General features: G+C 51.4%; 63 protein-coding genes and 2 pseudogenes (1 of these 65 running past the window's edge). 37 read left to right on the top strand and 28 right to left on the bottom strand.

Annotation, left to right across the window (positions count from 1 at the left end; all coding sequences use genetic code 11):
* Nucleotides 1–38: 38 nt before the first annotated feature.
* A complete protein-coding gene (locus P0G09_RS07665; protein WP_097839468.1) occupies nucleotides 39–344 on the bottom strand; it encodes a helix-turn-helix transcriptional regulator in 306 nt (101 codons plus the stop codon).
* Nucleotides 345–587: 243 nt separating this feature from the next.
* The gene (locus P0G09_RS07660; protein ID WP_097839467.1) at nucleotides 588–908 is read right to left on the bottom strand and encodes a helix-turn-helix transcriptional regulator; all 321 of its coding nucleotides are present in this window, start codon (nucleotides 906–908) and stop codon (nucleotides 588–590) included.
* Nucleotides 909–1,129: 221 nt separating this feature from the next.
* On the opposite strand from P0G09_RS07660, the gene P0G09_RS07655 reads away from it, so the two are divergent.
* The gene (locus P0G09_RS07655; RefSeq protein ID WP_275252357.1) at nucleotides 1,130–1,465 is read left to right on the top strand and encodes a hypothetical protein; all 336 of its coding nucleotides are present in this window, start codon (nucleotides 1,130–1,132) and stop codon (nucleotides 1,463–1,465) included.
* A gap of 251 nt (nucleotides 1,466–1,716) precedes the next feature.
* On the opposite strand, the gene P0G09_RS07650 is transcribed toward P0G09_RS07655, so the two are convergent.
* From P0G09_RS07650 to P0G09_RS07630, 5 genes are all read right to left on the bottom strand, one after another.
* Nucleotides 1,717–2,214, bottom strand: a complete 498-nt coding sequence (locus P0G09_RS07650; protein WP_275252356.1) for a hypothetical protein — start codon at nucleotides 2,212–2,214, stop codon at nucleotides 1,717–1,719.
* Nucleotides 2,195–3,700, bottom strand: coding sequence for a DNA methylase (locus tag P0G09_RS07645; RefSeq protein ID WP_275252355.1), 1,506 nt, complete (start codon nucleotides 3,698–3,700; stop codon nucleotides 2,195–2,197). Before P0G09_RS07645 ends, P0G09_RS07650 begins: the two co-directional genes overlap by 20 nt.
* Before the next feature lie 19 nt (nucleotides 3,701–3,719).
* Nucleotides 3,720–4,007, bottom strand: coding sequence for a hypothetical protein (locus P0G09_RS07640; protein ID WP_275252354.1), 288 nt, complete (start codon nucleotides 4,005–4,007; stop codon nucleotides 3,720–3,722).
* A 164-nt stretch (nucleotides 4,008–4,171) separates the two neighbouring features.
* Nucleotides 4,172–4,342 (bottom strand): type I restriction enzyme endonuclease domain-containing protein, encoded by a 171-nt coding sequence (locus P0G09_RS07635; RefSeq protein WP_242965721.1) that lies wholly within the window; start codon nucleotides 4,340–4,342, stop codon nucleotides 4,172–4,174.
* Nucleotides 4,343–4,485: 143 nt separating this feature from the next.
* Entirely contained in the window at nucleotides 4,486–4,692 is a 207-nt protein-coding gene (locus tag P0G09_RS07630) for a DUF6219 family protein (RefSeq protein WP_097839462.1), read from the bottom strand.
* Between the two features lie 276 nt (nucleotides 4,693–4,968).
* Between P0G09_RS07630 and P0G09_RS07625 the strand changes: the two genes are divergently transcribed.
* The 19 genes from P0G09_RS07625 to P0G09_RS07535 all read left to right on the top strand — a co-directional run bounded on the left by P0G09_RS07625 (nucleotide 4,969) and on the right by P0G09_RS07535 (nucleotide 23,642).
* Nucleotides 4,969–5,748 (top strand): DUF134 domain-containing protein, encoded by a 780-nt coding sequence (locus P0G09_RS07625; RefSeq protein WP_275252352.1) that lies wholly within the window; start codon nucleotides 4,969–4,971, stop codon nucleotides 5,746–5,748.
* Nucleotides 5,660–6,406, top strand: coding sequence for a Crp/Fnr family transcriptional regulator (locus tag P0G09_RS07620; RefSeq protein WP_275252350.1), 747 nt, complete (start codon nucleotides 5,660–5,662; stop codon nucleotides 6,404–6,406). The genes P0G09_RS07625 and P0G09_RS07620 overlap by 89 nt, the downstream gene beginning before the upstream one ends.
* Before the next feature lie 79 nt (nucleotides 6,407–6,485).
* A complete protein-coding gene (rbr, locus tag P0G09_RS07615) occupies nucleotides 6,486–7,028 on the top strand; it encodes a rubrerythrin (RefSeq protein WP_112146309.1) in 543 nt (180 codons plus the stop codon).
* Nucleotides 7,029–7,049: 21 nt separating this feature from the next.
* On the top strand, nucleotides 7,050–7,424 hold the full coding sequence (locus tag P0G09_RS07610) for a desulfoferrodoxin family protein (protein ID WP_128117814.1): 375 nt from the start codon (nucleotides 7,050–7,052) through the stop codon (nucleotides 7,422–7,424).
* Between the two features lie 338 nt (nucleotides 7,425–7,762).
* Nucleotides 7,763–7,966, top strand: coding sequence for a 4Fe-4S binding protein (locus P0G09_RS07605; protein WP_005946404.1), 204 nt, complete (start codon nucleotides 7,763–7,765; stop codon nucleotides 7,964–7,966).
* Nucleotides 7,963–8,538, top strand: coding sequence for a 4Fe-4S binding protein (locus P0G09_RS07600; protein ID WP_097771464.1), 576 nt, complete (start codon nucleotides 7,963–7,965; stop codon nucleotides 8,536–8,538). The genes P0G09_RS07605 and P0G09_RS07600 overlap by 4 nt, the downstream gene beginning before the upstream one ends.
* A gap of 28 nt (nucleotides 8,539–8,566) precedes the next feature.
* Complete coding sequence (gene trxA, locus P0G09_RS07595; protein ID WP_275252348.1) at nucleotides 8,567–8,887, top strand: thioredoxin; 321 nt, start codon at nucleotides 8,567–8,569, stop codon at nucleotides 8,885–8,887.
* Complete coding sequence (locus P0G09_RS07590; protein WP_275252347.1) at nucleotides 8,884–10,578, top strand: FAD-dependent oxidoreductase; 1,695 nt, start codon at nucleotides 8,884–8,886, stop codon at nucleotides 10,576–10,578. Before trxA (P0G09_RS07595) ends, P0G09_RS07590 begins: the two co-directional genes overlap by 4 nt.
* Entirely contained in the window at nucleotides 10,575–11,246 is a 672-nt protein-coding gene (locus tag P0G09_RS07585) for a GTP pyrophosphokinase family protein (RefSeq protein ID WP_097782393.1), read from the top strand. Before P0G09_RS07590 ends, P0G09_RS07585 begins: the two co-directional genes overlap by 4 nt.
* A 342-nt stretch (nucleotides 11,247–11,588) precedes the next feature.
* Nucleotides 11,589–12,020 carry an Rrf2 family transcriptional regulator gene (locus tag P0G09_RS07580; protein WP_156059769.1) on the top strand — a complete coding sequence of 144 codons (432 nt, stop codon included), beginning with the start codon at nucleotides 11,589–11,591 and terminating at the stop codon, nucleotides 12,018–12,020.
* 22 nt (nucleotides 12,021–12,042) lie between these two features.
* A complete protein-coding gene (locus tag P0G09_RS07575) occupies nucleotides 12,043–13,956 on the top strand; it encodes an acyl-CoA dehydrogenase family protein (protein ID WP_005946387.1) in 1,914 nt (637 codons plus the stop codon).
* A gap of 23 nt (nucleotides 13,957–13,979) precedes the next feature.
* Nucleotides 13,980–15,191, top strand: coding sequence for an FprA family A-type flavoprotein (locus P0G09_RS07570; protein WP_005946385.1), 1,212 nt, complete (start codon nucleotides 13,980–13,982; stop codon nucleotides 15,189–15,191).
* Nucleotides 15,192–15,356: 165 nt separating this feature from the next.
* The gene (locus P0G09_RS07565; RefSeq protein ID WP_275252346.1) at nucleotides 15,357–17,873 is read left to right on the top strand and encodes a ribonucleoside-diphosphate reductase subunit alpha; all 2,517 of its coding nucleotides are present in this window, start codon (nucleotides 15,357–15,359) and stop codon (nucleotides 17,871–17,873) included.
* 10 nt (nucleotides 17,874–17,883) lie between these two features.
* Nucleotides 17,884–18,927, top strand: coding sequence for a ribonucleotide-diphosphate reductase subunit beta (locus P0G09_RS07560; RefSeq protein WP_117530191.1), 1,044 nt, complete (start codon nucleotides 17,884–17,886; stop codon nucleotides 18,925–18,927).
* Nucleotides 18,928–18,961: 34 nt separating this feature from the next.
* Nucleotides 18,962–19,825, top strand: coding sequence for a nitroreductase family protein (locus P0G09_RS07555; protein WP_117528185.1), 864 nt, complete (start codon nucleotides 18,962–18,964; stop codon nucleotides 19,823–19,825).
* A gap of 128 nt (nucleotides 19,826–19,953) precedes the next feature.
* Entirely contained in the window at nucleotides 19,954–21,135 is a 1,182-nt protein-coding gene (locus P0G09_RS07550) for an MBL fold metallo-hydrolase (protein ID WP_275252345.1), read from the top strand.
* A 161-nt stretch (nucleotides 21,136–21,296) separates the two neighbouring features.
* Entirely contained in the window at nucleotides 21,297–21,620 is a 324-nt protein-coding gene (gene trxA, locus P0G09_RS07545) for a thioredoxin (RefSeq protein WP_156069474.1), read from the top strand.
* 14 nt (nucleotides 21,621–21,634) lie between these two features.
* Nucleotides 21,635–22,564 (top strand): thioredoxin-disulfide reductase, encoded by a 930-nt coding sequence (gene trxB / locus P0G09_RS07540; protein ID WP_275252344.1) that lies wholly within the window; start codon nucleotides 21,635–21,637, stop codon nucleotides 22,562–22,564.
* Between the two features lie 565 nt (nucleotides 22,565–23,129).
* A complete protein-coding gene (locus tag P0G09_RS07535; protein WP_044959909.1) occupies nucleotides 23,130–23,642 on the top strand; it encodes a ferritin in 513 nt (170 codons plus the stop codon).
* A gap of 177 nt (nucleotides 23,643–23,819) precedes the next feature.
* On the opposite strand, the gene P0G09_RS07530 is transcribed toward P0G09_RS07535, so the two are convergent.
* From P0G09_RS07530 to P0G09_RS07445, 18 genes and pseudogenes are all read right to left on the bottom strand, one after another.
* Complete coding sequence (locus tag P0G09_RS07530) at nucleotides 23,820–25,157, bottom strand: FMN-binding protein (RefSeq protein WP_275252343.1); 1,338 nt, start codon at nucleotides 25,155–25,157, stop codon at nucleotides 23,820–23,822.
* Nucleotides 25,158–25,393: 236 nt separating this feature from the next.
* A pseudogene (locus P0G09_RS07525) lies at nucleotides 25,394–25,597 on the bottom strand (PfkB family carbohydrate kinase); the annotation flags it as partial.
* 212 nt (nucleotides 25,598–25,809) lie between these two features.
* Complete coding sequence (locus tag P0G09_RS07520; protein ID WP_117950579.1) at nucleotides 25,810–26,328, bottom strand: hypothetical protein; 519 nt, start codon at nucleotides 26,326–26,328, stop codon at nucleotides 25,810–25,812.
* Nucleotides 26,329–26,454: 126 nt separating this feature from the next.
* Complete coding sequence (locus tag P0G09_RS07515) at nucleotides 26,455–26,793, bottom strand: helix-turn-helix transcriptional regulator (RefSeq protein ID WP_055186009.1); 339 nt, start codon at nucleotides 26,791–26,793, stop codon at nucleotides 26,455–26,457.
* A gap of 158 nt (nucleotides 26,794–26,951) precedes the next feature.
* Entirely contained in the window at nucleotides 26,952–28,337 is a 1,386-nt protein-coding gene (locus P0G09_RS07510; protein WP_275252375.1) for a relaxase/mobilization nuclease domain-containing protein, read from the bottom strand.
* Between the two features lie 45 nt (nucleotides 28,338–28,382).
* Nucleotides 28,383–28,640, bottom strand: coding sequence for a hypothetical protein (locus P0G09_RS07505; protein ID WP_275252342.1), 258 nt, complete (start codon nucleotides 28,638–28,640; stop codon nucleotides 28,383–28,385).
* A complete protein-coding gene (locus P0G09_RS07500) occupies nucleotides 28,633–28,923 on the bottom strand; it encodes a hypothetical protein (protein WP_275252341.1) in 291 nt (96 codons plus the stop codon). Before P0G09_RS07500 ends, P0G09_RS07505 begins: the two co-directional genes overlap by 8 nt.
* Before the next feature lie 107 nt (nucleotides 28,924–29,030).
* A complete protein-coding gene (locus tag P0G09_RS07495; protein WP_275252340.1) occupies nucleotides 29,031–29,363 on the bottom strand; it encodes a mobilization protein in 333 nt (110 codons plus the stop codon).
* Complete coding sequence (locus P0G09_RS07490) at nucleotides 29,360–30,973, bottom strand: helicase C-terminal domain-containing protein (RefSeq protein ID WP_275252339.1); 1,614 nt, start codon at nucleotides 30,971–30,973, stop codon at nucleotides 29,360–29,362. The genes P0G09_RS07495 and P0G09_RS07490 overlap by 4 nt, the downstream gene beginning before the upstream one ends.
* A gap of 79 nt (nucleotides 30,974–31,052) precedes the next feature.
* On the bottom strand, nucleotides 31,053–31,325 hold the full coding sequence (locus tag P0G09_RS07485; RefSeq protein ID WP_275252338.1) for a hypothetical protein: 273 nt from the start codon (nucleotides 31,323–31,325) through the stop codon (nucleotides 31,053–31,055).
* Nucleotides 31,326–31,347: 22 nt separating this feature from the next.
* A complete protein-coding gene (locus P0G09_RS07480; RefSeq protein ID WP_275252337.1) occupies nucleotides 31,348–33,213 on the bottom strand; it encodes an AAA family ATPase in 1,866 nt (621 codons plus the stop codon).
* A 12-nt stretch (nucleotides 33,214–33,225) separates the two neighbouring features.
* Nucleotides 33,226–34,797, bottom strand: a complete 1,572-nt coding sequence (mobQ, locus tag P0G09_RS07475; RefSeq protein ID WP_342760524.1) for a MobQ family relaxase — start codon at nucleotides 34,795–34,797, stop codon at nucleotides 33,226–33,228.
* A gap of 269 nt (nucleotides 34,798–35,066) precedes the next feature.
* Complete coding sequence (locus tag P0G09_RS07470; RefSeq protein ID WP_275252336.1) at nucleotides 35,067–35,384, bottom strand: DUF3847 domain-containing protein; 318 nt, start codon at nucleotides 35,382–35,384, stop codon at nucleotides 35,067–35,069.
* A gap of 163 nt (nucleotides 35,385–35,547) precedes the next feature.
* On the bottom strand, nucleotides 35,548–35,853 hold the full coding sequence (locus tag P0G09_RS07465) for a hypothetical protein (RefSeq protein WP_015537341.1): 306 nt from the start codon (nucleotides 35,851–35,853) through the stop codon (nucleotides 35,548–35,550).
* 17 nt (nucleotides 35,854–35,870) lie between these two features.
* Nucleotides 35,871–36,122 carry a hypothetical protein gene (locus P0G09_RS07460; RefSeq protein WP_275252335.1) on the bottom strand — a complete coding sequence of 84 codons (252 nt, stop codon included), beginning with the start codon at nucleotides 36,120–36,122 and terminating at the stop codon, nucleotides 35,871–35,873.
* Between the two features lie 52 nt (nucleotides 36,123–36,174).
* Nucleotides 36,175–36,639 (bottom strand): hypothetical protein, encoded by a 465-nt coding sequence (locus tag P0G09_RS07455; protein WP_275252334.1) that lies wholly within the window; start codon nucleotides 36,637–36,639, stop codon nucleotides 36,175–36,177.
* Between the two features lie 141 nt (nucleotides 36,640–36,780).
* Nucleotides 36,781–38,103, bottom strand: a complete 1,323-nt coding sequence (locus P0G09_RS07450; protein ID WP_015537340.1) for a GHKL domain-containing protein — start codon at nucleotides 38,101–38,103, stop codon at nucleotides 36,781–36,783.
* The gene (locus P0G09_RS07445; protein ID WP_275252333.1) at nucleotides 38,091–38,807 is read right to left on the bottom strand and encodes a LytTR family DNA-binding domain-containing protein; all 717 of its coding nucleotides are present in this window, start codon (nucleotides 38,805–38,807) and stop codon (nucleotides 38,091–38,093) included. The genes P0G09_RS07450 and P0G09_RS07445 overlap by 13 nt, the downstream gene beginning before the upstream one ends.
* Before the next feature lie 332 nt (nucleotides 38,808–39,139).
* Here P0G09_RS07445 and P0G09_RS07440 point away from each other — a divergent pair, with 332 nt between their 5' ends.
* The 4 genes from P0G09_RS07440 (at nucleotide 39,140) to P0G09_RS07425 (ending at nucleotide 41,412) form a co-directional block, all read left to right on the top strand.
* The gene (locus P0G09_RS07440) at nucleotides 39,140–39,316 is read left to right on the top strand and encodes a hypothetical protein (RefSeq protein ID WP_275252332.1); all 177 of its coding nucleotides are present in this window, start codon (nucleotides 39,140–39,142) and stop codon (nucleotides 39,314–39,316) included.
* Between the two features lie 395 nt (nucleotides 39,317–39,711).
* On the top strand, nucleotides 39,712–40,029 hold the full coding sequence (locus P0G09_RS07435) for a zinc-ribbon domain-containing protein (protein WP_097783021.1): 318 nt from the start codon (nucleotides 39,712–39,714) through the stop codon (nucleotides 40,027–40,029).
* A gap of 93 nt (nucleotides 40,030–40,122) precedes the next feature.
* Nucleotides 40,123–40,533: a hypothetical protein gene (locus P0G09_RS07430; RefSeq protein WP_015564578.1), complete on the top strand. Its 411-nt coding sequence runs from the start codon at nucleotides 40,123–40,125 to the stop codon at nucleotides 40,531–40,533.
* A 438-nt stretch (nucleotides 40,534–40,971) separates the two neighbouring features.
* Entirely contained in the window at nucleotides 40,972–41,412 is a 441-nt protein-coding gene (locus P0G09_RS07425) for a hypothetical protein (protein ID WP_275252331.1), read from the top strand.
* 734 nt (nucleotides 41,413–42,146) lie between these two features.
* Here the strand turns inward: P0G09_RS07425 and P0G09_RS07420 are convergent.
* The 3 genes and pseudogenes from P0G09_RS07420 to P0G09_RS07410 all read right to left on the bottom strand — a co-directional run bounded on the left by P0G09_RS07420 (nucleotide 42,147) and on the right by P0G09_RS07410 (nucleotide 44,426).
* Nucleotides 42,147–42,429 (bottom strand): annotated as a pseudogene (locus P0G09_RS07420) (DUF6061 family protein).
* Between the two features lie 72 nt (nucleotides 42,430–42,501).
* On the bottom strand, nucleotides 42,502–42,789 hold the full coding sequence (locus P0G09_RS07415; protein ID WP_217212493.1) for a TnpV protein: 288 nt from the start codon (nucleotides 42,787–42,789) through the stop codon (nucleotides 42,502–42,504).
* The gene (locus P0G09_RS07410; protein ID WP_275252330.1) at nucleotides 42,786–44,426 is read right to left on the bottom strand and encodes a recombinase family protein; all 1,641 of its coding nucleotides are present in this window, start codon (nucleotides 44,424–44,426) and stop codon (nucleotides 42,786–42,788) included. Before P0G09_RS07410 ends, P0G09_RS07415 begins: the two co-directional genes overlap by 4 nt.
* 254 nt (nucleotides 44,427–44,680) lie before the next feature.
* Here P0G09_RS07410 and P0G09_RS07405 point away from each other — a divergent pair, with 254 nt between their 5' ends.
* From P0G09_RS07405 to P0G09_RS07345, 13 genes are all read left to right on the top strand, one after another.
* Nucleotides 44,681–45,502 (top strand): ParA family protein, encoded by an 822-nt coding sequence (locus P0G09_RS07405; RefSeq protein WP_038283416.1) that lies wholly within the window; start codon nucleotides 44,681–44,683, stop codon nucleotides 45,500–45,502.
* On the top strand, nucleotides 45,459–46,394 hold the full coding sequence (locus P0G09_RS07400; protein WP_044943073.1) for a ParB/RepB/Spo0J family partition protein: 936 nt from the start codon (nucleotides 45,459–45,461) through the stop codon (nucleotides 46,392–46,394). The genes P0G09_RS07405 and P0G09_RS07400 overlap by 44 nt, the downstream gene beginning before the upstream one ends.
* 12 nt (nucleotides 46,395–46,406) lie before the next feature.
* Entirely contained in the window at nucleotides 46,407–46,682 is a 276-nt protein-coding gene (locus P0G09_RS07395) for a DUF5720 family protein (protein ID WP_044943074.1), read from the top strand.
* 32 nt (nucleotides 46,683–46,714) lie between these two features.
* The gene (locus P0G09_RS07390) at nucleotides 46,715–46,900 is read left to right on the top strand and encodes a hypothetical protein (protein WP_002578863.1); all 186 of its coding nucleotides are present in this window, start codon (nucleotides 46,715–46,717) and stop codon (nucleotides 46,898–46,900) included.
* Nucleotides 46,901–46,969: 69 nt separating this feature from the next.
* Nucleotides 46,970–47,848: a DUF6017 domain-containing protein gene (locus P0G09_RS07385; protein WP_002586531.1), complete on the top strand. Its 879-nt coding sequence runs from the start codon at nucleotides 46,970–46,972 to the stop codon at nucleotides 47,846–47,848.
* 49 nt (nucleotides 47,849–47,897) lie between these two features.
* Nucleotides 47,898–48,644, top strand: coding sequence for a phage antirepressor KilAC domain-containing protein (locus P0G09_RS07380; protein ID WP_002586532.1), 747 nt, complete (start codon nucleotides 47,898–47,900; stop codon nucleotides 48,642–48,644).
* 89 nt (nucleotides 48,645–48,733) lie between these two features.
* Nucleotides 48,734–49,234, top strand: a complete 501-nt coding sequence (locus P0G09_RS07375; protein ID WP_227064308.1) for a PcfB family protein — start codon at nucleotides 48,734–48,736, stop codon at nucleotides 49,232–49,234.
* A complete protein-coding gene (locus tag P0G09_RS07370) occupies nucleotides 49,231–51,111 on the top strand; it encodes a type IV secretory system conjugative DNA transfer family protein (RefSeq protein WP_227064307.1) in 1,881 nt (626 codons plus the stop codon). Before P0G09_RS07375 ends, P0G09_RS07370 begins: the two co-directional genes overlap by 4 nt.
* 217 nt (nucleotides 51,112–51,328) lie before the next feature.
* On the top strand, nucleotides 51,329–51,547 hold the full coding sequence (locus P0G09_RS07365) for a Maff2 family protein (RefSeq protein WP_002578868.1): 219 nt from the start codon (nucleotides 51,329–51,331) through the stop codon (nucleotides 51,545–51,547).
* 66 nt (nucleotides 51,548–51,613) lie between these two features.
* Entirely contained in the window at nucleotides 51,614–52,483 is an 870-nt protein-coding gene (locus tag P0G09_RS07360) for a CD0415/CD1112 family protein (protein ID WP_002578869.1), read from the top strand.
* A 9-nt stretch (nucleotides 52,484–52,492) separates the two neighbouring features.
* On the top strand, nucleotides 52,493–53,038 hold the full coding sequence (locus tag P0G09_RS07355) for an MT-A70 family methyltransferase (protein ID WP_002578870.1): 546 nt from the start codon (nucleotides 52,493–52,495) through the stop codon (nucleotides 53,036–53,038).
* Nucleotides 53,039–53,052: 14 nt separating this feature from the next.
* The gene (locus P0G09_RS07350; RefSeq protein ID WP_002586538.1) at nucleotides 53,053–53,520 is read left to right on the top strand and encodes a PrgI family protein; all 468 of its coding nucleotides are present in this window, start codon (nucleotides 53,053–53,055) and stop codon (nucleotides 53,518–53,520) included.
* Nucleotides 53,465–55,494: the 5' portion of an ATP-binding protein gene (locus tag P0G09_RS07345; RefSeq protein WP_227064311.1), read on the top strand. Its footprint extends 391 nt past the window's final position; only the first 2,030 of its 2,421 coding nucleotides appear in the window; the start codon lies at nucleotides 53,465–53,467; its stop codon lies beyond the right edge, outside the window. Before P0G09_RS07350 ends, P0G09_RS07345 begins: the two co-directional genes overlap by 56 nt.

Below are 55,494 nucleotides of genomic sequence, written 5' to 3'. Positions count from 1 at the left end.
TCATTTGAGCCGACTATCCAGAAGGGCAGTCATTGTAATTATAAATCGTCCGCAACAGCATCTAAGCTACGCGCGATACGATGCAATTTTGTACAGATTTTCTTCCTTAACAGTTCTTCTTCCTCAGAGGGGGACTGTCCAACAATCAAGTAGTCCAGCGTGGTACGAAAAGTCTCCTTGAGCTCAGCAAAAAGATCAATCGACGGTGCTTCTTCCCCTCGTTCAATTCGACGGAGGTGGCGGTCACTGATATTCAGTTTGATTGCCAACTCTTCCTGCGTCATTCCATTGACCTTGCGCAGGTACTGGATACGTTTGCCGGCGGCGTAAGAATCAAAGTACATAAGCCGGCCCTCCGACCACAGAGTAGCGCAGCCAATCGCCACACCACAGGGCCGGAGAACAAGCAGACATTCGGCGGCGGCATACTTGACCGCCGGGACTAGATTTGTACTCGATCAATTTCTTTTTCATGATTCTTCGTCCTTTCTTTGTCGATAATGGCAAGGCGGGCGGAGTATGAAAGACGTACAGAACATCCTTCATAATAGTAAAAGAGCCGAAACTCTATTGCTATCCATGTAAAATCAGGGAATTGTATTCAGCAAATTCAAAAAAGCTTCCTGCTGGTCAGGGCGCAACACCGACCAGCGATCAATAACCTGCATCTGCTGGGGCGTAAGCACCACCGGAGTAGACTTACTTCCCTCTGCCTTTGCAAAAAACTCGGAAAGTGTGATCTGAAAGGCATCGCAGATTTTTACCAGCGAAGGAATGGATGGGATCGTATCTTCATTATACCATGTGGAAATGGTGGTCGATTTCATCTCTGCATGAACTGCTAAATCGTAAAGCGACCATTTACGCTCTTCACGGTAGGCGGTTATGGTATTCAGAATGTTGTCCACCGCCACTCCTCACTTTCGTACAGTAAACTTTTCGCCTATTATACCGTACTACGCAGAAAATTATAATCTTTTTCTCCGTATAAAAAGTACGAAGTTTAGGAGCGGCGATAGCATTGACTCACCGTCCACATATAGCGTTTAAGAAGTGAAAGAGTATTGCCATTTCGAGGCAGAAAGAATATACTTATAGCTAAATTCCAATACTAAATGGAGGGACTATTATGGCTAGACCAAAAGGAAGCAAGAATGCAGTGCGTACTAAGAAAGCAAATATTGACTATGCGGCTATTGTTGCTGAAAAGACTGCAGCCAAGGAACAAATTGAAACCGAGATCGCCGCACTGTCTGATAACATCAGCGTACTGAAAGAACAGATGAAAAGCAAAAAATCCGCTTTGAAGGTTGCAGCAAAGGAACTTTCTAACGCAGAGGCAAAAAAGGTTGCTGCCGAAAAAAAGGCCGCAGAAGAATCCAAAAAGGCTGAAGCAGAATCCGTATTGAAAAAGCTGCTTGCCAGCGGTATGTCCGCCGATGAAATTGTTGCCAAGCTCCAGTAAACTTTTATGAGAGCCAGCAAGCGAAGCTGTCCGAACTGCGGACGTAAAATGAAGCAGCAGTTCATTGGCCTGTTCCATTGCAAATGCGGCATAAGCTGGCGGCGTGATATAGGATTCTTTGAACGCACTCCAGACATGGTGTTCTCACTGGAATGCAAAAAAGTCGGAAATAAAGTCAAGCAGTTACAGACGATACATCATAAGTAAGCAAGACCACCAGCCGTTTTTTCGACTGGTGGCCTTTTTTGTGCTTAATCCTCTGTAATGCCGAGATATTGGTCAATCTCCATGATGCTTTCCCCACTGATCTCAACCAAATCCTCAAAGGGCACCACGGTGTCTCCCACCTGCAAGGTGCGGAACACCGGGTCGATGCGGTCTACCTTGCCAGTCAGGGTGATGTAGTTGCCCACTGCGGGAATCTCCGGGTGGGTGGTATCCTCTTTGAAATACCTCACTGTGATGGTCATGCCCTTGGTGACCTGCATCAGCCGATCGGACAGAGCCGACATTTCTTCCTCGGTCAAAATGCGCTTGGTCACCCGCTCGGTGCGCTGCTTTTCTGCGGCAAGCTGCTCATCATAACCACGCAAGGCTGCAAAGGGAGAGAAAATCTTTGCCCGGTTCTGCAAGGTCATGCGGGGATGCTTGCGAAGGGATTCTTCGGTCTGGGGGCGTTCCATCTCTATGATGTCCCCATACTTTTGGGCAGTCTCTTGTCCGATCTTGCTATTTTTGTAGTTTTCCATCCGAACCTCCCGCGCTGTGCCCGCCGATCTGCGCGTTGCGCTGGCGCATGGTGGCACCTTCCTCGTAGCTGCTGGCTTTCAGTACGGCGTTTTTGCCGTACTTGTTCTTGATGCCCAACATGGCTTGCTGGAGTTTTTTCTCCTTTTCCAGCTTCTTTGTGTCCGTGAAAAAGTCCACCTGATAGATGCCCTCGTCCGGGGTGACCTTGTTGGCGTTGAGGGTGATGCGCCGCACCGTCAGCGCAGGGTTAGTAATGCGCTCAAACAGCTTTGCGCTTTCGTTGATGATGGTGCTGCCTAGATTGGTAGGAGCGTCGAACCGGACGGTGCCGTGTGCCGCTTTGGGGATGATTCTGCCGTAGCGGTCGGTCTGGGTCAGACCACGGTAGCCGCCCTTGTCCACGTTCTCACGGTCGTAGCCCACCTCCAAGGTGATGGATTCCGCCACCAGCTTCTTTTCCGTGAGCCAGAACATCAGAATCTCCGCCATCTCCCGGACAATGAGTTTTGCTTTATCATACGGGTAAGGAGTGGATAGCACCTGCCCCTCGCTGATGCTGTTGGTGCTGGGCTTGTAGCTTTTGATCTGCTCCATGCCGCAGGGTTCGTAGCCCCATGCGTGGTCGATGAGAATTTCTGCATCCACGCCGAAAATCTCATACAGACGATCTTCTCCATGGATGGAGAACCGTGCCAAGTCCCCCATGGTGTAGATGCCATGAGCTTCCAGCCGCTTGACGGTTCCGGGACCGGTCATCCAGAAATCCGTCAGGGGTCTGTGGTTCCACAGCAGATACCGATAGGACTGCTCATCCAGTTCCGCAATGCGGACACCATCTTTGTCTGCCGGGATGTGCTTTGCCACAATGTCCATGGCCAGCTTTGCAAGGTAGAGGTTAGTGCCGATGCCTGCCGTTGCGGTGATGCCGGTGTTGTACAGCACCTCCCGCACCATGGTCATGGCAAGTTCATGGGCGCTCATGTGATAATAAGGCAGATAGCCCGTCACATCAATGAAAACCTCGTCGATGGAGTAGGGGTAAATGTCTGCCGGGGACACATATTTGAGGTAGGCCTTGTAGATCTGGGTGGACACATCCAGATACCGCTGCATCCGGGGCGGTGCAACAATGTAACTCAACCCCAGTGCAGGGTCTGCGTTCAGGGCGTTGGCATCGAAAGAGGTGCTGGCAAAGTGATATTTGCCGTCCTCTCCCCGGACTGCCTTTTTCTGCCGGATGGCGGTCTGCAGCCGCTGGGCATTGACCTCCCGGACACGCTGGACGGCTTCAAACAGCCGCGCTCTGCCGGGTATCTTGTAGGCTTTCAGGGAGGGCGATACCGCAAGGCAGATGGTCTTTTCGGTGCGGGAGGCGTCTGCCACCACCAGATTGGTGGTCAGGGGGTCGAGATGACGGTCTACGCACTCCACCGAGGCATAGAAACTTTTCAGGTCGATTGCCAGATAGGTGTACTGCGTTGCCATGATTCAGCCCTCCTTTGTGTTATTTGGATTCCACCTCCACGAACCATCTTCCAAACCGGGATGGAAATCGTGGGTCGCTGCGTTCAAAGAACAAATGCTTTTCTTGACCTTTTACCATTACAGTATAGCAATCGCCGGGTAGATCGGCAATGGTATTTGCAGGGCGAAAATCTCGTACCTGTTCGATGGGATAAGTTCGCCCATCACCCCATGTAATTTGTCGGGGCTGCATATAACCTGTTGCATCAAAATCAGAAGTCACTTTCACATAGACCTTTTCCGTTTTGCGACGGCCGTTTCGATTCATTCTTCACAGCTCCTTTGCAAAGTCCACAACTATTTATCTTATTATAATAAATCTTTACGCTGTTTTCAAGAGAAAGCACAACAATTGTTAGCGATGCAAAAAAAATACAGCTATATTTCAGTGTGAAGCCTGAATATAGCTGTATTTTTTTCTTTATGGATGATTTAATTGTTCTCCTCAAAGTTCTCGACCTGCTCCATGACCTTTTTGAAAACTTCGGGGCTGTACTGTGGAGGATAGCCGTTTTTTACAAGGCAGATCTTGATCTCCAGCTTCAACTGATTGCGGACGTTCTGATTGTTCAGCCAGTCAGCAAACGAAGATTTGGTGTCGATAATCTCTTTGACCTTTTGCGCCAGAGCCTTGCACTTGTCGTTGATGACAGCACACCGTCAACCTCTTTATCGGTTCCGTATTCAAAATCATACTAGTCCCGCAGGGCAAGGAGAATAAAGATAAAGAAAGGAATTTTTTTTGTTTAACTATTCTCACTATTATTTGATTTAGTGATTTTTTTCTTCTTTGGAGAAACCAGTTTGTGACCGGAATAAATGGACATGCCCATACAAATCAATGAAGAATAGGCAAAGTATTTATGCGCAGTCATAGATTTTTTGATTCCAGAATAAATGCATCCCAACATACAGAAAAGTGCGCCTAAGGCCCAGTATTTATGTGATTTCATGATTTGATGCCTCCTTTGATTTAACTGATTCAATTATAACGTTTTTTTACGAAAATGCAAGCATTACCGGGAACGCTTTCATGTGGATGCTGTGACTGCCGCTACGGTCATGATCGGTGGGCATTACGAACAAGGCTCACATGTAGCATTCGACTCCGAATATCAGCCGGCACACATATGAGGACGGAAAATGTAGCAGCTTTTGAAAAAAATTGCTTTTTTCTGCTCAAAGTGCTACAATCGGAATATACCGAATACAAAGGGAGGAAAGCTCCCATGCCAAGACCGCCACGGTGCCGTCAAATTTGTGGCGTACCACAGGTCGATACATTCTGTCCCAACGGGTGCGAGAATACCGAGCCGATCCTGCTGACGCTGGACGAATACGAGGTCATTCGGCTGGTTGACTTGGAGCAGCAAACCCACGAGCAGTGTGCCGCTCAAATGGACATTTCCCGCTCTACCGCGCAGGAGATTTACGAAAGCGCACGGAGCAAGATCGCAGCGTATCTTGTCCACGGGAAACCGCTGCACATCACCGGGGGAAACTACCGCATCTGCGGAGGACAGGAGGCAGCTCACTGCGGCCGTTGCTGCCGGATGCAGAGAGCCAACATGAAAAAATCAGGCAAAACTTGCAAAGGAGATTCCATTATGAAAATTGCAGTTGCCTATGAAAACGGTCAAATCTTTCAGCACTTCGGTCACACCGAGCAGTTCAAGCTTTATGAAGCTGTGGACGGCAAAATCACTCATGCGAAAGTCGTTGACACCAACGGCAGTGGTCACGGCGCACTGGCAGGCTTCCTAATGCAGCACGGTGTGGACACTTTGGTTTGCGGAGGCATCGGCGGCGGTGCGCAGGCAGCACTCGCCGAAGCGGGCATCAAGCTCTACGGCGGTGTCAGCGGGGACGCTGACGCGGCGGTGAGCGCATTGCTCAACGGAAATCTGGGCTACGATCCCAATGTTCACTGTGACCACCATGACCATGAGCACGGCGAGGCTGGTCACTCCTGCGGTGACCACGGCTGCGGCAAGCATAGCTGCCATTGATATGGAACGCACACTGACACAACTTCCGTTCTGGTCATCCTTGACCGAACGCGAAATGGACACACTACGCCGAAGTGCCTTTGTCCGTCATTATAAAAAGGGTGCGTTCGTTCACAGCAGCGACAATGAATGTCTCGGAATGCTGTTTATTCTTTCCGGCGAGATCCGCACCTATCTTCTCTCTGATGAGGGGCGGGAGGTAACGCTGTTCCGCCTGTATCCGGGCGAACTATGCGTGCTTTCCGCCTCCTGCGTGATCAGTCAGATCACCTTTGATACGCAAATGACTGCCGGAATGGATACGGACGTTCTGATTATCCCTGCAAATGTCATTGCTGCACTCAAGGAGAAAAATCTCCATGTCCGCTGTTTTCTCTATGAACTGGCAACGAAACGGTTTTCTGATGTGATGTGGGCGATGCAGCAGATCATGTTCAAGGGGCTGGATCAGCGGCTGGCAGAATTTCTCTTTGCCGAAGCGGAACGTACCGGCTCCGACACGATACGTATGACCCATGAGCAGATCGCCCAGCACATCAGCTCGGCACGGGAGGCAGTGGCACGGATGCTCAAAAGCTTCTCGGAGGACGGACTGGTGGAGCTGAAGCGTGGTGCAATCACGCTGCGGGATAAGAACAGATTAAATCGTCTAAAATAAAAAGGAATGTGACTTCGTCACGGAATAAAATCATAGATTTGCTACAATAAAAGCAGAAAAGCAGGAAGGAGTATCCACCATGAGAGAAACGAAATACGCAGGAACTCAAACCGAAAAAAACCTGATGGCTGCCTTTGCCGGTGAGTCCGAGGCACGCAACAAGTACACCTATTTTGCATCCAAGGCCAAGAAGGAAGGTTTTGAGCAGATCGCGGCACTGTTCCTCAAAACCGCTGATAATGAGAAGGAACACGCCAAGCTGTGGTTCAAAGAACTGAACGGTATTGGCGACACCGCAGAAAACCTTCTCTCCGCCGCTGAGGGTGAGAACTACGAGTGGACGGATATGTACGATGGCTTTGCCAAAACTGCCGATGAGGAAGGCTTTCATGAGCTGGCCCAGCGTTTCCGCCTGGTAGCCGCCATTGAAAAGCACCATGAGGAGCGCTACCGTGCCCTGTTGCACAATGTGGAGATGGCAGAGGTCTTTGCCAAGAGTGAGGTCAAGGTATGGGAGTGCCGCAACTGCGGTCACATTGTGATCGGTGAGAAAGCTCCGGAGGTTTGCCCTGCTTGCAATCATCCCCAGAGCTATTTTGAAATTCACGCAGAAAACTATTAAAGAAAGAAAAGGAGAATTATCATGGATCAGAAGTTTTACATTTGCAAGCATTGTGGCAACATCATTGCCAAAGTTAAGGACGTAGGCGTCCCTGTCGTCTGCTGCGGCGAGCCGATGAGCGAGATCGTTCCCGGCACCACCGACGCCGCCGTGGAGAAGCACGTTCCTGTCTGGACGGTGGAAAACGGCATCGTCCATGTCAAGGTCGGCTCCGTAGAGCACCCCATGCTGCCGGAGCACTACATCGAATGGGTATCTCTCCAGACCAAGCAGGGCAATCAGCGTAAGGAACTGCATCCCGGCGAAAAGCCGGAAGTCTGCTTCGCTCTCTGCGAGGGCGATGAGGTCGAGGCGGTCTACGCCTACTGCAACCTCCACAGTCTGTGGAAAGCGTAATTCACCTTCTTAAAATCCGGTGCTCAAAAAGCACCGGATTTTTTTTATCAATGTAACCTCGTCACAGAAAAGGACTTTGTCCTGCGGTATGATAAAGCCACAATCAAGAAAGAGCTGGCGAACATGAAAATCAATCTCAATCCCGATCAGGAGATTGTCAGCACCATCAGAAAAGGACTCAAGCGCACCGGCGGGTACTGCCCCTGCCGCAGGGAGCGCACAGAGGCAACCAAATGTATGTGCCAGGAGTTCAAGAATCCAATTGCAGATCCGCGCTTCGAGGGGGCTGCCACTGTATGCTCTATTACAAATCCTTGTAGGATTAAGGGAGGAAAGCTATGCTGTCAAAGAAACTGGCTGCTATAGATAAGACGCGGTGTGTCGCCTGTGGTGTGTGTGAAAATACCTGTCCACTGGGGGCCGTCAAGGTGCGCCGTGGCTGCTACGCCGCCGTGGAGGCGGAACGCTGCGTAGGCTGCGGCAAGTGCGCAAAGCTCTGTCCCGTCGGCTGCATTGAGGTGAAAGTGAGGGCTGACGCATGAAAGCAAAGCATTGGTACGATTACCTGTGGGTATATGCCATCATCTATTTTGCACTGGGCTTTTTCAATATCCTGTTCGCGTGGCTGGGTATGATCGATTTTCTTCTGCCGCTGCTTTTAGCCATCTTTGGCGGGAACAAATTCTTTTGCAACCACCTCTGCGGACGGGGTCAACTGTTCAGCAAGTTGGGGACAGACCTTAAATGCTCCCGCTGCAAGCCCACGCCCCGCTGGATGTCCTCCAAGTGGTTCCGTTATGCCTTTTTGCTCTTTTTCCTGACGATGTTCGGCAACATGGTGTTCCAGACCTATCTGGTCGCTGCTGGTGCTACGTCCCTGCGGGAGGCCATTAAGCTGTTCTGGACATTCCGTGTGCCATGGGGCTGGACTTATACAGCCGGTACAGTCGCTGATTGGATGGCGCAGTTCAGCTTTGGATTTTATAGCCTCATGCTGACCTCTCTGCTGCTGGGTCTGATCGTTATGGTGCTCTACAAGCCCCGCACATGGTGTGCGTTTTGTCCGATGGGAACCATGACGCAGGGTATTTGCAAGCTGAAAAACAAAGAATAAACAAAGATAACAGAACGGAGCCTTTCTCATGGCTGAACTGAAAATTACTGCTGCGAATTTTGAAAATGAGGTACTGCATTCCGACAAGCCCGTCCTGCTGGATTTCTATGCGGACTGGTGCGGACCGTGCAAAATGCTCTCTCCCGTACTGCATGAGCTCGCCGAAGAAAAAAGCGGTACGCTCAAGGTGGGCAAGGTCAATGTGGACGAGCAGATGGAGCTGGCGATGCGTTTTCAGGTATCCAGCATCCCGATGCTGGCCGTATTCAAGGATGGAAAGGCCATTACCAAATCGGTCGGCTATCGGCCTAAGTTGGAGATTGCCGCAATGGTGGAGGGCGTAAGATGAAAGTTGTGATCGTAGGCGGTGTGGCGGGCGGTGCTTCTGCCGCTGCCCGCATCCGCCGTTTGGATGAACACGCCCAGATCATCATGATCGAGCGCAGCGGCTATGTGTCCTATGCCAACTGCGGTCTGCCGTATTATGTGGGCGGTGTGATCAAGGAGCAAGAAGAACTGACACTGCAAACTCCGGAGAGCTTCTGGGACCGCTTTCGCATTGATGTGCGGGTACGGCAGGAAGTAACTGCGATCAATCCCACAGAGAAAACCGTCACCGTTCATGCATTGGATAGTGGAAAGGTCTACACGGAAACCTATGACAAACTGCTCCTCGCACCCGGCGCAAAGCCGACGGTTCCTGCGCTTTCCGGCGTCAGCAGTGAGCGTGTTTTCACGCTGCGCACCGTGGAGGATACCCTCCGCATTAGGCACTTTGTAGAGGATCAGAAGCCGAAAAGCGCTGTTTTGGCTGGCGGCGGCTTTATCGGTCTGGAAATGGCGGAAAACCTTACAGAAATGGGTGTTTCTGTCACCATCGTTCAGCGACCCAATCAGCTATTAGCACCACTGGATGCGGACATGGCGAGCTTTGTCCATGCGGAAATGCGCAGACACGGCGTGACTCTGCGGTTGGGTGAAACCGTCACCGGATTCCGGCAGGACGGAGATTCCGTGCTGACGCTGCTGGAGGAAAGTGAGCCGCTGCGCTCCGACATGGTGCTGCTGGCCATCGGCGTCACGCCGGACACCCTTCTGGCAAAAGAGGCCGGACTTGAGCTGGGCATCCGGGGCAGCATCGCTGTCAACGAGCGGATGGAAACCTCCGTGCCGGACATCTATGCTGTGGGCGATGCCGTAGAGGTCACCCATTTTGTAACCGGGCAGAAAGCGTTGATTTCGCTGGCGGGACCCGCCAACAAGCAGGGACGCATTGCCGCTGACAATATCTGCGGCGGCAACAGCCACTTTACTGGCTCTCAGGGTTCGTCTGTTCTGAAACTGTTTGGCTTGACAGCGGCCTCCACGGGTATCAATGAAAAGGCAGCGCAGGCAGCAGGAATCGCTTACGACAAAGTCGTACTTTTCCCGGCATCCCACGCTGCCTATTACCCCGGCGCACAGTCTATGGCAATGAAGGTACTGTATGAAAAGGAAAGCCTGCGGCTGCTGGGTGCGCAGATCGTTGGCGGCGAGGGCGTGGACAAGCGTATTGATGTACTGGCAACGGCCATTCGCGCAAAAATGAAAGCCTTGGAACTGACGGAACTTGACCTTTCCTATGCGCCGCCCTATTCCTCTGCCAAGGATCCGGTCAATATGGCCGGTTTTATGATCGAGGATTTGGAGAGCTGGAAAGTGCAGCAGTTCCATTGGAATGATGTTGAGGACTTGCCCTGCGATGGCAGTGCGACGCTGCTGGACGTCCGTACGGAAGGCGAATATCGGCGTGGGCACTTGAATGGATTCCGCAATATTCCACTGGACGATCTGCGGGAGCACTTGGACGAGTTAGAGCGGGACAAGCCTATCTATGTGAATTGCCAGACTGGGCTTCGCAGTTATCTGGCCTGTCGGCTTTTGACGCAGTATGGTTTCAGCTGTTCCCATCTCTCCGGCGGATACAGTTTTTATCAGGTCGTAACACAAGAGCAGCAGACAGCGCGGAGCGCCTATCCCTGCGGAATGGAGAAACTATGAGTGAGAATTTATTTGGCTTGACGGTTGCGGCAGATAAAGGCTTAGATGATCTGCAGTGCCAGCGCCTTTTAAGCGAAAATCGCAGGTATCAGGAAGTCATGCTGCAATACCGATGTGCGCTGAAAGCACTGGAAAGCAGGTTGGAAATTCTAAACGAAGAGTTTTCATTGCAGCATGATCGCAATCCGATAGAAAGTATGAAAAGTCGCTTGAAGTCGCCGTCCAGCATTATGAATAAGATGCAGAAGCGCGGACTTTCTCTGGATTTTCCGACCATGCAGGCAAATATCATGGATATTGCCGGTGTGCGGGTGATCTGCTCTTTCGAGGAGGATGTGTTCTTTTTGGCAAAGTGCTTAAAAGATCAGTCTGACATTGAAATCATCACGGAGAAAGATTATATTTCACACCCTAAGCCAAATGGCTATCGCAGTCTGCACCTGACGATCCGGCTGCCGGTATTCTTTGCGGAAAAAGAGATCCATGTGCCAGTGGAGATACAACTCCGTACAATCGCTATGGACTTCTGGGCAAGCCTTGAGCATACCATCCGCTACAAGAAAAACTTGCCGATAAATGCTGAAGTCGAAACTGAATTGAAAGAGTGCGCCGATTCCAGCAGAGAATGGGACAGAAAAATGGAACATCTACTGCACATCTTAACATAGTGCGCTGGATATAAAATGAAAAGCACGCACTTTGGTGCTTGCCTTGGACTTGCCAGGAACCGCCTTATCCGCCTTGGATGGACGACCCCTGCGAGCCCCAATCAATTCCTCCGCTTTCTGGTTTTCAGGCATAGTCTTTTCTGCTTTTGGCGGACTGCCACGGCACAGCTTTTTCGGCTTCTATAATTGTAAGGAACATGGCTTTTCGCTGAATTGAAAGCGAAGCTGACCCGGTCTGGGGCGGTCTGTAATAAAGCGATATTTTTTTTGAAACTATCTTGACAAAATTTATCAAGATTGATATTATGGTATTAACAAGCAAGCGAAAAGAGGATGTGGAGCATGATCATCACCAAAGAGACGGACTACGCGCTGCGCATTTTGCGGGTGCTGATGGACGGGGAGAAGCATTCGGTGGCCGAGATGTCGGAAACTGAATTGATCCCCAATCAGTTTGCCTACCAGATTCTGCGCAAGCTCTCCGCCGGCAATTTGGTGCGGGTGAGCCGCGGCGCTCTCGGCGGCTGCGCGCTGTCCTGCGATCTGGACGCGACCTCTCTCTACGATCTCATGGGGGTCGTGGGGGAGCGGGGCATCCTGTGCGCCTGCATGGAGCCGGGATATGAATGCCACTGGCAGGACAAGCATGGGCGGTGCGCCATCCACTGTCAGCTGGCGGCCTTGCAGAAAAAGCAGGACGAGGCGTTCCGTGCCGTGAGCCTGCGCAGGCTGCTGACCGGCGGATCCGATCCCCAAGATACAAGTGAGCTGTAAAATTTTAAAAGGAGGTACCCGTATGCTGTTTCAAACCACGTCGGCGCACGAAGAGCTGCGCGCGAAGATCCGGAGTTTTGCGGAGGAGGAGATCAAGCCCCTCGCATTTTTAATGGATCAGAACAATGAGTTTCCCGAGGAGGCTGTCAAGAAGCTGGGTAAGCTGGGCTGGATGGGCATTCCCTACCCCAAGGAGTACGGTGGTGCCGGTCTTGATGCTCTGAGCTACGCCATCGCGGTGGAGGAGCTAGCCCGTGTGGACGGCGGCACGGGCGTAATCCTCTCCGCCCACGTCTCCCTCGGCTCATGGCCCATTTTCGCCTATGGCACCGAGGAGCAGAAGAAGAAATATCTGGTTCCGCTGGCCAAGGGCGAGAAGATCGGTGCCTTCGGCCTTACGGAGACCAACGCCGGATCCGACGCCGGCGGCACGGAGACCACGGCGCTGGATAAGGGGGACTACTACCTCCTCAACGGCGGCAAGATCTTCATTACCAACGCCCCTAAGGCGGACACCTATGTGGTTTTCGCCGTCACCACGCCGGACATCGGCACCCGGGGCATCTCCGCTTTCATCGTGGAGAAGGGCTGGAAGGGCTTTGAGTTCGGCGACCACTATGACAAGATGGGTATTCGCTCCTCCTCCACGGCGGAGCTGATCTTCAACAACGTGAAGGTTCCCAAGGAAAACCTATTGGGCAAGGAGGGCGAGGGCTTCAAGATTGCCATGTCCACGCTGGACGGCGGACGCATCGGCATCGCCGCGCAGGCGCTGGGCATCGCCCAGGGCGCGTTTGAGCACGCGTTGAGCTATTCCAAGGAGCGCGTCCAGTTCGGCAAGCCCATCGCGGCCCAGCAGAGCATCGCCTTCAAGCTGGCGGATATGGCAACCAAGCTGCGCTGCGCCCGGTTCCTCATCTACTCCGCGGCGGAGCTGAAGGAGCAGCACGCGCCTTACGGCATGGAGTCCGCCATGGCGAAGATGTACGCCTCGGACATCGCGCTGGAGGTCACCAACGATGCCTTGCAGATCCACGGCGGCAGCGGCTACCTCAAGGGCATGGAGGTGGAACGGGCCTACCGCGACGCCAAGATCACCACCCTCTACGAGGGCACTAACGAGATCCAGCGGGTGGTCATCGCCTCTCATCTGTTGGGCAGGCTGGGCAAGAGCTCCGGCGGCGAGAGCCGTTCGGCGGCCAAGAAACCCGCGCCCATCACCGGCATTCGCAAAAAGACCATCTTCCGGGAGGGGGATGCTGCCCAGCAGGTGGCCGACCTTGTGGCGGCGCTGAAGAAGGATGGTCACGACTTCTCCGTGGGCATCCCTATGGATACGCCCATCCCGCAGGCGGAGCGGGTGGTCTCCGCGGGCAAGGGCATCGGGGAGAAAAAGAACATGAAACTGGTAGAGTCGCTGGCCAAGGCCGCCGGCGCGGCCATCGGTTCTTCCCGCCCTGTGGCGGAGACTCTCAAATATCTGCCGCTGAACCGCTATGTGGGTATGTCCGGTCAGAAGTTCACCGGCAATCTGTACATCGCCTGCGGCATCTCCGGCGCATCCCAGCACCTTAAGGGCATCAAGGACGCCTCCACCATCGTGGCCATCAATAAGAACGGTAACGCGCCTATCTTCAAGAACTGCGACTACGGCATCGTGGGCGATGTGGAGGAGATCCTGCCCCTGCTCACTGCCGCGCTGGATAGCGGCGAAAAGCTGCCCGCGCCGCCCATGGTAAAGATGAAGCGGCCCACGCCACCGAAGCCCGCCCCCATCGGCGACCGCTACGTCTGCAGCGGCTGCGGCTACGAGTATGTGCCGGAGTTGGGCGACGAGGACGGCGAAATCGCGCCCGGTACGCTCTTTGAGCAGCTTCCCGCCGAGTGGGTGTGTCCCGAGTGCGCGGAGACGAAGGATCAATTTGTAAAGGCTTGAGGCCGTGAAGGAGGCAAGATAAGATGTATTGCGTGCGTAAAGTAACGAACGACCTCTACTGGGTGGGCGCCAACGACCATCGCCTGGCCCTGTTTGAAAACTGCTTTCCCATTCCCCGGGGCGTAAGCTACAACGCCTACTGCCTGCTGGATGAAAAGACGGTGCTCTTTGACACGGTGGACTGGTCTGCCTGCCGCCAGCTTTTGGAAAATCTGGCGTATGTGCTGGATGGCCGCGAGCTGGACTACCTGCTGGTCAACCATCTGGAGCCGGATCACGCTGCCTGCATCGAGGAGATCCTGCTACGCCATCCCAAGGTGAAACTGATCTCCAACGAGAAGGCATTCATGCTCATGCGGCAGTTCGGCTTCCATGTGGACGGACATGAGTGCATCGAGGTGAAGGAGGGCGACACCTTCTCCTTCGGCAAGCACACCGTCACCTTTGTGGGCGCGCCTATGGTTCACTGGCCGGAGGCCATGGTGACCCTCGACGTCACCGACGGCGTCCTTTTTTCCGCCGACGCCTTCGGCACCTTCGGCGCGCTGGACGGCAAGCTGTTCGCCGACGAGGTGGACTTCGAGCGGGACTGGCTGGACGACGCCCGCCGTTACCTCACCAACATCGTGGGCAAGTACGGCCCCCACATCCAGCTCCTGCTGAAAAAGGCCGGCGGCGTTTTGGATCAGATCAAGTACATCTGCCCGCTCCACGGCCCCGTGTGGCGCAAGGATCTGGGCTGGTTCATCGAAAAGTACGACACATGGAGCCGCTATGCCCCTGAGACCCAGGGCGTGCTCATCGTCTACGCCTCTATGTACGGCAACACGGAGAACGCGGCGCAGGCGCTGGCGACGTCGCTCTGCGATAAGGGCATGAGCAAGGTGGCGATGTACGATGTGTCCTCCACTCATGTCTCCCAGCTGATCTCCGAGGCGTTTAAGTACAGTCACATTGTCCTGGCCTCTGTGACCTACAACCTCGGCATCTACCCTGCCATGCATGACTTCCTCATGGATATGAAGGCACTGAATCTGCAAAACCGCACCTTTGCCATCATTGAAAACGGCTCATGGGCGGTGAAGTCCGGTGACCTCATGCAGAAATTCGTCAACAATGAGCTTAAGAACATGACGGTGCTCAACGAGCGGCTCAGCCTCGCCTCGTCCATGGGCACGGACAAGCGCACTGAGCTGGAAGCACTGGCGGACGCCATTCTGGAATCTATGAAGTAACTGGCAGGAAAGCCAAAACCAAGACAACAGACAACAAACAGCCCCGCCGCGTCGGCAGCAGAAAAACCGGCTTTCAAAAACAGAGCGGGCAAGCGTGATACTGCGCTTGCCCGCTCTTTGCCCAAAAGGACATGAGAAGTGACCGGAGAAGATGAGAGGATCGAAATGGAGATCAGAAAACGAAACGGGGAGTCTGTTCCCTTTCAACAGGAGAAAATTTTCAACGCCATGAAAAAGGCGTTTGACGGACAGGGCAAGGAGATCGGGAGCAGAGAGATGGATGAGATCCTCGCCACCGTTCTCAACAATCTCTCCGTCACAGTGCCGCTCACCGTAGAACGTGTGCAGGACGAGGTGGAGCGAACGCTCATGGAGCGCGGACACTATGAGGTGGCCAAGGCGTACATCCTCTACCGCGAAAAGCGGTCTGCGCTGCGCCGTGTCCGGCATATCATCGCGCGGACGGTGGGGGATGACTCGCTTGACGAGGTGCTGCGCCGCATCCAGACGGATTTTACCGAGGAAGTCTACTCCCTCGCGGCGCTTCAAATGAAGTTTGAGAGTTTCTGTCGTCTGGGCATGACGGAGGATGAGCGGGCTGAGGCACTGACCAAGGCGGCGGTAGAGCTGACTACGGCAGAGGCACCCAAGTGGGAGTTCATCGCGGCGCGGCTTCTGAACCACTCCTTTCGCTGTCGCAACGCACAGGAATGGGAGGGGCGCGGCGTCGGCGACCTCTATGGCAGGCTTCGCTATCTGACGGATAAGGGACTCTACGGTGACTATATCCTTGCCCACTATACCCACGAGGAGATTGCCATGGCGGAGGACTTTCTCTGCCCGGAACGGGACGAGCTATTCACCTACTCCGGCCTTGACCTGCTGCTCAAACGCTATGTGATCCAGTCATGCAGCCGCGTGCCGCTGGAAACACCGCAGGAGATGTTTTTGGGTATCGCGCTGCATCTTGCTATGAACGAAGGCTCTGACCGCATGGGGTGGGTAAAACGCTTTTACGATATGCTCAGCCGTATGGAGGTCACGATGGCGACACCTACCATGTCCAACGCACGAAAGCCCTACCATCAGCTTTCAAGCTGCTTTGTGGACACTGTGCCGGACAGTCTGGACGGCATCTACCGCTCGCTGGACAACTTCGCAAAGGTCTCTAAATTCGGCGGTGGAATGGGGATGTACTTCGGTAAGGTGCGCGCTGCAGGCAGCACCATCCGCGGCTTTCAAGGGGCGGCGGGCGGTGTTATCCGCTGGATTCGGCTGGTCAATGACACCGCCGTGGCGGTGGATCAGTTGGGGATGCGGCAGGGCGCTGTGGCGGTTTACTTAGACGCATGGCACCGGGATCTGCCGGAATTCCTTCAACTACGCACCAACAACGGCGACGACCGCATGAAGGCACATGATGTGTTTCCCGCCGTGTGCTATCCGGATCTCTTCTGGCGACTGGCGGAGGAGAACATAGACGCGCCGTGGCATCTCATGTGTCCGCATGAAATCCTCACGGTCAAGGGCTACGCACTGGAGGATTACTGGGGTACAGAATGGGAGAAGCGGTATCTGGACTGCGTCAATGACCCGCGCATCGAAAAGCGCAGCGTCACCGTCAAGGACATCGTGCGGCTGGTGCTTCGCTCGGCAGTGGAGACCGGCACACCCTTCGCTTTCAATCGAGACAGTGTAAATCATATGAACCCAAACGGCCACACGGGAATGATCTATTGCTCCAATCTCTGTACGGAGATCGCGCAGAACATGGCACCCATCGAGCACATCAGCACTGAGGTGCACACTGAGAACGGCGACACAATAGTGGTGACGGCCACACGCCCAGGTGAGTTTGTGGTCTGCAACCTGGCGAGTCTGTCTCTCGGTAATCTGCCGGTGGAGGACGAGGCCTATATGGAACGCACGGTGGAAACGGCCATCCGCGCACTGGATAATGTGATCGACCTCAACTTCTACCCGTTGGAATACGCGCGGCTTACCAATCAGAAGTACCGCAGCATCGGCCTGGGCGTCAGCGGCTACCACCACATGCTGGCAAAGCGCGGCATCCACTGGGAGAGCGATGAGCACCTTGCCTTCACCGACGCAGTGTTCGAGCTCATCAACTACGCCGCCGTCAAGGCGGACACAGCACTGGCACGGGAAAAGGGTCGTTACGCGCTCTTTGAGGGCAGCGACTGGCAGACGGGCGCGTATTTTGAAAAGCGGGGTTATACCTCCGAAAAGTGGCGGGCGCTTGCGAAAACGGTGGCGGTGCAGGGAATGCGCAACGCCTATCTGCTGGCGGTCGCACCGACCTCCAGCACATCTATCCTCTCCGGCACGTCGGCGGGCATAGATCCAATTATGAAGAAATTCTTTTTAGAGGAAAAAAAGGGCAGCATGCTGCCCCGCGTTGCTCCGGAGCTTTCTATGGATACATGGTGGTACTATAAGGCGGCGCATCTGATCAACCAAAGCTGGTCGGTACGCGCCGCGGGCCTTCGCCAGAGACATATTGACCAGGCGCAGAGCATGAATCTCTATATCACCAACGACTATTCCATGCGTCAGGTGCTCAGACTGTATTTGGAGGCGTGGAGGGCCGGCGTCAAGACCATTTACTATGTCCGCAGCAAGGCCCTTGAGGTCGAGGCCTGCGAAAGCTGCTCGTCATAAGGAGGATAGCATGACGGAACTGAAGAAAAAGCCCCTCTTTAACCCGGAGGGCGACCCTGATGTGCGCCTGCGGCGCATGATCGGCGGCAATACCACCAACCTCAATGACTTCAACAATATGAAGTACGCTTGGGTCAGCGACTGGTACCGGCAGGCCATGAACAACTTTTGGATTCCTGAGGAGATCAATCTCTCGCAGGATGTGAAGGACTATCCCCGCCTGCTGTCAGCCGAGCGCAGCGCCTACGATAAAATTCTGAGTTTTCTTGTCTTTTTGGATTCCATTCAGACAGCGAACCTGCCTAATATCGGCGCCTACATTACCGCCAACGAGGTCAATCTCTGCCTGTCCATTCAGGCGTTTCAGGAGTGTGTCCACTCACAGAGCTACAGCTATATGCTCGACACCATCTGTTCCCCCGTGGAGCGCAATGACATCCTCTACCAATGGAAAACGGACGAGCATCTGCTGCGCCGCAACACCTTCATTGGGGACTGCTACAACGCGTTTCAGGAGCGGAAGGACGCTCCTACGCTGCTGCGCGTGATGATGGCAAACTATATTTTGGAGGGCATCTATTTTTACAGCGGCTTTATGTTCTTCTACAATCTCTCCCGAAACGGGAAGATGCCCGGCTCGGCGCAGGAGATTCGCTACATAAACCGCGATGAGAACACGCACTTGTGGCTGTTCCGAAATATCATCACGGAGCTGCAAAAGGAGCAGCCGGAGTTGTTCACCGCCGAGAGCGTACAAGCGCTGCGCGAGATGATGCGTGAGGGCGTGGAGCAGGAGATCGCATGGGGGCATTATGTAATCGGCGACGACATCCCGGGGCTGAACCGGCAGATGATCAGCGATTACATCCGCTATCTCGGCAACCTCCGCTGGACGAGCCTTGGCTATCCCGCATTGTATCCAGGCTTTGAGAGCGAACCGGAGAGCATGGAATGGGTCAGCCAGTACGCCGACGCCAACATGGTCAAGACCGATTTCTTTGAGGCACGCAGTACCGCCTACGCCAAGAGCACCGCACTGATAGACGATTTATAAGAAAACCAAAGACATCAGAATAGGAGATATTACTATGAATTACAGCGCTATGATTCAAAATCGCAGATCCGTTCGCGCATTCCGCGAAAAGGAAGTTCCGAGCGAGGCTATCGGCCAGCTCCGATCCTACTATGAAAAGACCTGCCCCCGTCTTGTCCCGGAGATTGCAACGGAGTTGATCGTCTTGGACAAGGATGCACAGCCGGCGCTGGAGAGCTCAGCGGGCTATAATCAATTTCTCATCGGAGCACCGCACTACCTGCTCCTTATGTCTGCCCCGCATTCCTATGCGGCCATCAACGCCGGCTACATGATGGAAGATCTCGTCCTCAAGCTGACTGAGTTGGACATTGACACCTGCTGGATGACCTTCACCGACAGCGACAAAATCAAAAAGGCACTGTCTCTCGCCACCCCGTTAGAGGTGGCGGCAATCGTTGCCTTTGGCTACGGGGAAAAGACCGCAAAAAAGCTGCGGCTGAATATCCTAAGTATGTCTCAGATTGATGTGCGGGCCGAGCAGCAGTACTACGCGCCCAAAAAGGGCGTGCACGATTTGGTTCACATGGGGAGCTGGAGCAACAAGTCTGGGCTTGACGAGATGATGGACTTCTACGACGATATGCTCTGGCAGTCCATCTACGCCGCTTCGCTCTCCCCCAGCTATCTCAACCGTCAGCCCTATGGCTTCCTTGTGCAGGACCACAGCATCTATTTGGTGCAGCAGGAGGATGCCTACACCGATAATTTGGATGCCGCATTGGATCTCGGTATTGTCATGCTCCACTTCTCCGCCGTCGCCTCCCAGTGGGCGGGGCAGGTACGCTGGGAACTTTCACCTGCTGCGCCCGACGGCCTGCCGGAAGGACTTCGCTCCGCTGCGGTGTACCACATGTAACGACTCTGGGGGAAGCAAGGCAACGGTAAAATGCGCGACCGTCGATCCGCGGTTGAGCGTATGTTTCATTAGAAAAGAAGAATCTATCAGTCAGAGTCTGAGTAAGAAAAATAGGAGGTGTTTTTTATATGGCTATCCAAACGGTAACAGATGCCATCCGCTATGTAGGGGTGGATGATAACACATTGGCACTCTTTGAAAACCAGTACCCCGTCCAGCCTATGGGAGTGAGCTACAACTCCTATGTCATTCTGGATGAGAAGATCGCCGTGATGGACAGCGTGGACGCACGGGCAACGGAAGAATGGCTTTCCAATGTGGCGCGGGTGTTGGAGGGGCGCAGGCCCGACTATCTTGTGGTCACACACATGGAGCCGGATCATTCCGGCAGTCTCATGCGGCTGGCACAAAAGTACTCGGAGATGAAGATCGTGGGAAACGCGAAAACATTTACCCTGATCAAGCAGTTCTTCGGCACAGGTGCATTGTCGGAAGACCGTATGCTGGAGGTTGGCGAAAGAGATACGCTTTCCTTGGGTTTGCACCGGCTGCGCTTTCTGCTGGCGCCGATGGTACACTGGCCGGAGGTGATGACGGCGTATGAGGAAACGGAAAAAATCCTGTTCTCGGCGGATGCCTTCGGACGCTTTGGCTCACTGGAACGGACTGCCCGTGCCCCCTGGGTGCCGCAGGCCCGACGGTATTATTACAATATTATCGGGAAATATGGCGCACAGGTGCAGGCTCTGCTGAAAAAAATCTCCGCGCTGGAGATCAAAACGATCTGCCCGCTCCACGGTCCCGTGCTTACAGAAGGGCTGGAGGAGTGTCTGCGGCTCTATGATCTCTGGTCACAATGGGAACCAGAAGAATCGGAGAGCATACTGATTGCCCACGCATCCATCTATGGAAATACTGCCCATGCGGCGAAGACTCTCAAGGGTAAATTAGAGAAAAAAGGCGTACAGGTCAACATATGTGATCTCACTGTGACAGATCTTTCCTACGCTGTTGCCAGTGCGTTCTACTGCGGGAAGTTGGTTTTAGCCAGCGCCACCTATGACGGAGGACTGTTTCCGCCCATGAGGGAGTTTTTGGAACATTTACGGACAAAGGGATTCCGAAACCGCCGGGTTGGCCTTATTGAAGACGGCTCTTGGGCACCTGCTGCCGCGCGGCTGATGCGCACCAAATTGGAGGAGATGAAGGATATCCACCTTTACGAAACGGTAGTGTCTCTGCGTGGTGCATTGAACCAATCCAGCGAAGCGCAGATGGACGCTCTGGTGACTGAGCTCTGCGCAGAATAAGCTGCAACAAACCGCAGCTATTTTCGTACAGATGATGGTCTTACTCATCTGCTTTATGTCCCAAGGGCAGAGTACCGTCATCTCAGGTTGAGGTCACGATGTGGTGTGGGGCGAGACCGGAGTCTTGAGAATACCCAAACAAAGGAAAGGAGCTGACAGATATGGCAGCTATGAACATGAATCAGGAGCAGTTTGAGCAGGCGATCCGGGAGAAAAAGCCCGTTTTGGTGGATTTCTGGGCACCCTGGTGCAGCTACTGCCGGAAGATCGGCCCCGCGTATGAGAAGATCGGAGAGGAATACGCGGACAGCCTCGCCGTCGGCAAGATTAACATTGACGAGGAGCCGCGGCTGGCGGGGGCCGAGGGGATCGAGGACATCCCAACTCTGGTGCTGTACCGGAACGGAAAGGCCGTGGATTCCATCATCGCGCCCGGCTCAAAGGCAGAAATCGACCGTTTCATTCAGGAAGCCTTGGCGAAATAACGGAGGGTTCAGATATGAACAACAATCATGTTTATGATATGCTCGTGGTGGGCGGCGGACCGGGCGGTTACACCGCCGCCCTGTACGCGGCACGGGCGGGGCTGGACACCATCGTGCTGGAAAAACTGTCCGCCGGTGGGCAGATGGCCCTGACCGAGCAGATCGACAACTATCCCGGCTTTGAGGACGGGATCGACGGCTTCTCTCTGGCGGAGAAGATGCAAAAGCAGGCGGAGCGCTTCGGGGCACGCAGCGAATACGTAGAAGTCCTCCGCATGGATCTGACGGCGGTTCCCAAGCTCGTGGAGACCAGCGAGGGGATTTTCCTGGGGAAAACCGTGGTGCTGGCCACCGGTGCGAACCCCAGAACGCTGGGCGTGGCCAGAGAGTCGGAACTGGTGGGCCGAGGCGTGGCTTACTGCGCCGCCTGCGATGGGATGTTTTACAAGGGCAAAACGGTGGTCGTGGTGGGCGGCGGCAATTCCGCCGCGGCAGATGCCCTCCTTCTCAGCCGCGTGGCGAAAAAAGTGATCCTCGTCCACCGCAGAGACACCCTGCGGGCCACCAAGATCTATCACGAGCCGCTGACACAGGCCGAAAACGTGGAATTCCGTTGGAACAGTGTCGTTTCCGCGCTGCTTTCCGGGGACAGGCTGACCGGCGTCCGCCTGCGGGACACCGTCACCGGTGAGGAAAGCGTGGTGGACTGCGACGGCGTATTTGTCAGCGTGGGCCGACAGCCCGCCACAGCGCTGGCGGTGGGTCAACTGGAGCTGGACGGCGGCGGCTATATCGTGGCCGGAGAGACCACGGAAACCAGCATTCCCGGCGTTTACGCCGTGGGCGACGTGCGGACGAAGCCCCTCCGTCAGGTGGTCACCGCCGTGGCGGACGGCGCGGTGGCAGTTCACATGGCGGAGAAATATATCGCGGAAAACCGATAAGGGAGGTGGATTCAAAAAGCCATGTTTAAGGTCAGGCCGGATACGACCGCAGTGGGGATGCCGACATATCTGCAAGGCAAACTGCCAAAGTGATGGCAGATAAGATAACCCATGTAAGATCGGGAGATATGTTGTCTCTCCATATCCAGTCCACGCAACAGTGAGCAACTGAACGCAAAACACAGCCACAGATGTACTCTGCGGCTGTGTTTTTATGCGTAGTATTACCGCGTGACAAGCGGTTTTACTGTGACGGCGTCACATAATTTGAGAAAATCGGCTTCGAGGCAGCTTTTGGAGCACAAGCCCTTTGTGGTTGTTGACAGAGAAAAAAATATAGGTATAATAAAAGCAAAATAATAAGATTCATTCTTGCATTTGGAGAGTTGGCGGTATGCCAAAATACGCAGAGGAGATATTGGCCGCCGCAACGGAGCTGCAGCAGCATCCCAAGGCGGAGCAGGTGTTCCTGGAGATGAAAAGGGAGCATCCCAGCATCGCTCTGGGTACGGTATATCTGCCCCCATTCCGGGAGCAGGAAAAGACAATCTTATGGAGGAGAAGTATCATGAACACTAACGTATCTCTTCTGCTCAACGAGCAGATCAATAAGGAGTTCTACTCCGCCTATCTGTATCTGGACTTTGCCAACTACTACGCCGCCGTCGGACTGGACGGCTTTGAGAACTGGTACCGGGTACAGGCGCAGGAGGAACGGGATCACGCCATGCTGTTTTATCAGTATTTGCAGAATAACGGCGAGGACGTCACCTTTGAGGCTGTCGCAAAGCCGGAGTGGGAACGAGGCGACCACATGGCCCCGCTGAAAAAAGCACTGGAACACGAGATGCTGATCACCGCCAGCATCAATGCCATCTACGCCGCCGCATACGAGGTCAGGGACTTCCGCACCATGCAGATGCTGGACTGGTTCATCAAGGAACAGGGCGAGGAGGAGAAGAACGCCGCTGACCTCATTACCAAGATGGATCTGTTCGGCGGTGACAGCAAGGGACTGTATATGCTAAACAGCGAGCTGAAGGCACGGGTCTACACCGCGCCCTCGCTGGTGCTGTAAGCCCCGCGTGTCTGCGGGCTTTCGCATCAGGCAAAAGGCAGACTACATACAGGTGGCCTGCCTTTTCTTCCACCAGACGATTAGATTATGCTAACTGCGTATAATAAATAAGCAGCGCCCGCCGGGAGGTCTCCCGGCGGGCGCTGCTGTGTTCAGAGGAACGTTATTTTTCTTGCCTTACTTTGCGGCATCCACCAGCACACCAACGTAGCCGGCAGTATCCACCAGCGTGGCACCGGAAACGGCGTCCACAGCCTTTTCATCTTTGCTCAGAGCCTCGGCGTCGGCAATGCTCATGCCGTTCACGTGGTTCTGGATGGCGTCGTAGTTGGCATCCAGCGAAACGGTGGAACCAGCCTTTTCGGCCATCATCTTGCTGTAGTAATCGGCGTTGACCCGCTTGGACATCAGCACCTTGCCCTCGGCGTAGCCTGCGCCGAAGTCAGAATCGGAGTTGGGCACACCGACGACCCCGGCGTCCGAACCGGCAAACTGGAACTCGTCAATGTAGCTCAGCACGATGGTGTCCCCGGCGGTGGCGACAGCGCCGGAGGTGAAGCACTTGGTGCCGTGTGCGGCCCCATAGACCACATTCAGCTTCAGGTCCTCGGAGCTGCCGTTGAACTCCACGGCCTGCGTGGTCTGGGCGTTTTTGGCGGCATCCACGATGGCAGAGAGATAACCGGCGGTATCCACCAGCGTTGCGCCGGAGACGGCGTCCACAGCCTCGGCACCCTTGGCGGCTACATCCTCCAGCTCGGAGATGGTCTTGCCGACGGCAAAGTTCTGGATGGCGTCGAAGTTTGCATCCAGAGCGACCGTGGAGCCGCCCTTTTCAGCCATCATCTTGCTGTAATAATCGGCGTTGGCCCGCTTGGACATCAGCACCTTGCCCTCGGCGTAGCCTGCGGCAAAGTCGGAGTCGGAGTTGGGCACGGCGGTCACGCCTGCATCGGTGCTGGTGAACTGAAAATCGTCGAGGTAGGCGGCGAGGATGACGTCATCCTTCACCACAGCCACCGCTTCGGTGAAGCACTTGGTGCCGTGGGCGGCAGTATAGGCCTGACCGATCTGGATGCCGCCTTCCACCGGGACGATGGCGGCGGGTTCAGCGGGGGCTGCGGCAGCAGAGTCGGCGGGGGCTTCTTCGGCCAGCTCCACACCCAGTGCGGCGGCAACGGCCTTCCGGACGGCCTTGGTGGTCACCGTGGCACCGGCAACGCCGTCGATGGCGGGGCCGTTGGCGGCCACGACCTGCTTGGACAGCTCTTCCAGTGCAGCGCCGCCGATGCTCTCGGTCTCCTGTGCGCCTTCCAGCTTGCAGTCGGTAACGGTGCCGTTGGCATCCACGGTCAGGGTGGCGGTGACAGCACCGCCAAAGCCTTCGGCAGAGCCGGTCTTAGTCACACCAGCGGCGGTGGAGCTGCTGCCGCCGCCGCAGGCGGCCAGAGAGACGCCAACAACGAGGCTCATGGCCACGGCAGCGCTCAGTTTGCGGATGATCTCCTGTTTCATGGGTCTTTCCTCCAGAGAAAAATTGGTTTGTGTTCGGTCTCCAGAAAAGGTCATATCTTTTCAAGGATGTTTACAAAAGATAACATATTTTGCGAGGCACTGTCAAGAGATTTTAGCACATGCTTCGTGAAGAATGACAAATTGGTGTCAATTTGTGACGCTGACGGTATAAAGAAGCCGGAAACCAACGTACAGCGGTCGGTTCCCGGCAGACGGAAGCGCTGAAGCGAAACACAACGCTTGATGTCGTAGTTCATGTTCATCAGGTTGCGGATGGAGCTTACATCGTCGGTGATGTTGGCATCGCTGTGGATGGTGTGCTTGATGGCGCTGCTGGCCACGGCAAAGTTGATCATATCCATGGCCTTGTAGTCGTGCAGCATGGCGTAGATGAGGCCGCTGGCGAAGGCATCACCGCTGCCCACGCGGTCGAGGATATTACGAGCGTTCAGCTCAAGCAATGCTTCGTTCTCTCAGCACATCTTCATTGTAGCTTAAGTTTGGGCATCTGTATAGCTCACTGTACCAGCAAGCAGTGCAGACGTATATACATCTGCCTATTTTGCGTTGCAAAATGCTTGTTGGGGAGTGCCCCAAACCCCTTTGCTCTGCATTGTTTCAATGCAGGCTGCGCATCCCTGCGGGACGCTTTTTACCCGGTGATGTGCTCCGGGTCATTGAGGACTTGCATCAGATGGGATGCCGCTTCATCTAAATATTCGTATTTATCTTTTTCTGGAATAGCCGATTTCATAAGCGGAACATCCCACTCCTGCATACATTCAGCAAGCTGCTGTTGTGCGTGCTGTGCAGCCGCCTTTCGCACCTCTGGGGTGACATCCGAATCCAGAACGTAAGCAACCGTAAACTTGCCGCTGCAATCTTCAGTAAGCTGCACCATCGAATCGTGTTCTTCCCAGAAGTAACAGAACCAGACGCGGCCACCGATACCCTCCATGCCGGAGCGCAGTTCTTCCTCATCGCTCCACTGCGGAACGGCAGCAAGAATGTCCTGCAAGTCGGTGTAGGCTTGCTGCTCTGCCGGGGTCACTTTTTTGCAGCGGTATTCGTGTTCAATGTTCCGCTGCCAGTACAGAGCCAGCTTGCCTTGCTTGGCACGGTCGATTCCATCGTTGATGTCGGAAAGGATACTATATCGCGGTTCTCGCATCTTGTTCACCTCGAAATCAATTCTTTGGGAATGAATACATTCTATAAGAAATATTATAGCCTAAAGAATTGCAAAAGAAAAGCGCACCAGCCAAAATTAAGCTGGTGCGCCAGAGTTGCCGCAGGATTATTCTTCTTTGGTGAGGTAAGGCAGATTTGTAATATAGGTGTCCAGAAGGTCAAGTGCCACTTTCTTCTGCATAGGGGTCAGTCCTTCAAGCCGCTTGCTGATTTCATCATCGGTCACATGAGATGCACTTGGAACCAGATCGCACAAAAGTTCGTCTGCTGAAATATTCAGGGCATTCAAGATTTTGACAATGGTTGCAAGCCCCGGTTCCTTTAGTCCGCGCTCCACCATCCCGATATAGTTGGCAGAAAGGTCTGCTTTTTCTGCTACTTGCTCCAACGTCAAATGATGTTTCAAACGCTGTTCCCGTAATCGCTGTCCAAATAATTCTTTCATAGAGCAACCTCATCCTATCGAGTTGTTTACACTCTTTAGAATACCTGTTGCCGTTCCTCGTATACACAATCGAAAGAAACAGTGCATCACCATAGGGATTATAAGACAAAAAAAGACTGCCGGGAACCGACACGATCGTCAGCTCCGGCAGTCCAGCATTAACGCACCTGTTCTGTTTCGTGCATCTGCTTTTCTTCTGCAAAGAACCGTTCCACATTTTTCTGTGCGCGAACCAGTTCCTGCATTTCTTCTTTGGCTTTGCGATACTCCGGGTACGCTATTTTCTTTTGGGAGAGCAGTTCGGAATATTCTACGTTCAAATCTTTTACCTTGGGCAACTTTTTTAAGTCCGCTTCGTCAAAGGCGGCTTTCGCAGCCTTGTGCAGTTCGATCTCTTCCCGGTGTGCTTCCAGAAACTTTTTGCTGTATCCGGCCTTGCGATAGGCGGCGTACGCATCGCGGGTCTTTGCGTAATTGACTATGTGCGCCCGCAGGACAGCGATTTCCCCCATGCGCTTCTCTGCCGCTTTGATGGAATCGCCCAGCGTGTGATACCGTTCTGTTGCCGCCGCTGCACGTTCCCGCAGTTCATCCGCACTGTCAATTTTCTTTTCCTGCAAGTAGAGCAGTGTCTTGGACATTTCTTTCAGGTTAAACTTTGTTGCCCATTTTTTATATCCACTGGTTCTGCCCTCGGCCATTTTCGTGGGAATATCCACCAGCAGGCCAAACTTCTTTTCGGGCAAGGGCTGTTTGGGGTGCGGCTGGTGTTCAGCCTTGCCATCCAACACCGTTTTGATTTCTTCCTCGGTGTATCCGGCTCCCAATGTGCGAAATCGGATAAATCGCCGCTGCCCTTTGCCTTTCACCGAGGGATGCTTGCCACGCTTCACCTCATAGCCCTGCTGTTCCAGCGCATCCAGAAATGCAGCAAAATCCTTGAGCTTATCGTGCAACAAAATGTTGTCGATCACAGTGCAGAGCTTGTCACGGTTGCTTTCTTTGGGCGGGTATAGGATGCGTTTCTGCCGCTCCCGATAGGGCTTTTTCTGAATAACGGAAAGCTGGTGTTCCAAGCAAATCAGGTCGCTCAGCCGTTGCACAGCAAGCGCGGAAAAGTAAAAATCCCGAAATTTCCGTGTACCATCTAACGCAGTGGAATTATAAATAATATGATTGTGGATATGCGCACGGTCAGTATGGGTGGCGACGATAAAGGCGTGTTTTCCTTTCAAAAATCGCTCGGCAAATTCATAGCCAATCTTGTTAGCTTCTTCGGGTGTCACTTCTCCCGGCCTGAAAGACTGCCGTACCTGATAGGCAATCACATCGCTTTTTTGCCTGCGCCCGGTGGTCTGTTCATAAAGTCGCTTTGTCAGCATAAATTCTTCGTCTACTGTCAATGGACTGCACTGATAGCTGCTGACAAGTTCACCCTGCTCGGTTTTGTCTGGGTTTTGGATATAGCTGGTGTGGTTATTCAGACAGGCGGCAATGGACTTCCCCTTATTTTTGCGCATGGCAATCAACCGTGTTGCAGCCAGTTCCATCACCTCCTACAAAAAAAATGCCGCACAACGGCGGCACTCTTACTTGAAAAGTTTTTCATAATCGGCAGCTCCGGCGAGGTACATGGTTTCTAACCGGAAACTCTCTAATTCATTACCAACAGCATCCAAATCAAGATAGCGTTTCCACGCTTCTTCGCTTATAAGCGAGCGCAAAGCGTCTTGAGAAGCAATCTTCTTCTGAAGCAGTTCATGATATTGTTTATTATCCGCAAGCTGTTCATACACAATGTCTTTCGGATTATTTCGATAATAGTCGGTTATTACGTCTTTATTCATTTGAACCTCCTAGTCCGGCCAGCCAGCCGCTGAACCTCTCGGCAGCATCTACAACAGCGGTTCCGGCAAAGACCAGAACAAAGCATCCGAACTCAGCCACCAGCAGGATCAGAAACTGCATCCACTCGCCCCGGAACAGCGTAAAAAGCCCGCAGCCGAAAATATAGAGCATCGGCAGCGCAAGAATAAAAGCCGATAAGCTGAGCGTCCATTTCAGCATCAGAGTCACAAAAGCCGCAAACAGGTAGATAGGGAAAAGCATAATTCTAAATACGATCCTCATCAGTAGCACCACCTTTCTATTTCTGGCTTTAATATACAGGAGCATGGGCACCGTGTCAATGATGCAGCCTCATTATGTAGCCCCACAGCCGAAGCCGTGGGGAAAAGTCAGAGATCAGCCAGCCGGGAAAGAATCTGCTTGCCAATGTCGATTAGCTCGTCCAACCGGGTGCGCAAATCCTCTACGTCAGCAGCGTAAACCTGACCGCACTCGTTGGCGCGTTTGGCATATTGGTTCAAGTTCGTACTGCACATTTGCAAGAGGTATGCCATGCGGCGCAATTCCTGCAAATCAAGATGCAGGCAATAGCCATCCAGAGCCATTTTACGGATATATGCGCTTAGACTACGGATGCCCATGCCCAACATCTTTTCATAAATGCGGTTTTTTTCTGATTTTGTGATGCGCAGGATAAGAATTTCATCTCGTTTTTCCCTCATCGTGCATCACCATCCTTGTCCAGAAAACTTTTGAACGGCTTAACGGTTTCTGTCTTGTCCGCCTTTTCTTCCAGTGCTGCCAGCACCGAGGGGCGGCGAGGTTCGTCCTCCTGTTCTTCCTCATCCTGTTCCGGCTCGTGACCTTTTTCATCCATATCCAACTGTGCGTTCAGCTCCGCAAGCCGAGCCGACTTTTCAGCCAGTTCTTCTTCCTGTGGGAACGGCTTTTCCACTTCGATTTGCGCCGCTTCTTGCTGTTGTTTCAGGGTAGCCAGTTCGTTTTCGGCAGAAGTGATTCGTTCCGGGAAATTGTTCAGCGAATTATCCAGCCGGATGATGCAGCCAAGAGGGTCTTTGCCCAGTGCTACCGAGTATTTCCGCTGGCCTTTCAAAAGAGCCTGATACTCGCTGTGATAGGTGTCGAAGCGCAGGGACAGTTCAAAGCCGCGATAACTGCCGATCACTTTTTCCTCACTATTGGGAAGTTCGGAGCAAGCGAGGAGAAGTCGTTCGCCAGCAGTCTTTTTCTCATCATAGGTCACGCCCTTGATGGTAATGCCACAGAAGCCCTCTTTCTCCTGCGGATGGGCGGCGGCAAGTTCGGCATCCGCTTTCACCCCGGCAATATAGGCATTCGTTTTCTGAATGTCAGCCGGGAATTTTGTGAGCAGCTTATCTTCCAGACGGAACTTCTGGCTTTGGTGGTCGGCTTTCAGCACTTTCAGTTTCGCCACCTGCACATCCAAATCCATCTTTTCCTTGATGAGCGGATTTCCAGCACACAATGCCTTGATCTCTGCATAAGACAAAGCCTGTTCGTCCACATCATCGCAAGAGCGTACCGGGGATTTTGAAGTCATGATTTGGCTGATGAATCGCTGTTTATTCTCCAAAGTTTGGAACAAGTAGCTGTCAAAAGTTCCCTCTGTGACGTAGTTGAACACCTTGACTTCCTTATTCATATTGCCCTGCCGGATAATGCGTCCGTTGCGCTGGGTCATGTCGCTGGGCTTCCAGCCGACATCCAAGTGATGCACCGCCGCAAGCCGCTGCTGGACGTTCGTTCCGGCTCCCATTTTTGCGGTGCTGCCGAGCAGAATCCGCACATCGCCGGAGCGCACTTTGGAGAACAATGCGGCCTTTTTTGCTTCGGTGTCGGCATTGTGGATGAACTCAACTTCACTTTCCGGCACCCCGGCGGCGACCAATTTCTTGCGAATATCATCGTAGACATTAAAGTTGCCATCGTTCTTTGGTGTTGAGAGGTCGCAGAACAGAAGCTGCGTCAGCTTTTGCTCCTTGCCATCCGCCCAGATTTGCAGCACGTTCCGAACACAGGTGTTCAGCTTGCTGTTGGGGTCGTCCGGCAGGATGGGGTTCATCAGGCGAACATCCAGACCGATCTTTCGGCCATCGTTGGTGACGCACAGCATATTGTCCTCGGACGCATCCACCGTGCCGGAGTGGATTTTCGCAGCGCGTCTGCTCAGCTCCTGCACCATTTCTTTCTGAATCTCGGACGGTTTCGCTACCACGGTTTCAAACTTTGCATCCGGCACCGGCAGATGAAGCTGATCGCTGGTTTTAATGTCGGCAACCTCTTTGAACATCGACATCAGTTCCGGGAGGTTGAAAAACTTCGCAAATCGAGTGCGCGCACGATAGCCCGTACCCTCGGGATGGACTTCGTCAAGAGGTTTTCGGTAATTTTTCTAAATTCATCAGGTTGTCTGCAAGGAAGTCCCTTGTGACCTCATGTCTGCACATATCCTTGAACATCTTTTCAATCGGCTTTTTGGCGGTTTCGGACTGCTTCACGCACACAATAAAGGTGGTTTTGCCAATCTGCACCGAATAACTCGAATTCTGATTCTCCATTCGATTTCTCCTTTTATCGTCATTTTCTGAATTTGGCTGGCAGACTGGCAACTGTGGGTGTACCATGATTTTCTTGCCAGCCAAAATTTTCTGCCAGTCAAATGGTTTATTCCATCCAAAAGACCTTTTTGCGGCCTTCCACGATCTTGCTTTTCAGGGCATCGCCCAGTTCACGCTTGGCATCCCGGACGGTTCTGCCGGGGATGCCCCTTTCCAGCGCCGCCTTGTCGATGTCCTCGCTGAGCACCTGCTTTCCTTCGGCAAGCAGGGCGCAGATCAGGTCTTTAGCTTGCTGGGTCTTGGTTTCCCGCTGCGGCTCGATGCCGGACAGCATTTCGTCTGCGGTAATGTCGTACTCGCCGACCCAGCGAAAACCGCCCTCGTCCCCCAAAGAGAATGCCAACGACACGCCCGGCGGAGCAAGGGAACTTTTCTCATGGGTCAGGATGCGCATGGTCGGGTCGTGCTTCAGCTTGCCGATGAACATGACACTGCGCACGGCAGCCGCAATGTCAATGGAGCCGAGACCTCGCTGCAGGCTCTGCATTCCAGCGGCTTTGTTCAGATGCCCAATCAGCAAAATAGCGCAGCCTGTTCGCTGCGCTACCTGTCCCAGCCGCATGAAGATGGGGCGCACCTCGTTCGCCCGGTTCATGTCCACGTCGGCACCGAGATACGCCTGAATCGGGTCGATGATGACCAGTCGGGCGTTGTTCTCGACAATGGCTTTTTCAATTCGTTCATCGGAGAGCGTCAGCTGCACATCGCTGTCATCAATGACCAGCACCCGGTCAAGGTCTGCTCCGGCTTCGATCAGGCGGGGCTTGACCGTATCGCCCAGACCGTCCTCGGCAGTCTGGTAGATCACGTTGAAAGGTTCCACGCGCTCCATGTTGGGCAGCAGCTTTCCATTGGTGCAGGCAGCGGCAAGGTGCATGGCAAAATAAGTCTTGCCCTCGCCCGGATTGCCTTGCAGCACACTGAGTTTTCCAAAGGGAAGATATGGCTTCCAAAGCCACTCCACCGGGGTCAGCTCCACGTCGCTCATGCGGATGATCTTCACCGTTTCCGGTTTTGACGGCTCTTTCAGCACAATGCTTTTGAAATAATTGCGGTTCGGGATCTCTGCCCGGTGCACCAGAACATCGTTCCAGTCCTTCATGCAGGGCTGGATGCGGGTCACGCTCACCGTGTCCGGCAGCAGCGCCGTCAGCCGCTTGCAGGCATCCTCTCCAGCCTTGTCGGCATCCAGACAGAGGAACACCCGCTCCACGTCCGGGCGTTCAGAAAGAAACTGCCGCAGTGCCTTGCCCGACACCCCGCCCAGCGACAGATAATTGTGCTGCTGCCAGTTTTTCGGGAACAGTTCGATGAAGGACAGCAGGTCGATGGGCGCTTCAAAGACCAGCAACTGTTTGTCGGTGCCACGATGAACAAAGCCAAACGCCTTTTCTGCGCCGGCTGCATCCTGCCGGAACTTCTCATTGATCCCACGGCTGCTTGCGTAGCGGGGATGCCCGTCTGCATCCCGCCCCACAAAGACCACGTTGTGGTGGGAGGAATCCTCGTAAATATCTCCGGCGGCGATGAAGAAGTTCACCAGTGATGGACTGAGTTTCCGCTCCTGCGTCAGGTAATTCAAGATGTTGGCATTGGTGACGTTTCGCAGCGGCAAACGAAACGCCGGAGAGGGGGCGGGGCCAGCCTCCGGCTGGGCTTCGCCCGGCTCTCCGGTCAGCATCTGCACCGCTTCGGGGAAGGACTTGCCGTAAAACTCCATCACGAAATCCACCGGCAAGCCGCCCTTGCTCTGGCTGTGCCGGAACCATTTGTTTCCGCAAACGGTCAGGCTGTCGTGGGCTTTCCAGCGGTATTCTTTTCCGCTGCGCACCAGCGTTTCGCCCTGTGCCCGGAGAAACTTTTCCAGATCCACCGCATTGGCTTTGTCGATCTGGGCTTGGGTGTAGGTCATGTTGCTCCCTCCTTAAAGCTCCTGTGTGTGATTCTTCTGCTCAGCTTTCTTCTGGAATTGCGCTGCCTTGGCTTCTTCCAGCTTTTTCAGCACCGATTCCTTCTCCGGGGTCTTGCCGCCCGGTGCAGAAAGCTGCTGCTTATTCAGCACCATGTCAATATACTTGCGGATATTTTTCAGGGCAGAGACATCCGGCTGCAAGGTTTCCAGTTGGGTGCGCAGCTCTGCGCTGCTCGATTGCAGCGCAGAAAATTCGGCATCCAATGCCGAAAAATCCACCGCTGTGCTGCCGTTCAGCTTCATCAGGGTGCGGACAGCTTTATTAAAGGTGTCCAGCTCCTCTTTGTGCTGGGCGGCATAAGCGTCCTTGGTCAGCTTGAAGCTCTTCTTTATAAAGGTATCGTGGATGGGCTTCAGCTTGGCATGGACGGCGGCAACATCTTTTATCTGGGCGATTGCCCGCATACGGTTTTCGTTCTGCTTCAACTGCTTGCGGAGAGGGGCGGCGGTCTGGTTTAAGCTGTCAATGGCTTCGTTCAAATTCTCAACAGTGTTCAGGGATTGGGCTTTCAGATAGTCCACAGCCCGTTTGACTTCCTCAAAGTCCCGGACAGTGCATTTCAGCTTTGCCTTGCCAGACCAATTGCTCCGCTGCTCGCTGCGAAGGTTGAAGTAATCCACCAGCAAGTCGGACAACGTGGGTTCTTTCGCCTTTTCCAGAGCGTCCAGAAGAAGCTGCTTCTTTTCGTTCAGGTCTGCGATCCAGCGTTGCAGCCCACGAATTGCACTGCGGATGGACTGCATCAGGCTGTTGGCTGCACGAATGTCCCGGTTCAGGTTGCCGAGAACGGTTTCTACTCCACGTTTTTCCATCTGGTGTGCGGCGGGGCCAAGATGCACGGTCGGTATCTGCTGGATGCCCTGCCGTTCAAAGGAGCGCAGGTCAACACGTTCCGGCCTTCCAGCAGCTTCCAGATAGCGGTTGGTGATGGTCTCCCAGCTGTGCCGCCAGACCTCGGCATACTTCTGGTCGTTCCAGTCCACGGTGTTTTCCTTGTGGCACTTCCAGTTCCCGGAAGGGAGCTGGATGCGCTCACCGTTCTCGTCAAGGTCGTACACCTTTCTGGCTTTCGGGAGCCACTTGCCGTGTTCATCCATTGCCCGGAGCGTCAGTAGAATGTGGGCGTGTGGGTTTCCATCTCCCTTGTCGTGGATGGCAAAATCGGCAATCATGCCCTTGGAAACAAACTGCTCCTGACAGAATTCCTTTATCATGGACAGATACCGCTCTTTCGGGACTTCCACCGGAAACGCCAGCACGATGCGCCGGGCAAGCTGGGAGTTCCACTGGTTCTCCACGGCTTCCACGGCGTTCCAGAGCGTTGCTCGGTCTGCAAATCCGGGCGGCGCATGAGATGGCAGCATGATTTCGGCGTGGACAAGCTCTTTCTTCTTGTTGTAGAATTTCGTTTTCTGGTCGTATTCGCTGAACAGCCGTTCGCTGCTTTGGTAAGCTGCCCCGGCAACAGCGGACTGCCCTTGGCTGCGCTTGACGATGGTAATTTTGAAATGCGGACACGGAATAGGCATCACCCCCAAACAAAAAGACCGCCCAGCAAGATTGCTCTTGATGAACGGTCTGGAATCGTATTCGGTTTTGCTCGCCGCCTAAGACCGGAGTGCCATGCGCTTCGGTCTTAGGCGGGAGCCGCAAAAGGATAGCTGCAAAGCAGCGCAAGGAAAATGCAGTTTTCCTTGGGATGGAATCGGGCTGGCGCACAAACGCCAGCTTCGATTTCATCGAGCCGTCTGCAAGACCGCAATTGCACCGGAACGGTGTATAATTGCGCCCTTTATTCTAAAGGGTTTTGGACGTTGCTGCGTTCGTGAACATCATGCACCATCTTTGCAAGTGCCAGCACGACTTCCGGTTGACGGAACGAGATTTTCAGAAGCTCCATCACCTGATTATCGGTCAGTTCTCCCGGACAGACCAGAAAGCTTTCCAGCATTCCGGCACGGGTGCAAAGGCGATGCACACGCTCTCTCCGGTTCAGCTCTGACATCTGGCGTTCAAGGATCTTCTCCCGGTGCTGGCAAGAGCGCAGCTTCTGCTCTGCTTTGGCTTTTTCGTTGCGGAGGTAGGCTAGGTCGTTTTTCGGTTGGGTCATGGCATCACGCTCCTTTTTCAGAAAATAAAAAGCCAAACAATCAGTATGGAGGCTGATCATTTGGCTTTGGAAACATATTTAATTTTCGCAGTTCAATCGAACTTTCACGGTAAAAGTTCCATTGCGTATCCATAATGGTTACTATCTGTGGTTTGGATTAGGACTATTTTGTGCGATGTAAATCAATTATTATTAACAGTGCTGTTATGCCTACAACTATTAAAAATCTGATGGTAAATTGAACTGGAAGATTTTGAAGAGCGTGGGTTAGCATTCCAACTTCTCCATCTTCAATCCATTGCGAAAACATTCGTAATTCTTCAAGCAAGGCAACTGAGAAAAAGGCAATCCCAGACACTCCGATGATGTAATTATATTTTGCCTTTTTGACAAGTACAAAATAGCAGTTTACGATTGTCAGAAAATACGAACAGCCAATCCAAAATACCCAACCAATGTTCCAATCCATAAACTTTCTTCACCCCTTTATGCAACCAGTCCTTTTATTATAGTAAGAGCTACTGCTGCAACAATGAAACCTATTGCAATAATTTTTGAAATTAGATTCTCACTTATCGGATTGTATGAAGAAAATTTATTATATAGTATCAGCAACGCAGCATAAACAGGATAGCACCAAGGATTGATATTAAATAAATCGAAAAAGGAGCCAATCTCAGCGACTACAAGAGTTAGCACTAAAGCCCAATACGCTATCTTTTTTAATAAATCTGACATAGGCATTGTACCATAAACAATAGTCTTAATTGAATGGAGTGTTCATATTTAATCAAGCAAGAATAACGTGAACAGCACGTTCGTAATCGGCTTTGCGAACATATATCGTATAGAGCGTTTGATAGTTGACCTTTTGAAATGCAGTTCCGGCTCTTTCACGGGTTCCCATCGAAAACAGAGACGGTGATGATAAATCGCGTGCTTTTGTTCGATAGGTTATTCCTGCCTTTTCTAAAAGCGATGTGTATTTTTGGTATTGAGATTGATTCGAGCAAACAACCAGCTCTTTTTGATTGAAAAATGGCAACATAGAAACTCCTAAGAATCTCACTTCTCGTCGAAAAAATTTCAGCAGAAGTCCGATTATCAATGCACCGCCACAGACCAATATAACCAGAATGGTTTGTGATGACAAGACGAAAAGCGGTTGAGGAAGCAGTCCCAGCATTCCACCAATAATAAATAAAAGCAATATTAGAATCACAATTGCAAATAGGATTGGCTTCTGTTTTTTCATGCTGACACACTCCCTTCTTCAAGAAACAAACCACTATATGCGAACTCTTATAGATGCGTTGAAATCATCTGCATCTTATTGTTACTATACATACAATAGAAGATTTCGTCCATGCTTTTGTACTAACATGGAGAAAATCTGTCACGAAATCGGAGTGAACGGTATATCAGCGGTGAACTGGAACCACCCATTTTCATAGAACATCGTATACTCTCCACTGTATTTTTCGAGAATCAGCCGGATGTTCGCAAGTCCAAAGCCATGCATCTGCGGTTCTGGTTTTGTCGTTGGAATGGAACCACTTATAATTACAACAGGTTCCGATGTGTTTCGGACAGAGATAAAAAAGTCTTGCTGTGCAACGGCCATGACATGAATCGCTTTATCGCCCTTATCATACTGCTGACACGCTTCAATGGCATTATCCAAAAGGTTTGATAGAAGCACTACCATATCGGAGACATCAAATGGAAGATTTGATAGATCATTCACTTCAAAATCAATGCTGATCTTCTTTTGAGTTGCTTCGGCAGCTTTTGTATTGAAAAGTGCGTCCAAGATGGGATGATGTGTGTTGACAAGGAATAGCCGATCAGTTTGCTGTTCGGTGATTTTTTCAAGATATTCTTCAGCGGCAGAATACTCTTGATTCTTCATCAATCGATTTAGGATATTCAGGTGCGCCCGGAAATCGTGAACTTTTTTCCTTTGGGCAGAATAAAGTTCGCTTGCCGAAGTCATGTTTTTCGATTGTAGCTGAATCTGCTGGTTAAGCATCAATAATTGTTCTCTTTCCGATGCTGCATACTCCATTCGCTCCAATAAAAAGAGAATTGCAATGTTTGAAATAAAAATGAGAATACAACAGCCAGCAGAAACAAACTCTTCTATATTGTGACCGCTTGTAACGTAAAGTAGAATCACAAGCATTACAAACGATGCGCATGGAAATAAAAAGTACAGTATCAGCTGCGAATGTTGAGCATCGCTTCTGGGTCTGTTGCCCATACGCTGAAGCATCATTTTGCGAAATAGCGCAATAATAAATAATTCGGCTGAATAATAAGAGATTCCGTAGATTAGCGATAGTGTCTTGTTTGCTTGAAACGTCTGAGCATCCATCCCACAAACCGAAGTTGCAAGCATTCCGACTGCAAAAGATAAACTATAAGTCAAGAGATATTCTACAACGATAAGAAATAATAAAAACTTTCCTGAGATATTCTCATATAGAGTTCTGGCAACAATAAAGCAGGATAGTAGAATCAAGAGAATTTTGACGATTTGGTTTCGATTTAAGGCAATAACACTGAATTCAATGGATGCATACATTAAAATAGTTTGAACTATTACACCGACAAGAAATCTATGATTCCTCCAACGGTGCGAAGCAAAAGCGTCTAAAAACAGACATACGCAGACTGAATCTATGATTGTGTAAACCAAACTGATCAAAGCATCCATCTACTTTTACCTCGCCAATGTAAATATTTCTGTTTTAGCTCACTATAATTCTTTTCGCTTGGAGCCAGACAAAGACCACCGCGCAATTGGACTTTATTGTATTGAAAGATTTCGACATAGTGCATATTGACAAGATAGCTTTTTTGAATACGAAGGAAACCGAGTGGCTCGATTTTTTCGGATAGTTCCGTTATGTTGCCGTAAAATTGGTATGCTGGGCTTTTTTCGTCCAACAAGTGCATAACAATGATTCTTCGATGAGATTCTAAATACAGAATGTCATTTACAGGTACATCGATAATTTCAGAGTTGATTGAAATTGTGACAAGCTGTTTCCGCCGAAGTACTTCTTGGACAGCTGAATCAAAGTAGGAATCAAGTTTAGCAGAGAGATCTGCTTTTAGTAAGTAACGAAAGGCTTGAACTTCAAATCCCTCTGGAGCATACTGAATAAAATTCGTAATAAAGATAATCACAATGTTTTCATTTTCTGCTCGTAACTTTCTGGCAAGCTCAATTCCATTTGTTTCGCCCATATCAATATCCAGAAGCGCAATATCATACGGAAGTGATAAGTCTATTTGACTTGGTTGAGAAAATCCATAAAATCTTGATGATACCTGTGTTTCTTCGGTTTTCTTTTCAAGTGTTTCAATGATAGAATCAACGATCTGCCGTTCATCGTCACAAACCAAGACATTCATTTTGAAATTCCTCCATTGCACATGTGCACATGGGACCGCTTTTCATTACACAACATACAGCCCTGTTCCTTACAAGTATAATACGATTATGCCAAAACTTCAAATAGTCAAAAGCCTTTGGTTGACGATTGACTTGTAATATGGCGAAAGGTAGCTTTGGTGTGCTCCCCTAATGCTGGATGTCCACTGTTAGGGAGCATACTATCTGTACGCACACCGATTTCGTTACAAAATTTCTCTGTTTTGCTACAAAATTGTGGACTTTGATTGGTCTTTGTGCTTTGATGTTATCATAGTTGATCTAATCTGTGCATAAGAGGGGAGAAAATTAAATGAGAGGAGTAATAATAGTTTTAATGGCGATTTTAGGCGTGATATTCCCTAAATTTTTGGTGAAAGCAATTAAAAGCACTGATAGAAATGATGCTGATGGAGGTCTTTTGGGTTCACAAATCACTTTTGGAATGCTGATGCTGATAATTGGTATATTTCTCAATTCGGGTATTTAAGGCTGAGTGATTCACAAATCAATACAAAGATAATATGCCATAAAATCGTATTATCAGGTCATAGGAGAATAGAAATGAACAAAAAAACGATTTCTTTCTTATTGCGCCTTTACCATTTTGGGGATGTGTTTCAATATGGCTTAGCAATCTTGCGAGATTAACGCCTGAAAGTGCAGTGCCGTATGCGTGGGCTGCTTTGTTTTTCTCATATGGAATTGTAGCCTTGTATTATATTCAGATGGCAATATCTTTCAAAAGTTGTAGTAATAGCCCAAAAGTGAAGTCCGCATGGATTATGTTGGGAATTTCGACACTATTTTTAGTGGGTTCGATAATTTTAGCTATTCGATAAAGGAAGGTAAAGTCTCTAAACAAGAAGCAAAGGGGGATTTTTGATGGCTTGTAAAAATTGTGGTTATGAAAACAAGTTGGGTGTTCGATATTGCCAACGGTGCGGTCAGTATATTGAACCAAAACGGACATTGGCACAAGAAGTTAAATCGTGGGATTTTAGAAGTCTCGCTGGTGTTGGCCGTAGAGATGTGAATATTGCGCCGCTGTTTACTGCATCACCCGTTCAAACTCCAGCAAAAGCACACCAAACGCCCTCGCCTGTTGAACCGATGCCAGACGGAAGATGGTATTGCCCGGACTGCGGAACATTAAATGCTTCTTCTGAACGTTTTTGCAAAAACTGTGGAAAAGTTCGATAACTATCGTTTAGCATTAAAAACTACGGAAGCTTTACGCTGAAAGCTGTAACTTTAAGCAGACCGGAAAGCTTATAATGAGGGTAGAACAGAAATATGACCAACGAAGATACCACTGATTTTGACGAGCACTTCGCTAAAATTTCGTCCTATATTGTGGACACATTGCACGGCGTTCCACTTGAGATGACCGAGGATGAAAAAGAACAATTTCGCATACAGGTTATTTCAAATCAGTATGCAGAACGGTTGCTAAGTGAAGCCGAAAAGACAGAAACGTATAGAGGTTTATCAAAAATTGATATTCTCCATACAGTTTCTATCCCTCAACTGGCTAGAACAATCCCACTTAAAGGTTTGAATCTCAGTTTAGAAAAATACAGAATGCCGGATGGTGTAATAATAGAGGTTGAGAGTTCGTCACATTATTTGGGGTCATTTAGTGAGAAAAATGATTCTTCCACAAATTGGATAGAAAAGATCATGGAGGGTGTCGGTATTCACTAGATGGATTCTCAAGAAGCATAAACAGCCCGCTATTTGCAGAGAATTCTGGAAGAAAATTGAAGAAAGCATCCTTCCGGCAACAGCATCCCGGACGTTTGTGAACTCTCACAACAGAGATCAAGAACCAATCCCTGCTTTGCGCTTACACCGTTTTGGTGACATTTTTTCTCCGTCTTGCTACAATATTGTGGATTTTTTCTATTTGTGCTTTGCTATTATCAACATCTAAAATGGAAACCGTGATGGAGGTGATTCCAATGCAGATAATTTCCTTGAAAACAAATTGAATGCTTTGGCAAACGGTGGCCAGTTCTCCATTTCCTACGACATCACGATTCCGTAATAAAAGCATTAGATAATGGGTATAAAAGCCACGATTCTTTAGAGTCGAAAGAAAAGAATCGTGGCTTTGTACGTTTGAATTATGGAGCAAGCCAAATGAATAAGAAATTGGGATTTTTTAGCAGTATGGCGGTTGCCTTTATAGTTTTGATATTGGTCTTTCTTTGCATTCGTTTTTCAGGTCAGGGAAAATTTGCTACACATGGAGGAACCAATCCGTCTGATGTAAAATGTATTTATACTTCAGTTTGGCCGGATAATGAATACACTAGGCTTATTTGTGAGCCGGAAAGTGGAACGATAGAATATATATTGGATGGTTCTAATGCTGGGTATTATGCAATCTTTTATAATAATATCTCTGAAGAAGAAATACAAAAATATATTGACCAATTGAAAACCTTAGGATACGCTGAAGAGGCATCGGCTTCAGAAAGCGTTTCGACAGGCGTTTTGCTAAGAAAAGATGAAACATGGATAAGCATTGCATACTCAGAGGGAGGATTTGGAATCCGGATTTCAGTAGAAAAATCCTGAATAAAAGAGATGCTGGGGAATCCCGGTTATCCCTATATTGGGGCGGCAGAAGAAAAAAATACTCTTTACAAATATTTGAAATCTATTTCTACAGATGAAGAATATGCTGAAATAGCATCAAGAATCCTAGACGAATGGCTGTCGGAAAGTGATGGCTCCTAATTTTATCAAAAAAGTGGTGATTCCAATGCAGAGTTCCGTCTTATAAGGAAAATGCTTGAAAGAAGAATAAAAAATGAAATTCCAAACAAAACTCACATTATGCAAAGCTGTATTCATCTTCATAGCAATAGTCGTATGCGCACTATGGGCATTTGAGTTTCGTATAGCAGCTGTTGTTGTACTTTTGATAGACTATATTTTTGATTTTATAACACGTCGTTGTCCTTTTTGTGGGAAGCACTTTTCAATTGTACTAACAGTGAAAGATCGTTGTCCATTTTGCGGAAAATTATTCGAGTAAATATTTTATGGAAGCAGTGGGTATTCCATGCAGAAATAAATGTGTGTGCTATAAAATGTCAGCCAATTATAGGAAGAGACCTATATTCTCTGTAATGGACAATGGTCAATTATGAAAACTATTGCAAAATGAAAATACGATAGCAATCGTACAAAAACAGAAATCCGGAAACTTTTTTGAGTTATTATGGTTCAAAAAAGTTTCCGGATTTTCTGTAATGCTTTTTGAAGAGCCATTCTGTAACAGCCAATCACATTTCTATGAAAAAAGGTCAATCTTCTAGTCTACCGTGATCGCAACCAAGTGAAAGATAATGTTCGATTTCTCCACTCAGCACAAGCTGGGTATATTCCAAGGGCTTGTTATATAAGTAGCCAGTCCAGTTCTGCTCGCTGTGCCGGGGTGTTGCCATATTCGTCCTCAATGACGATGCAGTCGATGGAAAGAATGGTTCCATCCTCGAATCGGGCTTCCGCCCGGTTGGTGTCCATGTTGTAGCGACAGGAAAGCACTTTTTGAGAGTGATTATGGTCGAAATTCTGATTTCGTTTCATTTGAATCGCTCCTTTAATGATTTTGAAATTTAATTTTCAACGATATGTGGTATCTTTTTTCTTTCTCTTAAGTCACCCAACCGCACTGTCCCGCATCTGCCGGACGGTCAATGCAAGCTGCTCCTCGACTTGCTTGTCCAGCTTGGCAAGGTAGCTACCCAGCTCCCCGGACAGGAGCAGTTGATTGTACCGGATGGGATGATGTTCTTTCAGATACCTTTTATGTAAGCGGCCCCACCGCCCGGTGGGGTGCTGCTCTGTCGGGGCTGCTGCGGTCAGGTTCGGCAGATAGTGGTCATTGACAAGGGTGTAGTCCAGACCATTGTTGCTGTCGTGGAGCGTGTTCTTTAAGGTAGTCATGCTGCGTTATCCTCCTTTGGTTTCGGCGTTGGGACTGCTTCTGGGTCTGGTTTTAGATTTCCTTTTTTCTTGTGATAGAATTCCAAGGTTTTCTTGTTGTGGTTGATTCTTCTGCACTCATCGGAACAAAATTCCTGCTGGCTGTGTGTAGGCCAGTAGGAGTGACCGCACACGGCACAGGTGCGCTGCCGGTAGTAGTGAGTTCCTCTCTCGGCTTCTCTATCCGCTTTCTTTTGCTCCAGTCTTGCCTGATTCCAGCATTCCCTTGAGCAGAAAAGCTGTCGGTTGCTCGTAGGTGTAAACACCTTCCCGCAGTGCGGACACGTTTTGGTTTTAATGATCTCGCCACCGTTTTCAGCGATTTTCTTTGCCTTTCGCTTTTCTCGGTAGGCTTTTTCACGTTTGCGCTGCTTTTCCATGCGCTGCCGTTCTTCCTGCTCCTTCTGCGCTTTCAGTTCGGCAAGTTCTTCCTCGGTATAAGCAATATCGACTTGGCCGACATAGTTGAAATAAATGTCAACCTTTTGTGTGCGGGCATTGCCTGCACCCTCGGCTTCATAAACAACGATTTTATCGACAAGTTCGTTAAACATTGAATCGGAGATTTCTGTTGGATTTTTGCACTTACGAATCAGCGAAATGAAATGTTGAATATCAACAGAACTTGACTTATCTTCGGCAATTTCGGATTTCATCGTTTCCATCTTCGATTCCAATTCTGCCTGCTCGCTATCATACTGTGCCATCAGCTGCTTGTACTGTCGTTCGGGCAACAGTCCAGCCATAAGATTTTCGTACAGGCTACGAATAAGGGCAGAAAGCTCATCATAGCGTTTTTGACAACGTTTCAATTCCGATTGGTTCTGCTTCGGCTTTTCTTCACGTTTCTCTTTCCAAAGCGATTGCAGTTCCAAAGCGAAGGTTTCTTCATCTTTTAGAACAAATCTCGAAAAGCGTTTGACCGATGCCAATATCAGGGCTTCAACATTATCGGCACTGATTGAATGGGCAGTACAGCCATTCACCCGACTTGCATATCCACCACAACGATAAGAATATTGAGTAGACCCATCCTTTTTACTGTAGTGTGTTTGCAAGGTCAATCTTCTGCCGCAGTCGGCACAATACAGATACCCGCTTAAACGGTTGGTGTGCGTTCCCCAAGCAGAAGCGCGATTCACTCGGCATCTGCGTTTCTGAACACTATCCCAAAGTTCTTGCGATATAATCGGTTCATGCGTGTTCTGGAAAACGTACTGTTCATCTTCATCTGTTTCTTTTCTCTTGTGAAGTTTGAAATTTGTGCTTACAGATTTTCGTAAAACAGTGTGTCCCAGATATTCCTGCCGACCTAAAATTGTTCTTACGGAGGAGGTGCCCCACAGGTACGGGTTGGAGAACTTTGTCCCATTGTACTGCTCCGGGTGATATTTCTTTGCGTATGCAGCAGGAATCAGGACTTTTTCCTCTGTCAACAGTTCTGCGATTGTCCGTGGGCTTTTTCCCTCGTTCGCAAGAAGAAAAATGCGCTTTACGACTTCGGATGCCACCGGATCAACAACAAGTGTCTGCTTGTCGTTCGGCAAACGGTTATATCCATACGGAATAGAGCCGCTGCAACGTTTTCCATCTTTCATCCGGGCATCGAACACAGCCTTGATTTTATTGCTCGTGTCTTTGGCATACCATTCGTTGAACAGAGGTTATTCGGGAAAGGGAAAGACAAACAAGCAGAAATCCAGTATTCATGCGGGTTTGTGGCGGGATGGCTCCCCAAAAGCTGAACACCAATAAGACAAGCAGCAATACAATCGCATATCGTTTCTCAGGGAGAATGTTGATTTACGTCACATTCTCCCTTTTTTTATTCCAGAAACGAGGTGATTGCAAAGTGAACACACAAATTATCGCCATCGCCAACCAGAAAGGCGGCGTTGGCAAGACAACGACCTGTACCAACCTGGGGATCGGGCTGGCGCAGGCCGGACGAAAGGTGCTGCTGATCGACGGAGACCCGCAAGGCAGCCTGACCATCAGCCTGGGCCATCCCCAACCAGACAAGCTGCCCTTTACCCTGTCCGACGCGATGGGCCGTATTCTGATGGATGAGCCGCTGCGACCCAGCGAGGGTATCCTGCACCACCCGGAGGGTGTTGACCTGATGCCTGCGGACATCCAGTTGTCTGGTATGGAGGTTTCTCTGGTGAACGCCATGAGCCGCGAGACCATCTTGCGGCAGTATCTGGACACCGTAAAGGGACAGTATTCCCATATCCTCATTGATTGCCAGCCCTCTCTGGGGATGCTCACGGTCAATGCGCTGGCAGCCGCCAATAGGGTCATAATTCCCGTCCAGGCAGAGTATCTGCCCGCCAAGGGTTTGGAACAACTGCTCCAAACAGTAAATAAGGTGAAACGGCAGATCAACCCAAAACTCCAGATTGACGGCATCCTGCTGACGATGGTGGACAACCGCACCAACTTTGCCAAGGAGATCGCCGCCCTGCTGCGGGAGACCTACGGCAGCAAAATCAAGGTGTTCGCCACCGAGATTCCCCATTCTGTTAGGGCAAAGGAAATCAGCGCCGAGGGCAAGAGCATTTTTGCCCATGACCCCGGCGGCAAGGTGGCTGAGAGCTACAAAAATCTGACGCAGGAGGTGACGAAACTTGAAAAGCAGCGCGAAAAAAGTAGAGCTGGCATCGGTAGATGACCTGTTTTCTACCGAGGAAAGCCGTGCCGACGCACAGCGGGAACGGGTGTTGGAAATCCCGCTGTCTGAGCTGCACCCTTTTAAGAACCATCCGTTCAAAGTCAAGGATGATGAATCCATGATGGAAACTGCGGACAGTATCCGGCAGTATGGTGTGCTGGTTCCGGCGATTGCAAGACCTGACCCGGATGGCGGCTATGAATTAGTAGCCGGACACAGGCGGCACAGGGCCAGTGAACTGGCGGATAAAGAAACCATGCCGGTCATTGTCCGGGATTTGGACGATGATGCCGCTACCATCATCATGGTGGACAGCAATTTGCAGCGTGAAAGCCTGCTCCCCAGCGAAAGAGCCTTTGCCTATAAAATGAAGCTGGATGCCATGAAGCATCAAGGCGAACGCAGAGATTTAACTTGTGCCCAAGTTGGGCACAAGTCAGACGGAAAGAAATCCAGAGACATTTTGGCTGAACAGGTCGGGCAGAGTAAAAATCAGATTCAACGCTTTATTCGCCTGACGGAGCTGATTCCCGAACTGCTGGATATGCTGGATGAGCGAAAAATCGCTCTCAATCCGGCCTATGAGCTGTCCTTTCTTAAAAAAGAGGAACAGACCCAGCTTTTGGACGCGATGGACAGCGAACAGGCCACACCTTCTCTCTCCCAGGCTCAGCGGCTCAAGAAATTCAGCCAAGAGGGGCATTTATCCATTGATGTGATGCGAGCTATTATGGGCGAGGAAAAGAAAAGCGATCTGGACAAGGTGACATTCACCTCGGACACTTTGCGGAAGTATTTTCCCAAGAGCTACACACCCCAGCGGATGCAGGAAACCATTATCAAGCTGCTGGAACAGTGGCAGAAAAAACGCCAGAGAGATCAGGAACGATGAAAGGAGCCGCCTATGAGGGATATGTCCGCCCGTGAGCTGAAAGGACACAACATTCTTGCCGTGGAGCGTTTTCAGGATAACACCCGCCGGATGATTGAGTTTTCTGTCCTGCGTTCCTGCACCTACGGCAGTCCCGGTGATGAAATGCGGCTGTTTCTTACGGAGGACGGCTATCAGGCCGCCCTCCTGAGCCAGCAGCGCCGGGAAATCAAAATCAAGCGTTACGCCCGTATCATTGAGGGACATATCCTTGATTTTAAGCCGGACAAGCGCCGCCGCCACTCATAAACAAATCATTACTGCGAAAGGAAAGGATTGAAATGTGTACTGTAAAGGAAATCCGGGAAGCAATCCGGGAGGATTGCCATTCCCAGCATGATATGGAATCTATGGAGATTGACCGTGTTCTGCAAACTCTGCCATTCTCTCAGGGAAATGACCTGTTGGATAAACCGCCCATTCCCAAACGCCCCTACCGGCGCAGAAAAAGTGAACAAAACAGCTGACTGCCACAATTCTTTTTACAGGATTGTGGCTTTTTTCATATCCTGAGAAATTTGGAAGGAGTGAGGTCAATGGCCGTATTTCGCATTGAACGAACCAGAGATTATACCGTAATGAGCAATCACCATTTACGCAACGGGAAACTGTCCCTGAAAGCCAAGGGGCTGCTTTCCATGATGCTGTCCTTACCGGAGGACTGGAACTATACCACCAGAGGGCTTGCCGCCATCTGCAAAGAGGGCGTGGACGCTATCGGCGGCGCGCTGCGGGAGCTGGAAACTGCCGGGTACATCGTCCGCCACCAGCTGCGAGACCGTCAGGGCCGGATCAGCGATACCGAGTATGTCATCTATGAGCAGCCACAGCCGAAGAACCCGGATACGCCACAGCCGGATACGGCTTCACCAGATACGGGAAAACCGGATATGGACAAACCGGATACGGAAAAGCCCGCAGAATTAAATATAGAGAAATCAAATACTCAAAAATCAATTACTCATGGATCAAGTACCGATTCCATTCCCTTCCGGGAGAAAACGGCGGCAAGACCGCCGGAACGGAAAGGAAGGGATGCGATGTCTGTCTCCGAGATAGAAAGTTATCGGGATTTGATTTTAGAGAACATTGAGTATGACTACCTGTGCAGGGAGTTTGCCACCTATCGGGAGGATTTGGACGAGATCGTGGAGCTGATGGTGGAAACCGTCTGTGCCAGACGCAAAACCACCCGGATTGCAGGCAGCGACTTCCCCCATGAGGTGGTGCGCTCCCGTTTTTTGAAGCTGGACAGCGAACATATCCGGTTTGTCATGGACAGCTTGCAGAAAAACACCACCGAGGTCCGCAACATGAAGCAGTACCTGCTGACGGTGCTGTTTAACGCACCCACCACCATCAGCAACCACTACACTTCACAGGTTAATCATGATATGAACGCAGGCGGCTGGTAAGGCCGTCTTTTTTCATCCCACAACAACGGCTTTTACAGGAGGTTACGCTATGAACCAGATGGAAATTTTCAAAAACCCGGAGTTTGGTTCTGTTCGGGTCATCGAAGAAAATGGAAAATACCTGTTCTGCGGTTTGGATGTTACTGCCGCACTCGGTTACAAAGATTCGGCTAAAGCACTGAAAGCGCACTGTACTTCCGATGGGTGGGCGTTTTACCCACTCATCGACAACGTGGGCAGAACCCAGCAAACCCGGTTTATTTCGGAAGGAAATCTATACCGCTTGATCGTTCACAGCAAACTGCCCTCTGCGGAACGATTTGAACGCTGGGTGTTTGATGAGGTGCTGCCCTCTATCCGCAAGCACGGGGCCTACATCACCAGAGAAAAGCTGTGGGAGGTTGCCACTTCCCCGGAAGCCATGATGAAGCTCTGTTCCGACCTGCTGGCAGAACGGGAGGAAAATGCGGCGCTGCGGGAGGAAAACGCCATGCTGGAGGGCAAGGCAGCCTTTTATGACCTGTTCATTGACCTCAAGCACAGCACCAATCTCCGTACCACCGCCAAGGAACTGGTTGTGCCGGAGCGCCGGTTTGTCCGCTTCCTGCTGGAACAGCGGTTTGTGTACCGCGCCCCGTCCGGGAATGTACTGCCTTATGCAAAGCCCGCCAATGATGGCCTGTTCACCGTCAAGGACTACTGCAACCACGGGCATACCGGCTCCTATACGCTGGTAACGCCCCAGGGCAAGCTGTATTTTGCCCAGCTGCGGGACAGCATCCTGCTGATGATATGATTACCCGGTATCTTTTGCGGCGGCTGGTGGTCCCGCCTTAGTAAAATGCACCATCCCTGCAAATTTTCACAGGAAGGAGGCGTTACCCCATGCAGGAAGAAGTGGAAAACAGGACTTTGACGCTGGTAGTCAACGGCACAAAGTTCACCGGGCGGCTGTTTAAGGCCGCCATTTGTAAATACCTTGCCCACTGCAAGGAAAAGAAGCTGCAAAGGCAGAGAAGCCGGGACGCGCCTGTGAAGCCCCAAGGCAAGCAGACGGTCAAGCAGCTCATTGGTCAGAACCAAGGCGTTTCCAATATCGAAATCACCGATCCTTCCATCAAGGAATTTGAAAAGATTGCCCGGAAATACGGTGTGGATTATGCGGTAAAAAAAGACCGCAGTACCTCCCCGCCCAAGTACCTGATCTTTTTCAAGGCACGGGATGCGGATGCGCTGACCGCCGCTTTTACCGAGTACACCGGCAAAAAAGTGAAAAAAGCAGAGAAAACAGAACGTCCGTCTGTGCTGGCAAAGCTGAATCAGTTCAAAGAGCTGGTCAAAAATGCCGTGGTGGACCGCACCAGGCGAAAGGAGCTGGAACGATGAAAAAGCAGCTTGACATCAAAAAGCTCCTGATTTTGAACCTGCCCTATATCCTGATGGGCTTGTTTGCCACCAACTTCGGGGAAGCATGGCGGATGGCGCAGGGCGCGGACGCTTCTCAAAAGGCGCTCTCCCTGATTTCTGTCTTGCCGGTGGCGCTGGCAAGCTGGTGGCCCAGCCTGCACCCGTTGGACCTGTTGGTGGGAATCTGCTGCGGTGGTGGTCTGCGGCTGGCGGTATATCTGAAAAGCAAAAATGCGAAGAAATACCGCCACGGCATGGAGTATGGTTCCGCCCGCTGGGGAACACACGAGGACATCGCCCCTTATGTGGACCCGGTTTTCCAGAACAATGTGATTCTGACGAAAACCGAGAGCCTGACCATGAACAGCCGCCCCAAGGACCCCAAGACGGCGCGAAATAAAAATGTGCTGGTGATCGGCGGCTCCGGTTCCGGTAAGACCCGATTCTGGCTGAAACCCAACCTGATGCAGATGCACAGCTCCTATGTGGTGACAGACCCCAAGGGAACCATTCTGGTGGAGTGCGGTAAAATGCTCCAGCGCGGTACACCGAAAATGCGTCCCAAGCTGGGCAAGGATCATCAGCCGGTAAAGGATCGACATGGCAATCCGGTCTATGAGACCGTAAAGGACAAAAACGGCAAAGTGGTCTATGAGCCGTATCGAATTAAGGTTCTCAATACCATCAACTTCAAGAAGTCCATGCACTACAATCCTTTTGCCTATCTGCATAGCGAAAAGGACATTTTGAAGCTGGTTACGACTTTAATAGCGAACACCAAGGGAGAGGGCAAAGCCGGGGACGATTTCTGGGTCAAGGCAGAAACGCTTTTGTATTGCGCCCTCATCGGATATATCCACTATGAAGCCCCGGTGGAAGAACAAAACTTTGCCACTCTCATCGAGTTCATCAACGCGATGGAGGTCCGGGAGGACGACGAGGAATTTAAGAACCCGGTGGACTTGATGTTCGACGAGCTGGAAGCCCGGAACCCCAACCACTTTGCAGTCCGGCAATATAAAAAATACAAGCTGGCGGCGGGCAAAACCGCAAAATCTATCCTGATTTCCTGTGGTGCGCGGCTTGCCGTGTTCGATATTGCCGTGCTGCGGGAGGTCACTTCCTACGATGAGCTGGAGCTGGACACCCTGGGAGACCGGAAAACCGCCCTGTTCCTCATTATGAGCGATACGGACGATTCCTTTAACTTCCTGATCTCCATGTGCTACACCCAGCTGTTCAATCTCCTGTGCGAAAAGGCGGATGATGTGTACGGCGGGCGGCTGCCGGTTCATGTGCGCTGTCTCATTGACGAGGCGGCCAATATCGGCCAGATCCCCCGCCTGGAAAAGCTGGTGGCCACCATCCGTTCCAGAGAAATTTCCGCCTGTCTGGTCTTGCAGGCGCAGAGCCAGCTCAAGGCTATCTACAAGGACAACGCCGATACCATCATCGGAAACATGGATACCTCCATTTTCCTGGGCGGCAAGGAGCCGACCACCCTGAAAGAGTTGGAAGCCGCCCTTGGGAAAGAGACCATCGACACCTACAACACCGGAGAGAGCCGTGGGAGGGAAACCTCCCACTCTCTTAACTATCAGAAATTGGGGAAAAGCCTGATGAGCCAGGATGAACTGGCCGTCATGGACGGCGGCAAGTGCATCCTCCAGCTGCGCGGTGTGCGGCCTTTCCTTTCGGATAAGTACGACATCACCAAGCACCCCAATTTCAAATACACTGCCGATGCCAGTAAGAAAAACGCCTTTGACATTGAGGCGTTTCTGTCTGCGCGGCTGAGGCTGAAGCCCAATGATGTCTGCGACGTGTACGAAGTGGACGCTGCGGGCGACGAATGATGTTCCGCTGTGAAGGGAGTGATTTTATCTATTCGCCTTACCTGCCCCTTGCGGGGCCATCGGCGTACAAAGCGGACAATCGCACAAAAAATAATGAAAAAGGAGGACAGCCGGAATCAGGCCCCCGGAAACCGGGCGGCGGATTGTTCCGGCTTTTGTATGCCTATGAAACATGACTGACAAACCTTATCAAAATGATTCCGGCTAACAATTATTTATGGAATTTTTCAATGAAGCGATCAATGTGTTGCAGACCCTCGTGATTGCCCTTGGTGCTGGTCTTGGCGTATGGGGCGTTATCAACCTGCTGGAAGGTTACGGAAACGACAACCCTGGTGCAAAGAGTCAGGGTATGAAGCAGCTTATGGCGGGCGCTGGTGTGGCTGTGGTCGGCCTGATCCTCGTACCGCTGCTTTCCGGTCTGTTTGCCGTCTAAACTGTCCCTGAAAAATCCTTGCCCCTCCCGTAACAGACGGGAGGGGCTGAAAGGAGGTCACACTGTATGGATTTTCTGCTGGACGCACTTACTGAGTGGCTCAAGGAAATGCTGGTAGGCGGCATTATGGGCAACCTGTCCGGGATGTTCGATTCTGTAAACCAGCAGGTCGGAGATATATCCGTGCAGGTTGGGCAAACGCCGCAGGGCTGGAACGGCGGCATTTTCAGCATGATCCAGAACCTCTCCAACTCCATCATGGTTCCCATCGCCGGTGTGATTCTGGCGATTGTAATGACGCTGGAACTGATCCAGATGATTACCGACAAAAACAACCTGCATGATGTGGACACCTGGATGATTTTCAAATGGGTGTTCAAGTCAGCCGCAGCCATACTCCTTGTCACGAATACATGGAATATCGTCATGGGCGTGTTTGATATGGCGCAGAGTGTGGTGGCACAGGCATCCGGGATCATTTCTTCGGATGCAGCCATTGATATTTCCTCTGTCCTTACGGACATGGAACCCCGGCTGATGGAAATGGATTTGGGTCCGCTGTTCGGGCTTTGGTTCCAGAGTATGTTTATCGGCGTTACCATGTGGGCGCTGTATATCTGCATCTTCATCGTGATTTATGGCCGTATGATTGAAATTTACCTTGTGACATCCGTTGCGCCCATCCCTATGGCTGCCATGATGGGCAAGGAATGGGGCGGCATGGGCCAGAACTATCTGCGCTCCCTGCTGGCGCTGGGATTCCAGGCATTTCTCATTATTGTCTGTGTGGCGATTTATGCTGTACTGGTACAGGACATCGCTACGGAGGAAGATGTGATTATGGCGATTTGGAGCTGTGTGGGCTATACGGTTTTACTGTGTTTTACCCTCTTTAAGACCGGAAGCCTTGCAAAAGCTGTATTCCAGGCTCATTGAGGAGGACGCATGAAGAAATATCAAATCATTTATGCTGATCCCCCGTGGAGTTACCGTGTTTGGAGAAAAAAAGAACACGGCAGAACCGCAGAGAGCCACTATTCCACTATGACCATAGAGGACATCCGAACACTGCCAGTTGGACAGTTGGCGGACAAAAACTGTATTTTGTTTTTGTGGGTAACTTTCCCGGTTATTCGAGAAGCCTTTACTGTGATTGACGCATGGGGATTCACCTATAAAACAGTGGCGTTCTGCTGGGTCAAGCAGAATCGAAAATCCCCCTCCCTGTTTTGGGGGCTGGGGCATTGGACCAGAGCAAACGCCGAGCTGTGTCTGTTAGCAACCAAAGGCTCCCCAAAACGTCAGTCTGCAAGAGTGCATCAGATTGTGATGACACCAGTGGAAGCCCACAGCAAGAAACCGGATATTGTCCGGGATAAAATTGTTGCACTTGCAGGAGATGTCCCGCGTATTGAGCTGTTCGCCAGACAAGCCACACCCGGTTGGGATGTATGGGGCAACGAGGTGGACAGTTCTGTTTCATTTCCATAAAGGAGGGAGTTTCTATGGCCTATGTACCTGTACCCAAAGACCTGACGAAAGTCAAAACCAAGGTTGCCTTTAACTTAACCAAGCGGCAGTTAGTCTGCTTTGGCGGTGGGGCGCTTTTGGGCGTACCGCTGTTCTTTCTGCTCCGTGGCTCTGCTGGAAACAGTACGGCAGCCCTGTGCATGATGTTCGTGATGCTGCCCTTCTTCCTGCTGGCGATGTACGAAAAGCATGGTCAGCCGTTGGAAAAAATCGTGGGCAATATCATCCGCGTCACAGTGATCCGCCCCAGGCAGCGCCCCTACCGCACCAATAACTTCTATGCCGTGTTGCAGCGGCAGGCAAATCTCGACGAGGAGGTGTCACACATTGTTTACGGCAATCAAAAACTGGCTGCACCAGCTGTTCGGAAAAAACGAGGAAAAAGCTGTGCAGCCGGTCAAAACAAAGAAAAAGCTGTCCCGCACCGACAGAAAACAGATTGAAGCTGCGATCGCCCGTGCCAACCGCACGGACAAAAAGGAAAAATCGGCGCAGGACAGTATCCCCTATGAACGGATGTGGCCGGACGGTATCTGCCGGGTATCAGACGGTCACTACACAAAAACCATTCAATTTCAGGACATCAACTATCAGCTCTCACAGAACGAGGATAAAACCGCGATCTTCGAGGGCTGGTGCGATTTCCTCAACTACTTCGACAGCTCGATTCAGTTTGAGCTGTCTTTTTTGAACCTTGCGGCATCGGAGGAAACCTTTGCCCGCGCCATCAACATCCCTCTCCAGGGGGACGATTTTGACAGCATCCGTATCGAGTACATGACCATGCTGCAAAACCAGCTGGCAAAGGGCAACAACGGCCTTATCAAAACCAAGTACCTCACCTTCGGCATTGACGCAGACAGCATCAAGGCGGCCAAGCCCCGTCTGGAGCGCATTGAGACCGACATTCTCAACAACTTCAAGCGGCTGGGCGTGGTGGCGGAAACGCTGGACGGAAAGGCGCGGCTTGCCCAGCTGCATGGTATCTTCCACATGGACGAGCAGCTGCTGTTCCGGTTTGAGTGGGACTGGCTCCCCATCAGCGGCCTGTCCACCAAGGACTTTATCGCCCCCAGCTCCTTTGAGTTCCGCACCGGCAAGCAGTTCCGCATGGGTAAAAAGTACGGGGCGGTTTCTTTCGTGCAGATTCTCGCCCCGGAACTGAACGACCGGATGCTGGCTGATTTTCTGGATATGGAATCCAACCTGATTGTCAGCCTGCATATCCAGTCGGTGGATCAGATCAAGGCCATCAAGACGGTCAAGCGAAAAATCACCGATCTGGACCGCAGCAAAATCGAGGAACAGAAAAAGGCTGTCCGTGCCGGATATGACATGGACATCATCCCTTCCGACCTTGCCACTTATGGTGTCGAGGCCAAAAAGCTCTTGCAGGATTTGCAGAGCCGTAACGAGCGTATGTTCCTTGTGACATTTCTGGTGCTGAACACAGCGGACAATCCCCGCCAACTGGACAACAATGTGTTCCAGGCCAGCTCCATCGCACAGAAGTACAACTGCCAGCTGACAAGGCTGGACTTCCAGCAGGAAGAAGGGCTGATGAGCTGCCTGCCTTTGGGTCTGAATCAGATCGAGATTCAGCGGGGGCTGACCACCAGTTCCACGGCGATCTTTGTGCCGTTCACCACACAGGAATTATTCCAGAACGGTAAGGAGGCGCTGTACTACGGCATCAACGCCCTGTCCAACAACCTTATCATGGTGGACCGCAAGCTGCTGAAAAACCCCAATGGCCTGATTCTCGGTACGCCGGGTTCCGGTAAATCTTTCAGCGCCAAGCGCGAGATCGCCAACTGTTTCCTGCTGACTTCCGACGAGGTGGAAATCCTAGACCCGGAAGCGGAATATGCCCCGCTGGTGGAGCGTCTGCATGGGCAGGTCATCAAAATTTCGCCCACCTCTACCAACTATATCAACCCGATGGACCTGAACCTGGACTACTCGGACGATGAAAGCCCGCTGTCCCTCAAGTCTGACTTCATTCTCAGCTTGTGCGAGCTGATCGTGGGCGGCAAGGAGGGCTTGCAGCCGGTGCAGAAAACCATCATCGACCGCTGTGTGCGGCTGGTGTATCAGGACTATCTCAACGACCCACGCCCGGAGAATATGCCCATTCTGGAGGACCTGTATAACCTCTTGCGGAGTCAGGAGGAAAAGGAAGCCCAGTACATTGCAACGGCGCTGGAAATCTATGTGACCGGCTCCCTCAATGTGTTCAATCACCGAACCAATGTGGACATCAACAACCGCATTGTCTGTTATGACATTAAGGAATTGGGCAAGCAGCTGAAGAAAATCGGGATGCTGGTGGTGCAGGACCAGGTGTGGAACCGCGTCACCATCAACCGTGCTGCCCACAAGTCCACCCGTTACTACATTGACGAGATGCACCTGCT

It is taken from the genome of Faecalibacterium sp. DFI.5.82, assembly GCF_029076575.1.
Classification (GTDB): domain Bacteria; phylum Bacillota; class Clostridia; order Oscillospirales; family Ruminococcaceae; genus Faecalibacterium; species Faecalibacterium duncaniae.
The sequence above is the reverse complement of the archived record's forward strand: the minus strand, read 5'-3'. Positions and strand labels throughout refer to the sequence as shown.

Coding starts and splice junctions, on each gene's coding strand:
- P0G09_RS07665 (WP_097839468.1), bottom strand. CDS start 344: ATGTACTTTGATTCTTACGCCGCCGGCAAACGTATCCAGTACCTGCGC.
- P0G09_RS07655 (WP_275252357.1), top strand. CDS start 1,130: ATGGCTAGACCAAAAGGAAGCAAGAATGCAGTGCGTACTAAGAAAGCA.
- P0G09_RS07650 (WP_275252356.1), bottom strand. CDS start 2,214: ATGGAAAACTACAAAAATAGCAAGATCGGACAAGAGACTGCCCAAAAG.
- P0G09_RS07645 (WP_275252355.1), bottom strand. CDS start 3,700: ATGGCAACGCAGTACACCTATCTGGCAATCGACCTGAAAAGTTTCTAT.
- P0G09_RS07640 (WP_275252354.1), bottom strand. CDS start 4,007: ATGAATCGAAACGGCCGTCGCAAAACGGAAAAGGTCTATGTGAAAGTG.
- P0G09_RS07630 (WP_097839462.1), bottom strand. CDS start 4,692: ATGAAATCACATAAATACTGGGCCTTAGGCGCACTTTTCTGTATGTTG.
- P0G09_RS07625 (WP_275252352.1), top strand. CDS start 4,969: ATGCCAAGACCGCCACGGTGCCGTCAAATTTGTGGCGTACCACAGGTC.
- P0G09_RS07620 (WP_275252350.1), top strand. CDS start 5,660: ATGTTCACTGTGACCACCATGACCATGAGCACGGCGAGGCTGGTCACT.
- rbr (WP_112146309.1), top strand. CDS start 6,486: ATGAGAGAAACGAAATACGCAGGAACTCAAACCGAAAAAAACCTGATG.
- P0G09_RS07610 (WP_128117814.1), top strand. CDS start 7,050: ATGGATCAGAAGTTTTACATTTGCAAGCATTGTGGCAACATCATTGCC.
- P0G09_RS07605 (WP_005946404.1), top strand. CDS start 7,763: ATGCTGTCAAAGAAACTGGCTGCTATAGATAAGACGCGGTGTGTCGCC.
- P0G09_RS07600 (WP_097771464.1), top strand. CDS start 7,963: ATGAAAGCAAAGCATTGGTACGATTACCTGTGGGTATATGCCATCATC.
- trxA (WP_275252348.1), top strand. CDS start 8,567: ATGGCTGAACTGAAAATTACTGCTGCGAATTTTGAAAATGAGGTACTG.
- P0G09_RS07590 (WP_275252347.1), top strand. CDS start 8,884: ATGAAAGTTGTGATCGTAGGCGGTGTGGCGGGCGGTGCTTCTGCCGCT.
- P0G09_RS07585 (WP_097782393.1), top strand. CDS start 10,575: ATGAGTGAGAATTTATTTGGCTTGACGGTTGCGGCAGATAAAGGCTTA.
- P0G09_RS07580 (WP_156059769.1), top strand. CDS start 11,589: ATGATCATCACCAAAGAGACGGACTACGCGCTGCGCATTTTGCGGGTG.
- P0G09_RS07575 (WP_005946387.1), top strand. CDS start 12,043: ATGCTGTTTCAAACCACGTCGGCGCACGAAGAGCTGCGCGCGAAGATC.
- P0G09_RS07570 (WP_005946385.1), top strand. CDS start 13,980: ATGTATTGCGTGCGTAAAGTAACGAACGACCTCTACTGGGTGGGCGCC.
- P0G09_RS07565 (WP_275252346.1), top strand. CDS start 15,357: ATGGAGATCAGAAAACGAAACGGGGAGTCTGTTCCCTTTCAACAGGAG.
- P0G09_RS07560 (WP_117530191.1), top strand. CDS start 17,884: ATGACGGAACTGAAGAAAAAGCCCCTCTTTAACCCGGAGGGCGACCCT.
- P0G09_RS07555 (WP_117528185.1), top strand. CDS start 18,962: ATGAATTACAGCGCTATGATTCAAAATCGCAGATCCGTTCGCGCATTC.
- P0G09_RS07550 (WP_275252345.1), top strand. CDS start 19,954: ATGGCTATCCAAACGGTAACAGATGCCATCCGCTATGTAGGGGTGGAT.
- trxA (WP_156069474.1), top strand. CDS start 21,297: ATGGCAGCTATGAACATGAATCAGGAGCAGTTTGAGCAGGCGATCCGG.
- trxB (WP_275252344.1), top strand. CDS start 21,635: ATGAACAACAATCATGTTTATGATATGCTCGTGGTGGGCGGCGGACCG.
- P0G09_RS07530 (WP_275252343.1), bottom strand. CDS start 25,157: ATGAAACAGGAGATCATCCGCAAACTGAGCGCTGCCGTGGCCATGAGC.
- P0G09_RS07520 (WP_117950579.1), bottom strand. CDS start 26,328: ATGCGAGAACCGCGATATAGTATCCTTTCCGACATCAACGATGGAATC.
- P0G09_RS07515 (WP_055186009.1), bottom strand. CDS start 26,793: ATGAAAGAATTATTTGGACAGCGATTACGGGAACAGCGTTTGAAACAT.
- P0G09_RS07505 (WP_275252342.1), bottom strand. CDS start 28,640: ATGAATAAAGACGTAATAACCGACTATTATCGAAATAATCCGAAAGAC.
- P0G09_RS07500 (WP_275252341.1), bottom strand. CDS start 28,923: ATGAGGATCGTATTTAGAATTATGCTTTTCCCTATCTACCTGTTTGCG.
- P0G09_RS07495 (WP_275252340.1), bottom strand. CDS start 29,363: ATGAGGGAAAAACGAGATGAAATTCTTATCCTGCGCATCACAAAATCA.
- P0G09_RS07490 (WP_275252339.1), bottom strand. CDS start 30,973: ATGTTCAAAGAGGTTGCCGACATTAAAACCAGCGATCAGCTTCATCTG.
- P0G09_RS07480 (WP_275252337.1), bottom strand. CDS start 33,213: ATGACCTACACCCAAGCCCAGATCGACAAAGCCAATGCGGTGGATCTG.
- P0G09_RS07470 (WP_275252336.1), bottom strand. CDS start 35,384: ATGACCCAACCGAAAAACGACCTAGCCTACCTCCGCAACGAAAAAGCC.
- P0G09_RS07465 (WP_015537341.1), bottom strand. CDS start 35,853: ATGGATTGGAACATTGGTTGGGTATTTTGGATTGGCTGTTCGTATTTT.
- P0G09_RS07460 (WP_275252335.1), bottom strand. CDS start 36,122: ATGTCAGATTTATTAAAAAAGATAGCGTATTGGGCTTTAGTGCTAACT.
- P0G09_RS07455 (WP_275252334.1), bottom strand. CDS start 36,639: ATGAAAAAACAGAAGCCAATCCTATTTGCAATTGTGATTCTAATATTG.
- P0G09_RS07450 (WP_015537340.1), bottom strand. CDS start 38,103: ATGGATGCTTTGATCAGTTTGGTTTACACAATCATAGATTCAGTCTGC.
- P0G09_RS07445 (WP_275252333.1), bottom strand. CDS start 38,807: ATGAATGTCTTGGTTTGTGACGATGAACGGCAGATCGTTGATTCTATC.
- P0G09_RS07440 (WP_275252332.1), top strand. CDS start 39,140: ATGAGAGGAGTAATAATAGTTTTAATGGCGATTTTAGGCGTGATATTC.
- P0G09_RS07435 (WP_097783021.1), top strand. CDS start 39,712: ATGGCTTGTAAAAATTGTGGTTATGAAAACAAGTTGGGTGTTCGATAT.
- P0G09_RS07430 (WP_015564578.1), top strand. CDS start 40,123: ATGACCAACGAAGATACCACTGATTTTGACGAGCACTTCGCTAAAATT.
- P0G09_RS07425 (WP_275252331.1), top strand. CDS start 40,972: ATGAATAAGAAATTGGGATTTTTTAGCAGTATGGCGGTTGCCTTTATA.
- P0G09_RS07415 (WP_217212493.1), bottom strand. CDS start 42,789: ATGACTACCTTAAAGAACACGCTCCACGACAGCAACAATGGTCTGGAC.
- P0G09_RS07410 (WP_275252330.1), bottom strand. CDS start 44,426: ATGAAAGATGGAAAACGTTGCAGCGGCTCTATTCCGTATGGATATAAC.
- P0G09_RS07395 (WP_044943074.1), top strand. CDS start 46,407: ATGAGGGATATGTCCGCCCGTGAGCTGAAAGGACACAACATTCTTGCC.
- P0G09_RS07390 (WP_002578863.1), top strand. CDS start 46,715: ATGTGTACTGTAAAGGAAATCCGGGAAGCAATCCGGGAGGATTGCCAT.
- P0G09_RS07385 (WP_002586531.1), top strand. CDS start 46,970: ATGGCCGTATTTCGCATTGAACGAACCAGAGATTATACCGTAATGAGC.
- P0G09_RS07380 (WP_002586532.1), top strand. CDS start 47,898: ATGAACCAGATGGAAATTTTCAAAAACCCGGAGTTTGGTTCTGTTCGG.
- P0G09_RS07375 (WP_227064308.1), top strand. CDS start 48,734: ATGCAGGAAGAAGTGGAAAACAGGACTTTGACGCTGGTAGTCAACGGC.
- P0G09_RS07370 (WP_227064307.1), top strand. CDS start 49,231: ATGAAAAAGCAGCTTGACATCAAAAAGCTCCTGATTTTGAACCTGCCC.
- P0G09_RS07365 (WP_002578868.1), top strand. CDS start 51,329: ATGGAATTTTTCAATGAAGCGATCAATGTGTTGCAGACCCTCGTGATT.
- P0G09_RS07360 (WP_002578869.1), top strand. CDS start 51,614: ATGGATTTTCTGCTGGACGCACTTACTGAGTGGCTCAAGGAAATGCTG.
- P0G09_RS07355 (WP_002578870.1), top strand. CDS start 52,493: ATGAAGAAATATCAAATCATTTATGCTGATCCCCCGTGGAGTTACCGT.
- P0G09_RS07350 (WP_002586538.1), top strand. CDS start 53,053: ATGGCCTATGTACCTGTACCCAAAGACCTGACGAAAGTCAAAACCAAG.